This is a genomic window from Buttiauxella sp. (assembly GCF_049686335.1).
GTDB lineage: Bacteria > Pseudomonadota > Gammaproteobacteria > Enterobacterales > Enterobacteriaceae > Buttiauxella.
Genome location: NZ_JBAVHX010000039.1, coordinates 1 through 57,671 on the forward strand (window position 1 = coordinate 1; position 57,671 = coordinate 57,671).

Here is a 57,671-nt window from a genome sequence, read left to right on the forward strand (position 1 = left end):
AGAAGTGAAACGCCGTAGCGCCGATGGTAGTGTGGGGTCTCCCCATGCGAGAGTAGGGAACTGCCAGGCTCCAATCAAGTGAAAAGCCCTGTACTGACGTACAGGGCTTTTTGCTGTCTGCAGTTTATGAAATTTCCTCGTCATCCTCATTATATTCCACTACTAAAACCGCCATTAATCAGCTTAATCTGCCGTATAAAAACCCTGTTCTTAAGTGAAACATTTTCAACTATCTTATGAATACTCGACATTTGACAATGGTCGCGTTATCTTCAGCTATCTGGATGTCTAAACGTTTAAACGTATGCTGTGAGGATAAAAGGTTATGCCAATTCGGGTACAGGATGAGTTACCAGCCGTCAATTTCCTGCGTGATGAGAATGTCTTTGTCATGACATCATCGCGTGCCAGCAACCAGGAGATCCGTCCGCTAAAGGTGCTCATACTAAATCTGATGCCAAAAAAGATTGAGACCGAAAACCAGTTTTTGCGTCTACTTTCTAACTCTCCTTTGCAAGTTGACGTCCAGCTATTACGCATCGATTCCCGTGAGTCACGCAATACGCCGACTGAGCATCTCAATAACTTCTACTGTAATTTCGACGATATTCAGGATGAAAATTTTGATGGTCTGATCGTCACCGGCGCGCCATTGGGTCTGGTTGAATTTGACGATGTCGCCTACTGGCCACAGATCGAACAAGTGCTTCATTGGGCAAAAGATCACGTTACCTCAACGCTCTTTGTCTGTTGGGCTGTGCAGGCCGCACTGAATATTCTCTATGGTATCCCTAAACAAACGCGCAAAGAGAAGCTGTCTGGCGTATATGCACACAATCTCACGTACCCACATGCTCTGTTAACTCGCGGTTTTGATGATACTTTCCTGGCGCCCCACTCACGCTATGCAGATTTCCCTGCATCCTTGATTCGTGATTACACCGATCTAGAAGTTCTGGCAGAATCAGAGGATGGGGATGCGTACCTATTTGGCAGTAAAGACAAGCGTATTGCTTTTGTAACGGGCCATCCGGAATATGATGCGCACACACTTTCAGGCGAGTATTTCCGTGACGTGGAAGCCGGTCTTAATCCTGATGTGCCGTATAACTATTTCCCTAATAACGATCCGCAGAAAAAGCCACATGCAACATGGCGTAGCCATGGGAATTTACTGTTCACCAACTGGTTGAACTACTACGTCTACCAGATCACTCCGTTCGATCTGCGTCATATGAATCCAACGCTCGATTAAGCGTTTCAGCATCCCATCCGCTCTGAGATCAAGGCACCTTCGGGTGCTTTTTTCTTACCTAAAAACACATTCCCTAATTGAATAATTTTTAACTTCATATTTATCAAAGTGATAAATTATTTTCATTTCAAAAATGGAAATTGTTTTTGATTTTAGAAAATCATGAAGTAGTCTTAACTCTGTTGAGTGAAAACCAGACACTGGACGTACCAGCTGAATTGGCATGACAGACGGGATAAGACGAGGGGAATATCCAATGACACAACAGACAGTTAGCGAAGAGTTGGCCTTTAGCCAGCCGTTTGGTGAAGCAGAGCGACAGATCCTGACGCCTGATGCAGTAGAGTTTCTCCGTGAGCTCGTCACCCGCTTTACACCGCAGCGTAATAAACTTCTGGCGGCACGCACCGTTCAGCAAGCAGAAATCGACGCAGGTAAACTTCCAGGTTTTATTTCGGAAACCAGTTCCATTCATAAATCTGAATGGACTATTCGCGGGATTCCGGACGATTTACTCGATCGCCGTGTTGAGATCACCGGGCCCGTCGAGCGCAAAATGGTAATCAACGCGCTCAATGCTAACGTCAAAGTATTCATGGCTGACTTTGAAGATTCTCTGGCACCGAGCTGGAGCAAAGTTATCGACGGCCAAATCAACCTGCGCGATGCCATTCGCGGGACGATCAGCTGGACGAACGAAGCTGGGAAAATCTACCAGTTAAAGCCTGATCCGGCTGTATTGGTCTGCCGCGTGCGCGGACTGCACTTACCGGAAAAACACGTCACCTGGCGTGATGAGCCTATCCCAGGCAGCTTGTTTGATTTCGCACTCTACTTCTTCCACAACGTGGACGCTCTGCAAGCCAAAGGCAGCGGTCCATATTTCTATCTGCCAAAAACGCAATCCTGGCAGGAAGCAGCCTGGTGGAGCGAAGTGTTCAGCTTTACCGAAGATCATTTCTCACTGCCACGCGGCACCATTAAAGCGACGCTGCTGATTGAAACGCTCCCAGCGGTATTCCAGATGGATGAGATCCTGCATGCGCTGCGTGATCATATCGTGGGCCTGAACTGCGGACGCTGGGATTACATCTTTAGCTACATCAAGACTCTGAAGAATCATCCTGATCGCGTCCTGCCAGATCGTCAGTCGGTCACCATGGATAAGCCGTTCCTCAACGCTTATTCGCGTTTGCTGATCAAAACCTGTCATCGCCGTGGTGCTTTCGCGATGGGTGGCATGGCGGCGTTCATTCCGAGTAAAGAGAGCCAGCGTAACGACTGGGTACTCAATAAAGTGAAAGCCGATAAGCAAATGGAAGCCACCAATGGCCACGATGGCACCTGGATTGCGCACCCGGGTCTTGCGGATACGGTGATGGAAGTCTTTAGCAAAGCGTTGGGCGACGATAAAAACCAACTGCAAGTTTTGCGTGAAGAAGATGCCCCGATTACCGCAGCACAATTATTAGAACCTTGCCCAGGCGAGCGCACAGAAACAGGGATGCGCGCCAATATCCGCGTTGCGGTGCAATACATCGAAGCATGGATTTCTGGCAATGGTTGCGTGCCAATTTATGGCTTGATGGAAGATGCCGCCACAGCAGAGATTTCACGTACCTCCATCTGGCAGTGGATTCATCATGAAAAAACATTGAGTAATGGCGAGACGGTCACTAAGGCGCTATTCCGCCAAATGCTCGCCGAAGAGATGTTCGTTATTCAGGAAGAATTAGGTGACAAGCGTTTCAGCCAGGGGCGCTTCGACGAAGCCGCTCGCCTGATGGAACAAATCACCACTTCCGACACGTTAATCGACTTCCTGACGCTGCCAGGCTACCGCCTGCTTGCCTGATTTCAAGGCTATTTTATTTGCCATTTTGAACCCGGGCTGTGCTCAGAATCCTCACGTACTCCATGTACGCTCCGGTTCTTGCGCGCAGGCCGTATCCAAACTGCCAGCAACAATAACGCCTGGAAAACCGGGCAGAAAATGGAGCATCTGCAATGAAAACCTCACGTACTCAACAAATCCAACAATTACAAGAAGATTGGACTCAACCACGTTGGGAAGGTATCAAACGCCCGTATAGCGCAGAAGACGTTATCAAGCTGCGCGGTTCGGTGAATCCGGAATGTACTCTGGCGCAAAACGGTGCGGCCAGAATGTGGCGCTTGCTGCATGGCGAATCGAAAAAAGGTTATATCAATAGCCTCGGAGCGTTAACGGGCGGGCAGGCATTACAACAGGCGAAAGCAGGCATTGAGGCCATTTATCTATCAGGATGGCAGGTTGCGGCAGATGCGAACCTGGCTTCCAGCATGTATCCGGATCAATCGCTCTACCCGGCGAACTCCGTTCCTGCAGTAGTTGATCGGATCAACAACACTTTCCGTCGCGCCGATCAGATCCAGTGGGCATCAAATATCGAACAGGGCGATCCGCGCTATGTCGATTACTACCTGCCGATCGTTGCCGATGCTGAGGCGGGTTTTGGTGGCGTACTGAACGCATTTGAGCTGATGAAATCGATGATTCAGGCCGGCGCCGCAGCTGTTCACTTTGAAGACCAACTGGCCTCGGTGAAAAAATGTGGGCACATGGGTGGCAAGGTATTAGTTCCGACTCAGGAAGCGATTCAGAAATTAGTCGCGGCGCGTCTCGCTGCTGACGTGATGGGCGTGCCGACGTTGGTGATTGCTCGTACTGACGCTGACGCGGCTGATTTAATCACCTCTGATTGCGATGAATACGATCGCGAATTTATCACAGGCGAGCGTACACAAGAAGGGTTCTACCGCACCCGTGCAGGTATCGAGCAGGCCATTAGCCGTGGTCTTGCTTACGCGCCTTACGCTGATTTGGTGTGGTGTGAAACGTCGAAACCGGACCTTGAGCAGGCACGTCGTTTTGCTGATGCCATCCATGCTCGTTTCCCTGGAAAACTGTTGGCTTACAACTGTTCACCATCATTTAACTGGAAGAAAAACCTGGATGATAAAACCATTGCTTCGTTCCAGGAGGAGCTGTCAGCGATGGGCTACAAGTACCAGTTTATTACCCTCGCGGGCATCCACAGCATGTGGTTCAACATGTTTGACCTGGCTCATGCCTACGCGCAGGGTGAGGGCATGCGACATTACGTTGAGAAAGTACAACAGCCAGAGTTTGCCGCGGCACCAGAAGGTTACACCTTCGTTTCCCATCAGCAGGAAGTGGGAACGGGCTATTTCGACCGCGTGACGACGATTATTCAGGGTGGAGCTTCTTCCGTTACCGCTCTGACCGGCTCCACGGAAGAAGAACAGTTCTAAAACAACCCTCATCCCAACCTTCTCCCTGAGGGAGAAGGAGAAAACCACGATCCAGTCCCCTCTCCCTCAGTTCACAGGGAGGGGAGAAAACCACGATCCAGTCCCCTCTCCCTCAGTTCACAGGGAGGGAAGAAAAACACGATCCATTCCCCTCTCCCTCAGGGAGAGGGTCTGGGTGAGGGTGGAAATTCGCGACGGAGTAACCCATGACGCGACAGCTGGAACTGTTAATTGCACACACCATTTTGCAAGGTTTCGACGCGCAATATGGTCGCTTTCTCGAAGTCACTGCCGGGGCGCAGCAGCGCTTCGAGCAGGCAGACTGGCATGCAGTTCAGCGGGCGATGAAAAGCCGCATCCATCTTTATGATCACCACGTGGGTCTGGTGGTAGAGCAATTACGCTGCATCACCGGTGGCCACAATACTGACGACGAGTTTTTATCGCGCGTTAAAGCGCAGTACACGCAGTTGTTGCCCGATTACCCCCGGTTTGAAATCGCCGAAAGCTTTTTCAATTCCGTTTATTGTCGCCTCTTCGACCACCGCTCGTTATCTCCCGAGCGGCTTTTTATCTTTAGCTCTCAGGATGAAAAACGCTTTCGCGAGATCCCTCGTCCGCTGTCAAAAACCTTTACCCCGGCTTTAGGCTGGCAACCCCTTTTGCGCTCGTTGCTAAGAGACTTGCCCTTACGTCTGCCGTGGCAAGATTTAGCGCGGGATGCGGGTTACATCATTGCGCATCTGACAGAAACTTTTGGTGCGGATGTTTTACAGCATGCTTCACTCGATATCGCTAACGAATTGTTTTATCGAAATAAAGCTGCGTGGCTGGTAGGAAAACTGGTGCTGCCGGGCGGAAAAGTACCGTTCTTGCTGCCGATTCATCGCACGGATGACGGACAGTTAGTGATTGATACCTGCCTGACCAGTACTTCCGAGGCGAGTATTGTCTTCGGCTTCGCGCGATCGTATTTCATGGTTTATGCCCCGCAGCCTGCCGCTTTGGTTGAATGGCTGCGTGAGTTGTTACCAGGCAAAACGACCGCCGAACTCTATATGGCGATTGGCTGCCAGAAGCATGGTAAGACCGAAAGCTATCGTGAATATCTGACCTATATTTCTGCCACTGATGAGCAGTTTATTGAAGCGCCGGGTATCCGTGGAATGGTGATGTTGGTGTTTACGCTCCCTGGTTTTGACCGGGTCTTTAAGGTCATTAAAGACAAATTTGCTCCGCAAAAAGAGGTAACGGCCGAACGGGTGCGTGAATGCTATCAGCTGGTTAAGGAGCACGATCGCGTCGGTCGCATGGCTGATACCCAGGAGTTTGAAAATTTTGTGCTGTCAAAACATCAGATTAGCCAACCGCTGCTGGAGTTGTTGTACCAGGAAGTCCCGGAAAAATTGACCGATCTCGGTGACCGCATTGCCATCAGCCATCTATATATTGAACGCAGAATGGTGCCGTTGAATTTATGGCTTGAGCAGGTGGAAGGGCAGCCGTTGCGCGATGCGGTAGAAGAATACGGTAACGCCATCCGCCAGCTTGCCGCGGCGAACATTTTCCCCGGCGATATGCTGTTTAAAAACTTTGGTGTCACACGCCATGGCCGCGTGGTGTTCTACGATTACGATGAAATTTGCTATATGACGGAAGTGAATTTCCGGAATGTGCCGCCGCCGCGTTATCCGGAAGACGAACTCGCCGCTGAGCCGTGGTATAGCGTGGCGACAGGGGATGTTTTCCCGGAGGAGTTTCGTCACTATCTCTGCGCTGACCCGCGTATTCGCCAGCTTTTTGATGAGATGCACAGCGACCTGTTTCGCGCTGATTACTGGCGCGCATTGCAGGAGCGTATCCGCAACGGCCACGTAGAAGATGTTTTTGCCTATCGTAAGCGCCAGCGATTCATTGTCCGTTTCGGCGATTTACAGCAGGCCGGTTAATCAAGAAAAGTAGGGTGGATAAGCGTTAGCGTCATCCACCATTCACTTTAGCGCCCGCCACCGTACGCCTGAGTAATCTCTTTCGCCGCTTTAATCACTAACGCGCCCAACTCGGTCACGCGGTCATCCGTAACGCGTGAAATCGGCCCGGAAATCGAAATTGCGGCAAATGCTTCATGATGCTCGTCGTAAATACACGCCGCCACACAACGCAGGCCCAGCGCATGTTCTTCATCATCAAAGGAATAACCGCGTTTGCGGGTTTGCGCTAAATCTTCTTTCAGATGCAGCGGGGAAGTGAGGGTCGCAGGGGTGTAACTGTGCAGGCCTTTGCGATGCAGTAACGTCACAACTTCATCGTCGCTCAGATTGGCGAGAAACACCTTCCCGGCACCCGATGCGTGCATGGGTAATTTGCCGCCAATAGGGGCGGACATCCGCATCAGCTGGGCGCATTGCACCTGGTCAATAATAATCGCCTGGTGATCGCTATGGTCCAGCACTGCCAGATTCACCGTTTCGCCGGAGTCTTCCATCAGCTTGCGCAGCATCGGATGCACTATCGCCAGCAGATTACGGCTTTGCAGGAAGCTACTGCCGACGACAAACGCGTGCGCGCCAATCGTCCAGTGCCCTAAATCACCAATCTGGCGAACAAAGCCAAGCTGCTGCATGGTGGTCAGCAGACGATGCGTCGTTGAATTTGGTAAGCCAGCCTGCTGTGCAAGCTCAGTGAGCGCAACGCTGCCATGAGATTCGGCAATCCATTCAAGCAGTTTTAACCCGCGAGTTAATGACTGAACCTGTCCGGTAGGCTGTGGAGCAACCACTGTGGCTGTGCGCGGTTTTTTTCCACGTTTGGCGGGAACGGCAGCGACCATAACTGACTCCTGTTTTCGTATCGTGGAAATCATTTTCGTTTTATTTGGCGAGAATGCAACCAGCATCAGACTCATCGGATCAGTCAGGTGAACACGTCTCATGTTCGATTGCTTTGCGACTATACCCTCATACTTCAAGTTGCAGATGCGTTGACTGCACCCGTGCGCCCCGGTCACATAGTTCACTATGCTCCCGGGGGCTTACGGCCTGGTCGCCTTTCTGCAACTCGAATTATTTTGGGTATATTACAACTTGTGACAGTATGGCTTGTTAGGCTGACAGGCTTGGGTAAACAGGTGGGAGCGAGAGTGAGCAATAAATTAGAAAAACTGCATCAGCAGTTGAAAGAACGCATTTTGGTGCTGGATGGTGGTATGGGAACCATGATCCAGAGTTACCGTCTTGATGAGAGCGATTTCCGTGGTGAACGCTTTGCGGACTGGCCGTGTGACCTGAAAGGCAACAACGACTTGCTGGTGCTGAGTAAACCGGAAATCATTGCCGCTATTCACTACGCTTACTTTGAAGCCGGTGCTGACATCGTCGAAACCAACACCTTCAACTCAACGACCATCGCGATGGCGGATTACCAAATGGAATCCCTGTCGGCAGAAATTAACTACGAAGCGGCAAAACTTGCCCGCGCGTGTGCTGACGAGTGGACCGCTCGTACACCAGAAAAACCACGTTATGTGGCAGGTGTATTAGGTCCAACCAACCGTACTGCGTCTATTTCCCCGGACGTGAACGATCCCGCGTTTCGTAACGTCACCTTTGATCAACTGGTGGATGCCTACCGTGAATCCACTCGTGCGCTGGTGGAAGGCGGGGCAGACCTGATAATGATTGAAACGGTGTTCGATACCCTGAACGCCAAAGCCGCTATTTTTGCGGTTAAAACCGAATTTGAAGCGCTGGGTGTTGATCTGCCGATCATGATCTCAGGCACCATTACCGATGCCTCTGGCCGTACCCTTTCCGGCCAAACGACCGAAGCCTTCTATAACTCATTACGCCACGCGGATGCGCTGACCTTCGGCCTGAACTGTGCCCTGGGGCCAGATGAACTGCGCCAGTACGTCGCCGAGCTTTCCCGTATTGCTGACTGTTATGTCACTGCGCACCCGAACGCCGGTCTGCCAAATGCCTTTGGTGAATACGATCTCGATGCCGATGAGATGGCTCGCCAGATTGGCGAATGGGCACAAGCCGGTTTCCTGAATATCATCGGCGGTTGCTGTGGTACCACGCCTGCACACATCGCTGCGATGAGCCGGGCCGTTGAAGGTGTTGCGCCGCGTCAGTTACCTGAACTCCCGGTTGCGTGCCGTCTGGCAGGTCTTGAGCCGCTGAACATTGGTGCGGACAGCTTGTTTGTGAACGTCGGTGAACGTACCAACGTCACCGGTTCCGCCAAATTTAAGCGCCTGATCAAAGAAGAAAAATATAATGAAGCGCTGGAAGTCGCACTTCAGCAGGTCGAAAGCGGCGCGCAAATCATCGACATCAACATGGATGAAGGGATGCTCGACGCCGAAGCGGCTATGGTGCGTTTCCTCAACCTGATTGCGGGTGAGCCAGACATCGCTCGCGTGCCGATCATGATTGACTCCTCAAAGTGGGACGTCATCGAAAAAGGTCTGAAGTGCATTCAGGGCAAAGGCATCGTTAACTCGATTTCCATGAAAGAGGGAGTCGAGCAGTTTATCCATCACGCAAAACTGGTGCGCCGTTACGGTGCCGCGATGGTGGTGATGGCGTTTGACGAAGTGGGCCAGGCCGATACTCGAGAGCGTAAAATTGAAATTTGCCGCCGCGCCTACAAAATTCTTACCGAAGATGTTGGTTTCCCGCCAGAAGATATTATTTTCGACCCGAATATTTTCGCCGTGGCGACAGGTATCGAAGAACACAACAATTATGCCCAGGACTTTATCGGCGCATGCGAAGACATCAAGCGCGAACTGCCGCATGCGATGATCTCCGGCGGCGTGTCGAACGTGTCGTTCTCCTTCCGTGGTAACGACCCGGTGCGTGAAGCGATTCACGCGGTGTTCCTCTATTACGCCATCCGTAACGGCATGGACATGGGTATCGTCAACGCAGGCCAGCTGGCGATTTACGATGATTTGTCTGCTGAACTGCGTGATGCCGTCGAAGACGTGATCCTTAACCGTCGCGATGACGGTACGGAACGCTTACTGGATCTCGCCGAAAAATATCGCGGCAGCAAAAGCGATGATGGCGCGGCCGCACAGCAAGCCGAGTGGCGCAGCTGGGACGTGGCAAAACGCCTCGAATACTCGCTGGTCAAAGGCATCACCGAATTTATCGAAGCTGACACCGAAGAAGTCCGCCAACAAGTTGCCCGTCCAATCGAAGTGATTGAAGGGCCCCTAATGACCGGCATGAACGTGGTCGGTGACCTGTTTGGCGAAGGGAAAATGTTCCTGCCGCAAGTGGTGAAGTCTGCCCGCGTGATGAAACAAGCGGTGGCGTATCTCGAACCGTACATTGAAGCCAGTAAAGAGAAAGGCTCAACCAACGGTAAAATCGTTCTCGCCACGGTGAAAGGCGATGTTCACGACATTGGCAAAAACATCGTTGGCGTGGTGCTGCAATGTAACAACTACGAAATCATCGACCTGGGCGTGATGGTGCCAACCGAGAAGATTTTGAAAACCGCCCGTGAAGTGGGCGCGGACATTATTGGTCTTTCCGGTCTGATTACGCCGTCGCTGGACGAAATGGTTAACGTCGCCAAAGAGATGGAGCGCCAGGGCTTTACGCTGCCGCTGCTGATTGGCGGGGCGACGACTTCTAAAGCGCACACGGCAGTGAAAATCGAGCAGAACTACAGCGGCCCAACGGTTTACGTGCAGAACGCCTCACGTACTGTCGGCGTCGTTTCGGCGCTGCTTTCACCAACGCAGCACGACGATTTTGTGGCGCGCACCCGCAAAGAATATGTCACCGTACGTACTCAGCATGGCCGTAAAAAACCGCGTACTCCGCCGGTTACGCTTGTTGCCGCGCGTGAAAACGATCTGGCATTTGATTGGGCAAGCTATACCCCTCCAGTTCCACATCGCCCGGGTGTACAGGAAGTGACGGCCAGCATTGAAACGCTGCGTAATTATATCGACTGGACGCCGTTCTTTATGACCTGGTCGCTGGCCGGGAAATATCCGCGCATCCTCGAAGATGAAGTGGTTGGTGAAGAGGCGCAGCGCCTGTTCAAAGATGCCAACGATATGCTCGACAAATTGCATGCAGAGAAACTCCTGACGCCGCGTGGCGTGGTGGGGCTGTTCCCGGCAAACCGCGTTGACGATGACATCGAAATTTATCGCGATGAATCTCGTACTCAGGTGCTGACAGTGGCGCACCATTTGCGTCAGCAGACTGAAAAAGTCGGCTTTGCCAACTACTGCCTGGCAGATTTTGTCGCGCCAAAACATAGCGGCAAAGAGGATTACATCGGTGCGTTTGCCGTCACCGGTGGCATGGAAGAGGACGCACTGGCAGAAGGCTTTGAAGCGCAGCACGATGATTACAATAAAATCATGGTGAAAGCGCTGTCTGACCGCCTGGCGGAAGCCTTTGCCGAATATCTGCATGAGCGTGTGCGTAAGGTTTACTGGGGCTACGCGCCAACAGAAAACCTCAGCAACGAAGATCTCATTCGTGAGAACTACCAGGGCATTCGCCCGGCGCCAGGTTATCCGGCCTGCCCGGAACATACCGAGAAAGCGACCATCTGGGAATTGCTGGATGTCGAAAACGTGGTCGGCATGAAACTGACTGAATCCTACGCCATGTGGCCGGGTGCGTCGGTTTCCGGCTGGTACTTCAGCCATCCTGACAGCAAATACTACGCCGTCGCGCAGATCCAGCGCGACCAGGTGGAAGATTATGCCCGTCGTAAAGGGATGTCGGTGACCGATGTTGAGCGCTGGTTAGCACCTAATCTGGGTTACGACGCGGACTAATTTTTTATTTTGTAGGTCGGATAAGGGTTAGCGTCATCCGACAAAAAAAGGTGGATGACGCTTGCGCTTATCCACCCTACAACTTCTCACTTTTCCTGTCCTGACACCACGAAACGTTTAATTACAGCCAATCCGTATATACTGGAAAGAGAAGGATTTTCTTTTCTAATAACTTCCCGGAGAACGCGTGCTTACTTTATTGCATCTGCTTTCTGCGGTGGCACTACTGGTATGGGGAACGCACATTGTGCGTACCGGCATCATGCGAGTGTATGGGGCCAATCTCCGTAGCGTGCTCAGCCGCAGTGTTGAAAAAAAACCGTTCGCCTTCTGTGCAGGTATTGGTGTTACCGCGCTCGTTCAGAGTAGCAATGCCACGACCATGTTGGTGACATCGTTTGTTGCCCAGGATTTGGTCGCTCTTACGCCTGCGCTGGTCATCGTGCTGGGGGCGGATGTGGGGACTGCGCTGATGGCGCGTATCCTGACCTTTGACCTTTCCTGGCTATCGCCATTACTCATCTTCATTGGCGTGATTTTCTTCCTCAGTCGTAAACAGACGCGGGCAGGGCAACTTGGGCGCGTGGGTATCGGCCTTGGTTTGATTCTGCTGGCGCTGGAGCTGATCGTTGCTGCTGTTACGCCAATAACCCAAGCCTCAGGCGTACAGGTGATTTTCGCCTCGTTGACGGGCGATATCATGCTTGATGCATTGATTGGCGCGATGTTTGCCATTATCAGTTATTCGAGCCTTGCCGCAGTTTTGCTGACCGCTACGCTCACGTCCGCCGGGATTATCTCGTTTGATGTCGCGCTGTGCCTGGTGATTGGTGCCAACCTCGGCTCGGGTCTGTTGGCGATGCTCAACAACAGCACCGCCAATGCTGCGGCTCGCCGTGTGGCACTTGGCAGCCTGCTGTTCAAGCTGGTGGGCGGAGTGATTGTGCTGCCGTTCATTCACATTCTGGCGGACGCGATGCAAAAACTCTCGCAGCCGGAATCTGAACTGGTTATCTATTTCCACGTCTTCTACAACCTGATTCGCTGCCTGGCGATGGTGCCGTTTGCCGGTGCGATGGCGCGTTTCTGCCGCAGCGTGATTAGCGAAGTGCCAGAAGTGGATGCGCGCATGAAGCCTAAGCACCTTGATGTCACCGCGCTCGATACTCCGGCGCTTGGCCTGTCAAACGCGGCGCGTGAAACCTTACGTATGGGTGACGTGCTCGAGCAAATGCTCGAGACCTGGAGCAAGGTCATGCACGGCGAACCGCGTCAGGAGAAAGAGTTGCGTAAGCTCGCGGATGATGTGGATGTGCTGTACACCGCAATCAAACTGTACATGGCGCAGATGCAAAAAGAGGAGCTTGCGGAAGTCGAATCGCGCCGTTGGGCGGAAATTATTGAGATGTCGCTAAACCTCGAACAGGCGGCGGATATTCTCGAGCGCATGGGCAGTGAAGTGGCCGATAAATCGTTGGCCGCGCGGCGGGCCTTCTCGCCGGATGGCCTGAAGGAACTGGATATTCTGCTGCAGCAACTTACCAGCAACCTGAAACTTAGCTTGTCGGTATTCTTCTCTGCGGACGTAAACAGTGCTCGCCGCTTGCGCCGTAACAAACATCGATTCCGTATTCTGAATCGTCGTTTCTCACATGCGCACGTGGATCGCCTGCATCAGCAAAACGTGCAGAGTATCGAAACCAGCTCGCTGCACCTCGGTTTGCTCGGGGACATGAAGCGTCTGAACTCTCTATTCTGTGCCGTTGCGTACAGCGTGCTTGAGCAACCTGACGATGATGAGCGCGACGAATACTAACCTGCAAGGCACTTTCTGAATTGAAGGTGCCTGTCTTTTCATCGTGCGTTTTTTCTTGTCGCTGATATTCATGCCGCTACCTGTTTTCTCGCTTTGCGAAATACCTCGAGATAAACAGACAAACTACGTGCTGCCTGTTCGCATCGCTCCTCAGGTAAGGTATATTCCAGGTTTTACGGAGGAACCATGCTGCCCAATTCATCTACACGTCTGAACAAATACATTAGCGAGAGCGGTATCTGCTCCCGCCGTGACGCCGACCGTTACATCGAACAGGGAAATGTTTTTATCAACGGCAAACGCGCCGCGATTGGTGATCAGGTATTTGCCGGAGATGTGGTGAAGGTCAACGGTCAGTTAATCGAACCCCGTGACGAAGACGATTTGGTTCTCATCGCGCTGAATAAGCCTGTGGGTATCGTGAGCACTACCGAAGATGGCGAAAAGGACAACATTGTCGATTTCGTTAATCACAGCAAACGTGTTTTCCCGATTGGGCGTTTAGATAAAGACTCTCAGGGGCTGATTTTCCTCACCAACCATGGCGATCTGGTGAATAAAATCCTGCGAGCTGGCAACGACCATGAAAAAGAGTACGTGGTCACGGTGAACAAACTGGTCACTGACGAATTTATTCGTGGCATGGGCGCAGGCGTTCCGATGTTGGGAACGGTAACCAAAAAATGCAAAGTGAAGAAAGAAGCGCCGTTTGTGTTTCGCATCACTCTGGTACAAGGCCTTAACCGCCAGATTCGCCGTATGTGCGAACACTTTGGTTATGAAGTGACGAAGCTTGAACGTACTCGCATTATGAACGTCAGCATGAAAGGGCTGCCGCTGGGTGAATGGCGTGATTTATCTGACGATGAGTTGGTTGAGCTGTTTAAACTGATTGAGAACTCTTCTTCCGAAGCGAAGCCTGCGAAAAAACCAAAGGCCAAACCCGCCGTGGCAAAAAAACCGGCAAGTGCAGGGCCAAAGAGCAGCGCGAAAACCCCGGCAGAGCTTGCTTCACGCAAACGCTTTGCCCAGCCAGGGCGTAAAAAGAAAGGGCGCTAGGTTAGCGCTTTCCGCGTGAATGGCTGTTGGCAGACCAGGAATAGGTCGCTGATGTATCTGGTTTTGCTGCTTTTTGCTTTTTGATCTGGCGAACTTTTTTAGCCGCCTGTTCACGCGCTTCCATTAATTGGTCGATATAAGTTTTTTTAACGTGGTTGATTTCTGAGTTTGTCAGGGGACGACCATGGGCGATGCGTGCGCGGTCTAGCCGCGTTTTCAGTTCGCGCTGCTCGGCTTCGGTCATATCTTGCTGTGTCAGTCTTGATGTGGACATTGTTGCGGCCTCTTAAGAAGTGGCCTCCAGTGTAAAGCAAACTGCCCGCCAGCTCAGTAAAAATCAGCTTCTGGTCGTAAAGTTCCTCTAAAATGTGGGTAAATACTGCCAGTTGCATTGGCAAGATTGTCAGCCTTTCGCAGCGTTAAAAGCAAAAAAGCCCGGTTTCCCGAGCTTTTGGCTAAATCAGCAATGAATTAAGCGCGACGTTTTTTCAAACGCTTACCTTTGTTTTCATCAATCGGTTTGCCAGACCAGTAACCCGCCAGAATCGAGCCGGACAGATTGTGCCACACCGAGAACAGCGCACCAGGCAGAGCAGCCAGTGGCGAGAAGTAGATCTTGCCGAGCGTCGCCGCAAGGCCTGAATTCTGCATACCCACTTCGATTGCCAGGGTGCGACATGTGGATTCATCAAAGCCAAACAGCTTCCCGCCCCAGTATCCGCTCAGTAATCCAATTCCGTTATGCAGGATGACCGCAATAATCACCATCAGCCCAACCGATGCGATATGCGAAGCCGAACCGGCCACCACGGCGCTGATAATCGCCAGAATACACAGCATTGAAAATGCCGGTAGATACGGCTCTACACGCTTTACCAGGCGCGGGAACAGATGGTGCACAATCAAACCGAGGCCAATAGGGATAACCACAATTTGCAGGATGCTCATCAGCATACCCATCACATCTACTTTGATATCCGCATCGACATACAAACGCGTCAGCAGAGGTGTGGCAAACACGCCAACTAACGTGGAAACAGAAGAAATGGTCACGGAGAGTGCCACATCGCCTTTTGCCAGATAAATCATCACATTTGACGCGGTACCACTCGCCACACTGCCAACCAGCACCATGCCAGCGGAAAGATCAGGTGGCATATGGAACAGCTTCGCCAGTACCCATGCCGCCAGCGGCATAATCAGGTAGTGCAGAAACGTCCCCGCCGCGACAGGCGCCGGGCGTGATAACACTCGTTTAAAGTCATCGATGCGAAGATGCACGCCCATACCAAACATAATCAGCATCAATAGCGTGCTGACCCATGGGCCGATGGGGGTGAACGTCGCGGGAGTGTAATAGGCGAGTACAGACAGCAGTACCGCCCACAGCGGAAACAGCCGGGTGAATACAGCGAGCATATTGAGATCCTTGCAAGTGTTGTGTTGTTTTATGGTTATAAAAATGCCGGGATCGAGCCCGGCATTTGGTATTCATTGCATGAGATTAGAATTTATTCAAACAGATTGTGGTGAAGTTTTTGCACCACTTGTTCGACGTCATCGCCAGGCACCAGGAAGCACAGGTTATAGCTGGATGCACCGTAGCAAATCATGCGGATATTGAACGGCTCAAGTACGCCAAACACCTCTTTGCCCACGCCACACGCTTTGGACAGTTTGTTACCGATGATGGCGACCAACGCGAGGTTTTCTTCTACTTCCACGCGGCATAGCGAGGAAAGCTCCGTCAGCAATGCGCTGGTCAGCAGGCTTTCATCAGTTGAAGTTGAACCGGTAGTATCCAGCGTCAGCGCGATGCTCACTTCGGACGTGGTAATCAAGTCTACGGAAATATTGTGGTGCGCCAGTATATTGAATACTTCGGCGAGGAAACCGTGAGCGTGCAACATGCTCAGGCTGCTTAGCGTCACCAGCGTTTGTTTGCGACGAACGGCCAGAGCACGGAACAACGGTGGATTGTCAGTTTCGTTGCAGACCAGGGTGCCGCCCGCTTTTGGATCTTTGCTGGAGCCGACAAACACCGGAATGTCACATCGAACCGCAGGCAGTAAGGTCGCCGGATGCAGGACTTTGGCGCCGAAGGTCGCCATTTCAGCGGCTTCTTCAAAGGCGATTTTATCGATGCGTTTTGCTGATGGCACCATGCGCGGATCGGTGGTGTAAATGCCAGGAACATCAGTCCAGATATCAACACGAGTGGCTTTCAGTGCTTCACCCAACAATGCCGCCGTGTAATCGCTACCGCCACGGCCAAGCGTGGTGGTGCGGCCTTTGGCTTCGCTACCGATAAAGCCTTGAGTAATCACCAGAGATTGCGCCAGACGTGGTTGCAACTGCTGACTCGCCAGCTCTGCTAATGTCGCCACATCAGGTTCAGCACGGCCAAAACGGTCGTTGGTGCGCATAATTTTGCGGATATCAAACCATTGTGCGTCGACTTTGCGCTCACGCAGGATCTCGACAAACAGCAAGGTAGACATCAATTCGCCATGGCTGACCAGTTCGTCAGTTAACGCGGTAGATGTCGCCAGTGATGCCGCTTCAGCAAGAGTGGTGATGTTTTCAAGCAGGCGTTCAATCTCTTCGCGGATGATCTGCGGATTCGCCAAACGCTCGACGATGTCATACTGAATTTTGCGAATGGCATCGAGCTTAACAAAACGCTGCGTCGCTTCCAGGCCTTGTGCCAGCGCAACCAGTAAGTTGGTGATACCCGCAGATGCGGAAAGTACCACTACGCGAACGTTTTCATCGGCAAGCACAACATCAGCACTGCGATTCATTGCGTCGTAATCAGCTACGCTGGTGCCGCCAAATTTGGCGATAACGGTTTGTGGGTAAGACATTACAACCTCGTGTCAGGGACCAGTCCGTCATTCTTCAGCCTGCATCATGTTTGGATGCACACGAAAAATTCCGGGGTAATGGCATTAAATTTTCAGCCTTGGCACAAGGGGGGGAGCGGGAAAGGGGCAGACGTAGAAAAGAAAACCTGAACTACGGATACACCCAGAAGCGCCCCACCTTGTCTACCCAGAGTCTGTACATTAGAACGCAATGTGTCCGGGTATAAGCATCCAATTGCCGAATGCTTCGGTGACAACCCAAGGGATTCAGCCCTTGTAGTCGATAACATACGCTGCCATACGCATATTATCTCGGCGTCGCTCCCCCTCCTGTGTCGTCTGCGGATTGGCTCCTCAGACACGATACCTGGGCGACGCGCCTCTTCTGGCTTACTCACAAGTGAGCAAGTAGCCGTATACAAATAAAAGGTAACGCGACAGATGTCAACGCCTGGAAGAGGCGGACTTTTCATTCTCTGCCAGTGCAGGCAGGATGCGGGATAAGGTCGGATGAGTTTGTCCATTTAACCGAATAGTTTTTCCTCCTTTCAGACGCTAAATTAAGGTGCTTCCCCGCGATTTTTATCCAAATAATCCAGCCAACCAAAATATTCATGTAGTCACGCCACTTTGATAGTTACACCTTTGGCGCACAGGCGACTCAGATTGCTCCTGTTGATTTTTTCTGGAAATTTTTATTACCGGTGGCGAAAACGCGCCGGGCAGGTCGACGATCCTTTCGCTGGCACATAACCTGAAACGGTATTCCCGGTGAAGGGGTAGAAAAATCATCACAAATCCGGTTTTGTGGATATACAATTGAGCGCAGTCACAGTTCTCAAATCAAAAGGGTATCGCTATGAAAAATATCAACCCAACGCAGACCGCTGCATGGCAGGCTTTGCAAACGCATTTTGACGAAATGAAAGATGTCACTATCGCTGAGCTTTTCGCACAGGATGCCGACCGTTTTACTAAGTTCTCCGCCACTTTCGATGATTTAATGCTGGTGGATTACTCCAAAAACCGCATCACTGAAGAAACTCTGTCTAAGCTGCAGGCGCTGGCGAAAGAGACGGATTTGCAGGGCGCTATCAAGTCCATGTTCTCTGGTGAGAAGATTAACCGTACTGAAGACCGTGCCGTGCTGCACGTTGCCCTGCGTAACCGCAGCAACACGCCAATCGTGGTCGATGGCAAGGACGTAATGCCAGAAGTGAACGCGGTGCTGGAAAAGATGAAAACCTTCTCCGAAAGCATTATTAGCGGCAACTGGAAAGGCTACACCGGCAAAGCGATCACTGATGTGGTGAACATCGGTATTGGCGGTTCAGACCTCGGCCCATTCATGGTGACCGAAGCGCTGCGTCCGTACAAAAACCACCTCAACATGCACTTTGTATCCAACGTTGATGGCACGCATATCGCTGAAGTTCTCAAGAATGTTGACCCAGAAACCACGCTGTTCCTGGTCGCATCTAAAACCTTCACCACTCAAGAAACCATGACCAACGCCCACAGCGCGCGTGACTGGTTCCTGGCAACCGCTGGCGATAACAAACACGTAGCGAAGCACTTTGCGGCACTGTCTACCAACGCGAAAGCCGTCGGTGAGTTCGGTATCGATACTGCCAACATGTTTGAGTTCTGGGACTGGGTCGGTGGCCGTTACTCCCTGTGGTCCGCGATTGGCCTGTCTATCATCCTGTCTGTCGGCTACGAAAACTTTGTTGAACTGCTGTCAGGCGCGCACGCCATGGATAAGCATTTTGCTAACACTCCGGCAGAACAGAACCTGCCAGTGCTGCTGGCGCTGATCGGTATCTGGTACAACAATTTCTTCGGTGCTGAAACCGAAGCAATTCTGCCATACGACCAGTACATGCACCGCTTTGCTGCTTATTTCCAGCAGGGCAACATGGAATCCAACGGTAAGTATGTTGACCGTAACGGCAACGCCGTGGATTACCAGACTGGCCCAATCATCTGGGGCGAGCCGGGCACCAACGGTCAGCACGCGTTCTACCAGCTGATTCACCAGGGCACCAAAATGGTTCCTTGCGATTTCATCGCACCGGCAACCACCCACAACCCGCTTTCTGATCATCATCCAAAACTGCTGTCTAACTTCTTCGCACAGACAGAAGCGCTGGCGTTCGGTAAAGCTCGCGATGTGGTTGAGCAGGAATATGCGGACCAGGGTAAAGACCCGAAAACTCTGGAACACGTTGTGCCGTTCAAAGTGTTCGAAGGTAACCGCCCAACTAACTCCATCCTGCTGCGTGAAATCACCCCGTTCAGCCTCGGCGCACTGATTGCGCTGTATGAGCACAAGATCTTCACTCAGGGTGCCATTCTGAACATCTTCACCTTCGATCAGTGGGGCGTTGAATTAGGTAAGCAACTGGCTAACCGTATTCTGCCGGAGCTGGGCGATAACGCAGAAATTAGCACTCACGACAGTTCTACAAACGGCCTAATCAACCGTTATAAATCCTGGCGCGCATAATTAGCCGCTGGAATTAAAAATAAGCCGGCCTTATGTGCCGGCTTATTTATTGCTAGATAATATTTATAAGATAAATCCCCTTGATGCTTATTATCCTCAATTTCCCTGAGTGAGGTTAATCCTAAAAATGCCTATATCCTGATAATTCAGGAGGGTTACTTTCAGATTAATTAGATTGAATGGTGTGGTTTTTATATATTAACTCATTGTTTTATAGCTGATAAATTGTATGTCATTATTTGCTTTGTCGTTATATTTCCAACTATCTTAAAGCGCCTTCCATATTTCCCGCATCGGTCTAACCCTATTATTTGTTGTGTATACTCGAAACGCCTGAAACTCTTTTGGGCAAATCTCCATTCATTCAATGAAGGGAAATTGTTATGAAGAAAGTTCTTTATGGCGCTTTTGCCATATTCACGCTGGCAGCTGCTGGCGCTGCGATTGCTGATCCCGTATCGGTAGGCGAAGCAGCCGGCGCACAAGCGACTTCTGTGTCAGCAGGTAGTTCTACTGCGACCAGCGCCAGCACTGTCGGGTCGGCAGTGGGTGTAGCACTTGCTGCAACCGGTGGCGGTGATGGTTCCAACACTGGGACAACAACCACCACGACGACCAGCACCCGTTAATTTAGCGGGTGATTTAACTCTAACCACACTTCGGTGTGGTTATTTCTACTCCGGGAAAACCTCGTGCAGCGACTCGCAATTCTTCTTGCCTGCTTGTTACTTCAGGCTTGTTCTGACTCCACCAAAGGCCTTGGCTCGTCGCTTTGGCACAGCATTGTGGGTGAAGACGGTATTCAGCTCACCAGTGACGAGATTCAGAATATGCGCTACGCCAGCCAGTACATGCGCATTAATAACGGCCCGCAGATATTTGTGGTGTTGGCCTATGACGAAGAAGGCCTACAAAAATGGGTCACCCAGGACCGGGCGATGATCGTCACGGAAAATGGCCGCATCGTGAAAACCACAGGACTTGGCGACAACCTCCAGCAAGTGACTAATCAGGCAAGCGATCCGCTGGCAAAAGCGAACCAGATTGTGGATGGCGCTGGCTGGACACGACAAATGGCCTGGACCGAACATCAGCAGGTGCGTATGGCGACCGCGCATTCGACTTTCACCTGGGATGGGACCGACACGCTGAAAGTGGCGACGAGCACCACGTCGGTTCGCGTCCTCGACGAAGAAGTGACGGCTGCGGGAAAATCCTGGCATAACCGTTTCTGGATAGACAGCGAAGGCCAGGTGCGCCAGTCAAAACAATTTCTTGGCCCGGATTATTGGCCAGTTACCACGATTCTGTTGAAGGCGGCGAAACAATGAAAATAAAAGCGATGACGCTTTCTTCAACCACATGGTGGATGACGCGTTGCTTATCCACTCTACGGAATGTGGCGAAATGGTGGATGACGTGTTGTTTATCCACTCTACGGAATGTGGCGAAATGGTGGATGACGTGTTGCTTATCCACTCTACGGAATGTGGCGAAATGGTGGATGACGCGTTGCTTATCCACCCTACGGAACGTGGCGAAATGGTGGATGACGTGTTGTTTATCCACTCTACGGTTTTGTAGGTCGGATAAGCGGAGCGTCATCCGACATGTTTTTGCGGCGCTGACCTTATCCACTCTACAATTCAGCGCCTGGGCGGCTGGAAACGTAACGATTTACCCACAAAATCAACCCATTAAAAACGTCGAACGGCTGGCCGACCTGGTTTCCCAACCGTCACTGGCTCACGCATGGTGGCCGGGTGCTGTCATCAGCGAGCGACAGGCATCAGCAGTTGCAGAACAACAGCATCAGAAATTACTGGCTTCATTAAGCGCATTAGCAGCGCAGGAAGAGGGTGATGATGCCGCCGCAATCAACGGATTACGCCAGCAAATGCAGGCTGTTCACGTTACCGGACGGCAGTTTGTCGACCTCGATCCTGACTGGGTGCGTGTCCATCCTCGCGCTAATGTTCCATTGCAAGGCGACTACAGCCTGTGGGCAGGGCCGCAGCCGTCCACCATCACACTGATGGGCCTGGTAAGTTCACCGGGTGCAAAGCCTTTCGTTGCCGGGCGCAGCGCGGATGAATATCTCGATGGCATCGACAAACTCAGTGGCGCCGACCGCAGCTACGCCTGGGTGATTTATCCGGATGGTAAAACGCAAAAAGCGCCGGTGGCCTACTGGAATAATCGCCATGTCGAACTTACCCCGGGAAGCATCCTGTTTGTGGGTTTTAAAGACCACCTTTTTAATTCTGATTTCAACGACCTGAATCAGCAAATCCTTAATTCTCTGACGCATCGGAGACCGGATTGATGAAGAAAAAAACGCTCTACAGCCTGTTGGCTCTGGCTGTTTCTTCTGCCGTCCACGCAGAAACTTTCCCCGCACCTGTCGGCCCGTCACAATCGGATTTCGGCGGTGTGGGTTTGCTGCAAACCCCTACGGCACGCATGGCACGCGAAGGGGAATTTAGCCTCAACTATCGCGATAACGATCAGTACCGCTTTTACTCGGCTTCGGTGCAGCTTTTCCCATGGCTGGAAACGACGCTGCGCTACACCGACGTGCGCACCAGACAGTACAGCAATGTCGATGCTTTCTCGGGGGATCAGACCTATAAAGATAAAGCCTTCGACATGAAAATCCGTCTTTGGGAAGAGGGATATTACCTGCCGCAAGTGGCGGTTGGGGTACGCGACTTAGGCGGTACGGGGCTGTTCGACAGTGAATATGTGGTGGCGAGCAAAGCCTGGGGACCGTTCGATTTTACCCTTGGGATGGGCTGGGGTTATATGGGCACCAGCGGGAACGTCAAGAACCCGTTTTGCGAAGTCAGCGATGGCTTTTGCTATCGCGACAACAGCTACAATCAGGCCGGTTCATTTAATTTCAGCGGCATGTTTCATGGTCCCGCGTCATTATTCGGTGGTATCGAATACCAGACTCCATGGCAACCGCTACGCCTGAAGCTGGAATACGAAGGCAATAATTACACGCAAGATTTTGCCGGGAAACTCGAGCAGCGTAGTAACTTTAACGTCGGCGCTATCTACCGTGTAGCCGATTGGGCAGACGTTAACGTTAGCTATGAGCGCGGCAATACCTTTATGTTTGGCGTCACGTTGCGTACCAACTTCAACGACTTACGCCCGAGTTACAACGATAGCCGTCGCCCGCAATACCAGCCGCAGCCGCAAGATGAAATTTTGCAGCCAACGGTGGTCGCCAACCAACTGACGCAGCTCAAATACAACGCGGGCTTTGCCAATCCAAATATTCAGGTCAAAGGCGATACCTTGTATGTGACGGGCGAACAGGTGAAATATCGCGATTCCCGCGAAGGGATCGAGCGCGCCAATCGCATCATCATGAACGACCTGCCGGAGAATATCCGCACCGTTCGCATTAACGAAACGCGTCTGAATATGCCGCAAGTGACCACCGAAACGGATGTTGCGAGTCTACGTCATCAGCTGGAAGGCGAACCGCTTGGGCATGAAACTCAACTGGTGCAGAAACGTGTTGAGCCCGTGGTGCCAGAGAAAACCGAACAAGGGTATTTCATCGATAAATCGAAAGTGAATTTCTCGATTAATCCGGTTTTGAATCAATCTTTTGGTGGGCCTGAAAGTTTCTATATGTATCAGGTTGGGGTGATGGGCACCGCCGACTGGTGGGTGACGGATCATTTGCTGACCACCGGCAGCCTGTTTGCCAATATCGCCAATAACTACGACAAATTTAACTACACCAATCCACCGGCTGACTCGACGCTGCCGCGTGTGCGTACTCACGTGCGCGACTACGTTGAGAACGATGTTTACGTCAATAACCTGCAAGCCAACTACTTCCAGTATCTGGGTAACAGCTGGTATGGACAGGTTTACGGCGGCTATCTCGAAACCATGTATGGCGGGGTGGGGGCGGAAGTGCTGTATCGCCCGGTCGACAGCAACTGGGCGATTGGGGCTAACGCCAACTACGTCAAACAGCGTGACTGGACCAGTTCGCTGGACATGATGAAGTTCACGGATTACAGCGCGCCAACCGGCCATATCACTGGCTACTGGACGCCGCCGTTTGCCGATGATGTTCTGGTGAAACTGAGCGTTGGCCAGTATCTGGCGAAAGATAAAGGCGGCACGCTGGAAATCTCCAAACGCTTCGACAGCGGGGTGGTGGTCGGGACTTACGCGACGATTACTAACGTGTCAAAAGAAGAGTATGGGGAAGGGGACTTTACCAAAGGTTTCTACGTCAACGTACCGCTGGATGTGTTCTCATCCTCACCAACTCGCAGCCGTGCACAAGTGAGCTGGACGCCACTGACGCGTGACGGTGGACAGATGTTGGGACGTAAGTTTGAGTTGTATGGGATGACGAGCGATCGGGATATTAATTTTAGATAGTGGGGGTAGTGGGACTACAGGATATGCCTGAGCGGTGATTTTTCCGCTCACCGTAGCGTTTTGTTTTCCCACAGACACCCGCTAACGGTGAACGTGCCAGGGGAGTTACGACACTTCCCTGGCGACCCCGTCGCCCGGTTTTAAATTGCCGCTTCGCGATAAACCCTGGCTCATCCCCAACATATAAGTAAATAAACTAGATCCAGATCACACTTTCAACGTATAACATCCCCTCGGGACCCTAACCCACGAGGTGCTGTTATGACGACTATCACCCGCGTTGAGTTGATCGCCACCGTTTTGCAAACGGTACTCAATCTGGCCCTGCTCACTCTTGGTCTGATCCTCATTATCTTCCTCGGCAAAGAAACTCTGCATTTAGCCAATGTGCTCTTTACTCCTGGCGAACAGGTCAGCAAATATCTGTTTATCGAAGGGCTGGTAGTTTACTTCCTGTATTTCGAATTTATCGCCTTGATCGTCAAGTACTTCCAGTCGGGTTATCACTTCCCACTGCGCTACTTTATCTATATCGGCATCACCGCTATCGTGCGGCTTATCATCATCGACCATAAGCAGCCGCTGGACGTGCTGATTTATTCTGGGGCGATTTTGCTGCTGGTGATTACGCTGTGGCTGTGTAACAGCAGCCGTTTAAAGCGCGAATAAAAAAGGCGGCCCGAAGGCCGCCGAAGAAAATACAAAGTCAAATGAGGGATACAGTGGCATTACCCTTTATCTATCGGGCTAGTGTTGCGTTGGCTGCCTTTATTCGCCCCAGTCACTTACTTTAGTAAGCTCTTGGGGGCTCTTGCAGTTGCCGCCTTGCTCTAACCCGAGAGCTGTCGGGTAAAATTACATCAGGTAGAACAATAACGAACAGGAAATCTTAACCTTTCACCCCACCGGCCGTCAGGCCGCTGACCAACCAGCGCTGTGCCAGCAGGAACACGATGGTAATTGGAATGGCTGAAAGCACAGCGGCTGCGGCAAAGTCGCCCCACAAGTAGTTTTGTGGGTTGAGGTATTGCTGCATACCTACCGCCAGGGTGTAGCTGTTGACATCACGCAGCAGCAACGATGCCACTGGGACTTCGGTTATCGCGGCAATAAACGACAGAATAAACACTACCGCCAGAATCGGCACAGACAGTGGCAGTAACACCAGGCGGAAAGCTTGCCATGGGGTTGCGCCATCCAGCGCTGCCGCTTCTTCCAGCGAGTTATCGATGGTTTCGAAGTAGCCTTTAATCGTCCACACATGCAGCGCAATGCCGCCAAGATAGGCGAAGATCACCCCACCATGCGTATTCAGACCAATAAACGGAATGTACTGGCCGAGACGGTCAAACAACGCGTACAACGCCACCAGTGACAGCACTGCCGGGAACATCTGGAAAATCAGCATCCCTTTGAGCAGCGTCGCTTTTCCTGGGAAACGCATACGCGCAAAAGCGTAAGCACAGGTCGTTGAGAGCGTGACAATACCCAGTGCAGTAATGGCCGCGATTTTGATTGAGTTCCACAGCCATAACAGCACCGGGAACGGAGGAGGTGTTACGCTGCCATCGGCATGTTGCACGCTGAAGCCCAGCGCCAGTTTCCAGTGCTCCCAGGAGATTTGATCCGGGATCAGACTGCCGGTGGCGAAGTTACCCGGACGCAGTGAAATCGCGATCACCATCAACAGCGGGAACATAATCGCGGCGATAAATATCAGCAGTAGCAGATGCGTGGTAAGCAGACGCAGCTTTTGAGATTTGGGTTGAACCATAGCCATATGTGTTGCTCCTTAATCAAACTTCATGCGGGTGGCTTTCAGGTTAACAATCGCTAATGCCCCAACCAGCAGGAAGATAAGCGTTGCGATAGCCGCCGCAAGTCCAAAGTCCTGGCCACCGCCGCCTTCAAACGCGATGCGGTAGGTGTAACTCACCAGCAAGTCTGTATATCCCGCAGGCGTCGTGGTGCCCAGGCGGTCTGGTCCGCCGTTGGTTAACAGTTGAATCAGCACGAAGTTGTTAAAGTTAAAGGCAAAGCTGGCAATCATCAGCGGCGTCAGCGGCTTAATTAACAGCGGCAGAGTGATTTTAAAGAAGTTCTGGAACGGGCCTGCGCCATCCATTGCCGAGGCTTCATACAGGTCATCTGGAATGGCTTTCAACAAGCCCATGCACAAGATCATCATGTATGGATAACCGAGCCAGGTATTCACGATAATAATCATTGAACGCGCGGTGGTCGGGTCACTAAACCAGGCGGGTTTGATACCAAACAGCGAACTCAACATCATGTTGATTTCACCGAAGCTTTGGTTGAACAACCCTTTGAAAATCAGAATGGAAATGAACGAAGGCACTGCGTAAGGGAGAATTAACATCACCCGGTAAATCGCTTTGCCTTTCAAGGACTCCCACTGGACGACGCACGCCAATATCATGCCGACCGCCACAGTCAGGATCACCGTCAGGATTGAGAAGATAACCGTCCAGACGAAAATCGCCATGAACGGCTTCTGGATACCTTCATCATGGAAGACGCGTAAGAAGTTTTTCCAACCGATTGTCACGGTGTAGCCCGGGCTTAATTGCTCGTTGCCCCAGTTGCCGTCGGCATTCACAGACTGATAAAAACCAATCTGGTTATTCGGACGGTATTTCACGCCGCTTTGGTTGTTTGTCAGCTCACCATCTTCTTTAGCGGTATACAGCGGGCGCGTGCCGGAGAACTGGCGCAGGGAGCTCATGGTCAGCGTGGTTTCATCAGGCATTTCAGCGGTGATTTGCGTCATCGCCTGGCGGTTTTGGGTAATCACACGCAGATTGGCTTTTTCACCCGCGGGCAGGGCATCCGCTTCTTTCAGTTTCAGATGTTGCTCGCCGCCAAATTTAAAGGCGTCGGAGATAAAATTCTTACCGGATTCACCGTCGGTGAGGGCCAGTTGCCACTCATCACCCGCCGGGTAGAGACCGAAGTTAAAGGTTTTGCCCGCCTGATATTGGCGGTCCATTAGCACTTGCTGTGCACGTTCCTGCGTCAGTTGGTTGGTGCTGCTGTAGTTGGTAAAGGCGATGGCAATGGTACAAACCAGCGGGAACAGAACGAACAGCCCCATACCGGCAAGACCCGGGTAAACATAGCGCCAGGCATATGCCTTGCGGTTAGCGTAAATATAGAGGCCAAGCGAGCTTAAAATCAGCGTCATTATGGCGAACAGGTACTCCCCCTGGGCGTACATCAAGATAATCAGATAACCTACCAGCAGGCCTAACAACCCGATGACTGACCATTTCAGTACATCGCTTTGCCACCAGTGGCTCTTTTTCACAACATCCATGGGGTCTTCCTCAAAACTCATCATCTGAAACCACCCTCACCCTAACCCTCTCCCAGTGGGAGAGGGGATCGTCCGGTTTTCTCACTCTCCCAGTGAGAGAGGGGATCGTCCGGTTTTCTCCCTCTCCCAGCGAGAGAGGTGATCGTCCGGTTTTCTCCCTTTCCCAGTGGGAGAGGTGATCGTCCGGTTTTTTCCCTCTTCCTGTGGGAGAGGTGATCGTCCGGTTTTCTCCCTCTCCTTTAGGGAGAGGGTCGGGGTGAGGGGGAAGTGATTACTTAGTAATACGTCCCTGAGCGTCTTTCATCGCTTCATCAACAGTCTGACGACCGCTAACGGCGTTGATGACTGCAGTACGAACGGCATACCAGAACGCAGCCATTTGCGGCACGTTTGGCATGATTTCACCTTTCTGGGCGTTATCCATGGTGGCGGCGATACGTGGGTCTTTCGCCAGTTGATCCTGGTAAGATTTCAGAGCAACCGCGCCCAATGGCTTGTCTTTATTGACTTCAGCCAGGCCCTGGTCGGTCATCAGGTAGTTTTCCAGGAACTCTTTCGCCAGCTCTTTGTTCGGGCTGGCTGCGTTGATACCAGCACTCAGCACACCGACGAACGGCTTGGAAGGTTTGCCTTTGAAGGTTGGCAGCAGCGCGACGCCGTAGTTGATTTTGCTCTTATCAATGTTGGACCATGCCCACGGGCCGTTAATGGTCATCGCGGTTTCGCCTTTGTTAAAGGCCGCTTCTGCGATGGAGTAATCGGTATCCGCATTCATGTTTTTGTTTTTGATCATGTCGACCAGGAAGGTCAGGCCCGCTTTCGCGCCTGCGCTGTCCACGCCCACATCTTTCACGTCATATTTGCCGTTTTCCAGTTTGAACGCGTAACCACCGTCAGCAGCAATCAGCGGCCAGGTGAAGTACGGCTCTTGCAGGTTGAACATCAACGCGCTCTTACCTTTCGCCTTCAGCTGCTTATCCAGCGCAGGGATCTCTTCCCAGGTTTTTGGCGGATTAGGTACCAGGTCTTTGTTGTAAATCAGAGAGAGCGCTTCAACCGCGACTGGGTAAGCAATAATTTTGCCGTTGTAACGAACGGCGTCCCAGGTAAACGGATAGAGTTTGTCCTGGAAAGCTTTGTCTGGAGTGATTTCGGCCAACAGGCCAGATTGTGCGTAACCACCGAAACGGTCATGTGCCCAGAAGATGATGTCCGGGCCATCGCCGGTCGCCGCGACTTGTGGGAATTTCTCTTCCAGTTTGTCCGGGTGTTCGATGGTGACTTTAATACCGGTGTCTTTCTCAAACTTTTTACCCACTTCGGCCAGGCCGTTATAGCCTTTATCACCGTTAATCCAGATAACCAGTTTGCCTTCTTCTATCTTTGCCAGTGCAGAGGCGGAAAACATCATCGTTGTCAGGGCAGACAGAGCGAGGATGCGGGCGCCAGTTTTAATTTTCATAGTCCCATCCTTTGAATGGTGGTTTGCGCGTGGATACATCAAGGTCAAGGTGGTCGCGTTACGGTTGCCAGTTTGCTCAGATGGCAAGTGCTTCTCATCCTCCTTAGCCCTACGCCCCACCTCGATTATCTGTGATCCCCATTACATAACTGGCAGTTATGTGTCCTGGAGCACACAAAACCCCTCGGAATTTTGAAACCACGATCACGAAAATCTCTTGCGCAGACTGTAACCGGTTGCAGAAACCGACATCTCATCCTCCCGCCTCCTCCCCCATAAAAAACATCAGGGTGGAGGAGTTACCAAATGTATAGATCCGTCATAGTCCGACACATCTTGAATCACCTGCCAATTAGCATCGTGACGGAATGAAGGGAGAAGTACATGGCAAGCGTACAGCTACGGAACGTAACAAAAGCCTGGGGCGATGTAGTGGTATCGAAAGATATCAATCTGGACATCCAGGAAGGTGAGTTCGTGGTTTTTGTTGGCCCGTCAGGCTGCGGAAAATCCACACTGTTACGTATGATCGCGGGGCTGGAAACTATCACTAGCGGTGATTTATTCATTGGCGAAACGCGCATGAACGACATTCCACCTGCTGAGCGTGGTGTGGGCATGGTGTTCCAGTCTTATGCTTTGTATCCCCATCTTTCTGTTTCAGAAAACATGTCTTTCGGCCTGAAGTTGGCGGGCGCCAGGAAAAGTGAAATTAATCAGCGAGTCACTCAGGTTTCGGAAACACTGCAATTAGCGCATCTGTTAGAGCGCCGCCCGAAAGCGCTGTCTGGTGGACAACGTCAGCGTGTGGCAATTGGCCGTACGCTGGTGGCGGAACCGCGTGTCTTCCTGCTCGATGAACCTCTTTCAAACCTTGATGCGGCGCTGCGTGTGCAGATGCGCATTGAGATCTCCCGACTGCACAAACGCCTCGGGCGCACCATGATTTACGTGACTCATGATCAGGTCGAAGCGATGACGCTTGCCGACAAAATCGTGGTGCTGGACGCAGGCCGTGTCGCGCAAGTCGGTAAGCCACTCGAGCTGTACCACTATCCGGCAGATCGTTTCGTTGCGGGCTTCATTGGCTCGCCAAAAATGAACTTCCTGCCAGTGAAAGTGACCGCAACCGCAATCGATCAGGTGCAGGTTGAATTACCTAACCGTCAGCAAGTCTGGCTGCCGGTTGAGAGCAAAGAAGTTCAGGTCGGCGCCAATATGTCCCTTGGTATTCGCCCGGAACATCTACTGCCAAGCGAGATCGCTGACGTCACTCTTGAAGGTGAAGTTCAAGTGGTCGAGCAACTCGGTCATGAAACTCAGATTCATATCCAAATCCCCGCCATCCGTCAGAACCTGGTGTACCGCCAGAATGACGTGGTGTTGGTAAAAGAGGGTGCCACATTCGCTATTGGCTTGCCGCCAGAGCGTTGCCATCTGTTCCGTGAGGATGGCACTGCATGTCGTCGGCTGCATCAAGAGCCAGGTGTTTAAGCATTCCCATAAAAAAGAAAAGCAATGATTCAGGAGATAGAACGATGATTACTCTGCGCAAACTTCCACTGGCAGTCGCCGTAGCAGCAGGCGTTATGTCTGTTCAGGCTCTGGCTGTGGATTTCCACGGTTATGCCCGTTCTGGTATCGGCTGGACCGGTAGCGGCGGCCCACAAGAATGTTTCCAGGCAACAGGTGCTCAATCTAAATACCGTCTTGGTAACGAATGTGAAACCTACGCGGAAATTAAATTAGGCCAGGAAGTCTGGAAAGAAGGCGATAAGAGCTTCTATTTCGACTCCAACATTGCCTATAACTCTCCACAGTTGAACGACTGGGAAGATGGCAATACTCCAGCAATCCGTGAATTTAACGTGCAGGGTAAAAACCTCATCGACTCGCTGCCAGGCGCCAATATGTGGGCTGGTAAGCGCTTCTATCAACGTCATGACGTTCACATGATCGACTTCTACTACTGGGATATTTCTGGTCCTGGTGCAGGTCTGGAAAACATCGACGTCGGCGTAGGTAAACTCTCCTTTGCGGCCACCCGTTCTGCTGAATCTGGTGGTTCATCCGGTGCTGCTGAATTCGATCCAGTGACTGGCGAACGTACCTACAACAACAAAGTTCCAAACGACGTGTTTGACGTGCGTTGGGCAGGTATTGAAACCAACCCAGGCGGTACCCTGGAACTGGGCGTAGATTACGGCCACACCAACATTCCTGATGACTATTATCTGCAACCTGGCGCGTCTAAAGACGGCTGGATGGGGACTCTTGAACACACCCAGAGCATGATGAAAGGCTTCAACAAATTCGTAGTCCAGTACGCAACTGACTCTATGACCTCAAATGGTAAAGGTCAGGCGCAGGGCGGCAGCATCAACAACGACGGCAACATGATCCGTGTTCTCGACCACGGTGCAATCACCCTGGCAGACCAGTGGGACCTGATGTATGTCGGTATGTACCAGAACCTGGATATGGATGATAACCAGGGTACTGAGTGGTACACCATCGGTGTGCGTCCAATGTTCAAATGGACGCCAATCATGAGCACCTTGCTGGAAGTTGGCTACGACAACGTGAAATCCCAGGAAACTGGCGAACGTAACGGTCAGTACAAAATTACCCTGGCGCAACAATGGCAAGCAGGCGACAGCATCTGGTCACGTCCAGCATTGCGTCTGTTCGCAACTTACGCTAAATGGGATGAGAAGTGGGGTTACGCTAAAAATGGTGACGGCAACGCAACTCGCTTTGCTATCTCCGATTCAACCGGTAACGGTAACTTCTCTACTAGCCGCGGCGATAACGACGAGTTCTCCTTCGGTGCCCAGATGGAAATCTGGTGGTAATACAGCTTTAGCCTGATGTTATGAAACGATGAGGGGTTCGCCACTGAACCCCTCGTTATTACCCTTGTATGCCAATGCCTGTTTCGATGGAAAGCGCTATTGCCTGGCTAACTTTCCACCGACTTCCCAGTCGAGGTTTATAACAATGAAAATGAAAAAAAGTCTCATCGCACTCTGCCTGGCCTCAGGGTTGCTCGCCAGCCTGCCCGGCGTAAGCCTGGCTGATGTGAACATCGTGCCACAGGATCTCTCTGCCGCACCTGCCATCCCGGCCTCTGCATTGCAACAACTGCAATGGACTCCGGTTGACCAAACGAACACTCAAAAAACTAATCTCGCCACCACTGGCCAGAGCCTGAATGTCGGCGATATTACCGGGCCAGTTGCAGCCTACAGCGTACCGGCAAGCATCGGTGAGCTGACGATTACGCTCACCAGTGAAGTGAAGAACGATTCTGTATTTGCGCCAAACGTGTTGGTACTTGACCAGAACATGACGCCTGCAGCCTACTTCCCATCCAGCTTCTTTGCTTATGAAGAGCCAGGTGTGATGTCGTCCAATCGTCTGGAAGGCGTAATGAAATTAACCCCAGCGTTGGGGCAACAAAAACTTTATCTGTTGGTCTTTACCACCAACAAAGACTTACAACAAACCACGACCATGGTTGACCCGGCGAAAGCCTATGCCAAGGGTAATGGTAACGCTGTTCCGGATATTCCAGACCCAATTGCCCGCCATGGCACAGAAGGTGAGCTGGCGCTGAAAGTCAGAACCTCTTCAGGTTCCAGCATTTTGGTTGGGCCATTGTTTGGTTCAAAAGGCCCAGGCCCGGTCACTGTCGGGAATACTGCCGCACCAGCAGCCACTTACGCAGCGCCTGCAGCAACGGTAGCCGCGACATCAGCGGCACCAGCGCCAACGTATTCAGCTCCAGCTCCAGTTGCCGCTCCTGCGCCAGCTGTGAAAAAAGAGCCAATGCTTAACGATACAGAAAGTTACTTCAACCAGGCTATCAAGCAAGCAGTAGACAAAGGGGATGTCGATAAAGCCCTGAAACTGTTGGATGAAGCAGAACGTCTGGGATCCACTTCTGCCCGTAAAACTTTTATCAGCAGTGTAAAAGGCAAGGGGTAACCGTCTCCCCGCAATGCTGATGTTTGAAGTATTGGTGCGCTCACTGAGCGCACCTTTTTTTGCCCGTCATATTTCGAGCTGCCTCGGCGTTGGCTGCTCTCACTCACCCTAATCACTTACTCTAGTAAGCTCATAGGGATTCGTTCGTTTGCCGCCTTGATGCCACTCGAACTATTTAGGGCAACTTTGCTCCCACTTCAAGCTGACTCCCAATTGCCGCCTTGATTCAACCTGAATGATTTAGAAGGTGTTTTGAATCCCCCGCCATACCTATTCTGCGTTACAATAACTTTCGGTTTTGTTTCGGAGAAATTCACATGTCTGACGCGCTTTCGCCACTGCGCGCCTTACGTTTTGAGGCTACGATTCCCGAGGGGCTGAGTGCATCGCTTCTTGACTGGTTGTTGCTTGAAGACTCAATGACTAAACGCTTTGAACAGTATTGTTCGCGTGTCACTGTCCGCATTGTACGTGAAGGTTTTTTTGATTCGCCTGTCGATTTCCCCGAAGCTGAGATGATGCCAGAAGCTAAACGCTACTGGTTGCGCGAAGTTGTGCTCTGCGGTGACGAGGAACCCTGGTTGCTTGGGCGCACGGTGGTACCGGAATCAACTCTTGAAGGGCCTGAGCTTGCTTTGCAGCGACTCGGCACTACGCCGCTCGGGCGTTATCTGTTTAGTGCATCTTCCCTGACAAGGGATTTTATTGAGATTGGACGCAATGCGGAGTTGTGGGGGCGTCGTTCCCGCCTGAGATTAGCCGGAAAGCCATTGGTACTGACCGAGTTATTCCTTCCCGCTTCTCCGCTGTATGCAGAGGAAAAATAATGGAGTGGAGTCTGAAACAGGGCAAATTGCAGGCATACCAACGCCTGATGCGGCTGGATAAGCCGATTGGCTCGCTTTTATTGTTATGGCCTACGTTATGGGCGTTATGGCTTGCGACGCCGGGTGTACCACCGCTGACCATTTTATGTGTGTTTATCGCCGGAGTCTGGATGATGCGCGCCGCGGGTTGTGTGGTAAACGACTACGCTGACCGCAAGTTTGATGGTCACGTAAAACGTACCGCCCATCGGCCACTGCCGAGCGGTGCCGTCAGTGAAAAAGAGGCGCGCATCCTGTTTGTGGTGCTGGTGCTGCTCTCATTTTTACTGGTGCTGACACTGAATACCATGACGATTTTATTGTCGGTTGCGGGATTAGCGTTAGCCTGGGTTTACCCATTTATGAAGCGTTACACCCATCTTCCACAGGTGGTTTTGGGTGCGGCGTTCGGTTGGTCGATCCCGATGGCATTTGCGGCGGTCAGTGAATCTGTTCCGCTAAGCTGTTGGCTGATGTTTTTAACCAATATTTGCTGGGCAGTGGCCTACGACACACAATATGCGATGGTTGATCGCGATGATGACCTGAAAATTGGTATCAAATCCACGGCGATACTGTTCGGACGGTATGACAATTTGATCATCGGGATTTTGCAGGTAGTGGTGATGGTTTTGCTGGCCGTGATTGGCTGGCTGAACGGATTAGGCGGCGCTTTCTACTGGTCAATTGCGTTGGCGGGTGGTCTCTTTATCCATCAGCAACGGTTGACGGCGAATCGTGACCGCGATGCCTGTTTCCGTGCATTCCTGAATAATAACTACGTTGGGCTGGTGCTGTTTATTGGTCTGGTGTTGAGCTACGTACACTTCTAAACATCCCCCTCATCCCGGCCTTCTCCCCAAGGGAGAAGGAGAAAACCGGCAATCCCCTCTCCCGTGGGAGAGGGTTAGGGTGAGGGCATTACTCAGTCGCAGCCTGCGACGTCGCACTTTCAATCGTCAAACGCACATCCGGCATGATCAGATCCGCCAGCATCTGGTAGACCTTCATGGTTTCGGTTGGCTCAGCATCTCCGGTGTCACTGATATAGCCTTCATCACGCAAGGTTAAGACCAGCGAGGTGAAGACGGCTTTATCAAAGAATTCCGGTGCATTAATACCATGCAAAACAGATAAACGTTGGGCAACGGTGCGGCTTTCGCGCTCCAGTGTCCCACGGTTAATCGACGGATTCGCGCTCAGCAACCAGAAGGTGATCGCATAACGCTGTAGTGTTTCACGAACACCCGCTGCCAGTAACTGCATGGTGCGTGAACGCGCAGGGTTAATCTGCACGTCATCACCAACCAGCGTAACCAGTTCCTGACGCGCCAGTTCATTGAGCAAAATGTCAATTTCACCGGCAAGCTCTGTGGTGCTCCAGCGCAGGAACAGCTCCGCTTTCAGCATCGGGTAAAGTAACGCAACCTGACGCAGCAGTTCGCTACGCTCGATGCGACGATGTTGAGTAATGATCGCGGCCAGCAGAGAAGGCAACACCAGCATATGCAGGATGTTGTTGCGGTAATACGTCATCAGCACCGCCTGCTCGCGTGGCAGAATGATGATGTCACCGATAGTGTCTTTCTCTACTTCAAACTTGTTCATCTGCAACGCGTGTTCAATAAGCCGCTCAGCTGTCTGGTCTGGTGTGGTCGCGTCCGGTGAATACGGAACATTACGCAACAAGCTCAGGTAACAGTTGAGCTGCTCTGTCAGTTGTTCACGGGTAAGTGAACGCTGACGCGAGGCCAACAGCGCGGTACAGCACAGGTTCATGGCGTTCGCCGCCCCTGCGTTGTTAATACGCACCATCAGCTCGGCGGCAATTTCATTAACCGTCGGCGTCAGCCACGCAGGACGGATCGCTTCGATTGGGTCGATGGAATCGCGCCACTCAGGAACACGCTGGTTAAGGAAGGTCATCAACGGCATGGGTTCGCCGAAGTTCACATAGCCCTGACCAAGGTTACGCAGCTTACTCAGCCCACGCACCATCTGCATGAAACTCTCTTTCTCTTTGGTCGCACCACGCAGCTCTTTAGCGTAAGTTCCCACTTCCATTACATGTTCGTAGCCAATGTAAATCGGCACCAATGTAATAGGGCGAGTACCGCCGCGCAGCATGGCCTGGATGGTCATCGACAACGTGCCGGTTTTCGGGTCGAGCAAGCGCCCGGTACGAGAACGACCACCTTCCACGAAATATTCAACGGAATAGCCACGGCTAAACAGCTCACCCAGATATTCACGGAATACGGTGGAGTAGAGTTTGCTGCCTTTAAAGGTACGCCGAATAAAGAACGCACCGAGGCGACGGAAAATCGGACCGGCTGGCCAGAAGTTCAGGTTGATACCCGCCGCGATGTGCGGAGGAACCAGCCCCTGGTGATAAAGCACGTAAGACAGCAACATGTAATCCATGTGGCTGCGGTGGCATGGGACATAAACAATCTCATGACCATCGTGAGCTAGCTGGCGCACACGCTCAGCGTTATGAACGTTGATCCCCTGGTACAAGCGGTTCCACGTCAGGCTCAGCACGCGGTCGCTCACACGAATCGCTTCGTATGAGAAGTTAGCTGCAATCTCTTCCATTAATGCCACAGCGTTTTGCTGCGCTTTTTCATGGGAGATTTTCTTGCTGCGGGCTTCATCTTCGACAGCGCGAGCGATAGCTTTCGATGCCAGAAGCTTATTAAACAGGTCCTGACGTACCGGCAGACGTGGCCCAATGGTCGCTAAACGCTGGCGAGCAAAGTGCATGCGTGCAACGCGAGCCAGTTTCTGTGCAATCTTCTTATCCGTACCGTGCTCGGTTGCCATATTGCGCAGTGAGACGGGTGGCGAGAAACGCACGAAACTATCGCGACCAAGCCAGGTCACGGCGAAAAACTTCTGGATGCCATTGAGCATCTTTAATGGCGGATTAACCTCGCCTTTTTCGCGGCCTGGGGAGCGGCCAAACATCACCGATACCGGCACCATCTGCACATCCAGATTTGGATTGCTACGGTGCAAGTCGAGGTAATCATGGAACAACTTGATCGACTCTTCTTTCGGCGTGTAATACGTGAATACACGCGGGCCACCGTGGATAAAGACGTAGCGCGGCAGTACCGCTCCGTCTATCTCTAATGGTTGCAGAGGGTCGGGCAAGCCATGCGCGAGGCATTGCGCGCGCAGCGTTAATAAGTCCGCCTTAGAGTTATAAGGCAGCACATACATTATTGGGCGTGTGGGATCTAAGCCCAGTTCGGCTTGTGGATCTGCCGGAATGGACTTGCTCTTTACCAGAACGCCTAATGGTAAATTAAGTAATTTGTAGTAGATTCTTGGCCAGCCTGACATAAACGATGTAAAGCCTCAGGTTAATAATGCAATTTCGCCGCAAGAATATCAGAATCTCATCCAGATTTCTGTGGCGTTGCGATATAGATACGCATTGACCCAATTATTTTGAAAAGGTTTCCCAAAATGGCGAGTAACGTCACCGGATTTACCCGAATCATCAAAGCCGCAGGCTATTCATGGAAAGGGCTCAAAGCAGCCTGGATTAACGAAGCTGCGTTCCGCCAGGAAGGCGTGAGTGCGGTTATCGCCATTGCCATCGCCTGCTGGTTAGATGTTGACCCTATCACCCGTATTCTATTGATTGGATCGGTCGTGCTGGTCATGATCGTTGAGATCCTCAATAGCGCGATTGAATCCCTTGTTGACCGCGTTGGCACGGATTACCACGAGCTTTCTGGACGCGCCAAAGACATGGGCTCGGCTGCTGTATTAATCGCCATTATCCTCGCAGTTATTACCTGGGTCACACTACTTTGGCAGCATTTGCGATGATCTTTCCAGAATAGTTAAGTGGCTGGTTTTTTGCTTAATTTGTGGTTCCAAAATCGCCTTTGACTGTATATACTCACAGCATAACTGTATAAACACCCAGGGGGCGGAATGAAAGCGTTAACTACCAGGCAGCAAGAGGTGTTTGATCTTATTCGGGATCATATCAGCCAGACCGGCATGCCACCGACTCGTGCCGAGATTGCTCAACGTCTGGGGTTCCGTTCTCCAAACGCCGCTGAAGAGCACCTGAAAGCACTTGCCCGTAAAGGCGTCATTGAGATTGTTTCTGGTGCGTCGCGCGGCATCCGCTTGCTGGTCGAAGAAATTACCGGTATTCCGCTGGTTGGGCGTGTTGCTGCAGGTGAGCCACTCCTTGCACAGCAGCATATCGAAGGCCACTACCAGGTTGATCCATCACTGTTCAAACCTAATGCTGATTTCCTGCTGCGCGTCAGTGGGATGTCTATGAAAGACATCGGTATTATGGATGGTGACCTGCTGGCGGTTCATAAAACTCAGGATGTGCGTAACGGCCAGGTTGTGGTCGCGCGTATTGATGATGAAGTTACCGTTAAGCGCTTAAAACAGCAGGGTAATGTTGTTCATCTTCTTCCTGAAAATAGCGAGTTTGAACCGATTGTGGTTGACCTGCGCGAGCATAACTTCTCTATTGAAGGGTTGGCGGTTGGGGTTATTCGCAACGGCAACTGGCTGTAAATCTCTTCAGGTGATGCGCTACCGTGCGCATCGCCTCTCAATACTTCAAATATCCTCCCAGGATTGGCTATCATAATGTTAGCACCGGCAGACAAAGCCCTCTGGCGCCTCGCACTACCCATGATTTTCTCCAACATCACTGTGCCATTGCTCGGTCTTGTCGATACGGCAGTTATTGGTCATCTGGATAGCCCTGTCTATCTTGGCGGTGTCGCTATTGGCGCTACGGCAACCAGTTTCCTGTTTATGCTTCTGCTATTCCTGCGCATGAGTACCACCGGCTTAACCGCACAAGCCTTCGGGGCTAATAATCCTTCGGCATTAGCGCGTGCCCTGGTGCAACCTTTATTGCTGGCACTGGGTGCAGGTGTGGTGATTGTCGCTCTGCGTGAACCGCTCATTTCCCTGGCATTACAAATTGTTGGCGGTAACCAGGATGTGCTCTTGCAGGCGCGAAGATTTCTTGAGATCCGCTGGCTAAGCGCTCCTGCGTCACTGGCTAACCTGGTATTACTCGGTTGGTTATTAGGCGTTCAATATGCGCGCGCACCGGTTATCTTGCTGGTGGTCGGCAACGTGCTGAATATTGTGCTGGATGTGTGGCTGGTGATGGGCTTGCACATGGATGTTCAGGGTGCGGCGTTAGCGACGGTCACTGCAGAATACGCCACATTTATCATCGGGTTGCTGATGGTGAAAAAGGTGATGGGTCTGCGGGGAATCAGCGTTGAGATGCTGATAAAAGCCTGGCGCGGAAACGTCCGGCGTCTGCTGGCGCTTAACCGGGACATCATGCTGCGCTCGTTGCTGCTGCAAGTGTGTTTCGCTTCAGTGACTATTTTTGGTGCGCGGTTAGGCAATGAAATTGTCGCAGTTAACGCGGTACTGATGACATTACTCACCTTCACCGCTTACGCACTTGATGGGTTTGCGTACGCCGTTGAAGCCCATTCGGGGCAGGCATTTGGTGCCAGAAATCGTGGGCAGTTGCTCGAAGTCTGGGGTGCGGCCTGCCGCCAGTCAGGGTTGGTAGCGCTGATGTTTGCCGTCGTTTACGCGCTGTTTGGTGAAAACATCGTGTCGCTTCTGACCTCTATTCCAGAATTGCAGCTACAAGCCGATCGCTATTTGCCATGGCAGATTGTTTTACCGGTGGTGGGTGTCTGGTGCTATCTGCTAGATGGCATGTTTATTGGCGCAACACGTGGTGCAGAAATGCGAAACAGTATGGCAGTGGCGGCCGTGGGCTTTGGGCTAACATTACTGACAGTGCCTTATCTGGGTAATCATGGCTTGTGGTTATCCGTAGCGGTGTTTCTCGCGCTGCGTGGGCTGTCTTTGGGATGGATTTGGCGACGCCACTGGCGTGACAACACATGGTTCCCCGCTGAAACTCAAAGTTACAACTCCTGACGCGTTTTTAAACTACATGCAGCATGCTGATTTACCACCTAATTATGGACCAGGTCAGCATGATGATATTTACCGCTATGGTTCAATATTCTTAGTTTTCTCCAGACTGCCATATCCTTGACTACAATTATTATCACGTCCAGCAGAAACAGTGTCAGCCAAACGGCAGCATCTGGACGATGTTAGTTCTTTTAGCAGTTCTTAACCGAACGATGAGGATACCATTATGAATAAAGACGAAATCGGCGGTAACTGGAAACAGTTCAAAGGCACAGTAAAAGAGAAATGGGGCAAACTAACTGATGATGACATGACTGTCATTGAAGGGAAACGCGATCAGCTAGTAGGTAAAATCCAGGAACGTTATGGATACGAACAAGAACAGGCAGAGAAAGAAGTCGTTGATTGGGAAAAACGTAACGATTACCGCTGGTAATCTCATCCCTCAGATGTGTTAACTCTCAAAGGCTGCCCTGCCCAGGTACAAGGATGTACCGAACTATCCTTCATACTTCAAGCTGTCTCTTTGTTAGCTACGTTCACTTACCCGGAATCGCTTACTTGAGTAAGCTCATCGGGATGCGTACTCTTGCCGCCGCGATACAACTTGAATTATCTCTGCTAATTATTCGATCTTACTAACGTGACTTCTTCTTACTTTGAATCGTGTGGTCATGCCCGCATGCTTCTGGGTGACTGCAAGCTTCAACTTCTGCACAAGCGCTGCATAAACCGTGTGCTTCGATAACATTATGATGCAGAGCAAACCCTAACTGGGCCGCCAGCTGATGCATGATATCTTCAACACCTTCCGCACCATGTTCTTTCACCGCACCACACCTGTCACAAATAAACATCGCAGATGAGTGAGTCGGCTGATCAATCAGATGGCACAACACATAGCTGTTAGTAGACTCAACACGATGCACAAAGCCTTGTTCGAGAAGAAAATCGAGCGCACGATAAACCGTCGGAGGTTTGGCTTGTGGTTCACTGGCACGTAATAAATCCAGCAAATCATAAGCGCTGATTGCACCCGCTTGTTGCGTCAATAAACGCAGCACTTCCAGGCGTTGAGGCGTCAGGCGCACATTACGCTGCTCGCATAGTTTTTCAGCCTGCGCTAACACGTTTTGTGAAGTCGTGATGTCCATCAGCATTCCCCTGTAGATTAGCCCTACACTCTATCACAACGCGCAAAAAACGCCGAGTGGTGCGCCATTCTTGCCGCATCCTTTTGAGATGACTATCCCGGAGTTTGTTATGAATAAACCTGACTGCATTCGCCACTGGAAAGAACTGGAAGGTGAAGATGACTCAACTTATCCAGACAGCGCAGAATTGTTTTCTATTGGCGCGCCACTGGCTCGCACACTCGGGCTGACACGCCTGGGAATTCACCATGAACGCCTGCTGCCTGGTCGCCGCACGTCCTATCCCCATGCGGAAAGTAGCGAGGAGGAGTATGCATATGTTCTGGAAGGGCATCCGCAGGTGTGGATCAATGGCCATCTTCACGCGCTTGAGCCAGGTGACAGTGTCGGTTTCCCGGCCGGAACCGGCATTTGCCATACTTTCATCAACAATACGGAACATGAAGTCCGGTTGTTGATTGTGGGCGAGGCCAACAAAGCCGAAAACAGAATTTACTACCCCTTAAACCCCTCTTACGCAGCACAACGTAAAGATCGCTGGATTGACCATCCCCCGCAATTTTTCGGCCCGCACGATGGTCTGCCTTCACGAAAATCCAACGGTAAAGTATAAATAACACGATAGGAAATAAAGAAATATTAACCCGGACGGATTGATTCGGGGATGCCATTTGGGTGAGTCCACCCGCTATTGAGTCTTTTCTTCACAGCATTATTCACTCCTGTTGGTTTTCGACCGACAGGGGCTGATTCATTAATCGGAAGTAAGACGGCGGGTAGTAAATGATAAAAAACAAATCTTTAGTGGCAATTAATGCCGCTTTTTTATTTATAGCAAATAACGCGAATGCAGCTGGGACATGGACAGAAGCTCGCAATGATGCGATGGGAGGCACCGGTGTGGCATCTTCCCGGTGGAGCAGTGCAGTACTGATTAACCCCGCTTTACTCACCAGAAGTCAGGAGGGCGATAATGCCGCACTCCTGATACCTTCAGTCGGAATGCAAATAACTGACCCCGATAACCTGCAAGATAATATTGATGACATCAGCAACTCGGCTGAGGATTATCTGAATTATGCCAATATCCCCTTACAGCAGATTATTCGGGATCCTCGCCTGTATCGACAGATCCGACACGATGCGGCAGCTCTCTCTGCGCAGTTGAAAAATGTCAGGGGAGATGAGGCTCGCGCGAAAGCGGGTGGTGCAATCGCTGTGAGTATCCCAAATGAAACTTTGCCGTTTGCGTTTGTGGCGAAGGTTTATGGGACAGCGAAGGTCACGTCAGACATTACACGGCACGACCTTGATTATCTTGATGGGATTGCCAACGGGACGGTTATCCCTAAACCAAGTGATGTGCAACAACTCACCTCAAAAGGCTTTGGCCGTGCGGCCATTGTCTCGGATTACGGCGTTGCAATAGCGCACAAATTTGATGTGGGCGGGGTGCCTGTCTCGGTTGGCGTAACGCCAAAGCTGCAACAGACCTGGTTGTATAACTACAGCACCTCGGTTTATCAGTATAAGAAAGATGATTTTCGTGACAGTCGAAATCGTAATTCCAATACCGGTTTTAACATCGATGCCGGTTTAGCGGCAGACTTTGGTGATTCCTGGACCGTAGGTTTAACCGGGCAAAATCTGGTGTCGCGTGATATCGATACTAAAGAGGTTGGAGGTTTCAAAGATACTTATCAGATTCGCCCGTTGGTCACCACCGGTGTCGCATGGCACAGCGATTTGCTGGTGTTGACGACCGATGTTGATCTCACCGAAACCAAAAACTTTAAGAGTGAAGATAACTCGCAGTTTGCGGGCATTGGCGCAGAAATTACTCCGCTGCCATGGCTTGCAGTGCGTGCCGGTTATCGTGCCGATATGCGCTCCCGGGAAAGTAATGTCTTTACCGGAGGTGTAGGTTTCGCGCCTCTCGACCTGGTTCATGTTGATTTAATGGGCTTGTACGGCGAAGACGAGACCTGGGGGGCGGGTGTGCAAGTGGGCATGACGTTCTGATTTAATCCTGCGGTCGGACAACACGTGCTGGCCGCAGGTTTATGCTATAGTAGCGACCCTTTTTTAACCGTATCCCGTAAACACCCAGCCTATGTCCTCACAAACAAACCAGACTCCCTTCCAGCCACATCGTTTTTCCATTGCGCCGATGCTTGACTGGACTGACCGCCACTGCCGCTATTTCTTGCGTCAGCTATCAAGCCAGACACTGCTGTACACCGAAATGGTGACAACCGGTGCGATCATTCATGGCAAAGGGGATTATCTGGCGTACAGCGAGGACGAGCATCCTGTCGCGTTGCAATTAGGTGGCAGTGATCCGGCGGCTTTGGCGCAATGCGCGAAACTGGCCGAAGAACGTGGCTACGACGAAATTAACCTGAACGTGGGTTGCCCCTCTGACCGTGTGCAAAACGGGATGTTCGGTGCGTGTCTGATGGCGGATGCGCAGCGCGTTGCCGACTGCATTAAAGCGATGCGCGATGTGGTTTCTATTCCTGTCACCGTCAAAACGCGTATCGGCATTGATGACCAGGACAGCTACGAGTTCCTGTGCGATTTTATCGGTACGGTCGCCGGGAAGGGCGAATGTGAGATGTTTATCATCCACGCGCGTAAAGCCTGGCTTTCTGGTTTAAGCCCGAAAGAGAACCGTGAAATTCCGCCGCTCGATTACCCGCGCGTCTATCAACTCAAACGTGATTTCCCGCATCTGACGATGGCCATCAACGGCGGTATCAAATCGCTGGAAGAGGCAAAAACCCATCTGGAACATATGGATGGCGTCATGGTTGGGCGCGAAGCTTATCAAAACCCAGGCCTGCTGACGGCGGTTGACCGTGAGATTTTTGGTATCGATAAACCGGAAGTGGATACAGTTGCCGCGGTTCGTGCCATGTACCCGTACATCGAACGCGAACTGGCAAACGGAACTTATCTGGGTCATGTGACTCGCCACATGCTGGGCTTATTCCAGGGTATCCCGGGTGCGCGCCAGTGGCGTCGTTATCTGAGTGAAAACGCCCATAAACCGGGTGCCGGTATCGCGGTGGTCGAGCATGCGTTGTCGCTGGTTGCGGATAAGCGCTAGGTTTTGTTTGTAATAACTGAGTGATGTTCTCAGGTATTGAGGAGTTGATCACAACCTCGCATCTTTCTGGCTAAGATTGCTGGCGGTGGCATATCAATTATTTACCAAACCTGACATTATTACTGGGTTGCGAACAAAGAATTCATCGTGCTGTACCCTACACACAGCGCGAACAAAAAAAGAATGGGCTTCCCTCGGGAAGCCCAAATTCTTTTAAGGAATCAGTAGACTAGAGCCTTGTGTGCTGCGGCTCTCCAGCGTCTGGTGTGCCAGAGCGGCATCGCTCAAGGCAAACTTCTGGCTTTCAGCCACATCCACTTTGATAACCCCGCTGGCAATCAGTGAGAACAGCTCATTGCAGGCCTCTTCGAGTTCCTCGCGCGTGGTCACGTAACCATTTAATGACGGACGAGTAACATACAGCGAGCCTTTCTGGTTAAGGATACCCAGATTCACACCCGTCACCGGGCCCGATGAGTTACCAAAACTCACCATCAGTCCCTGGCGTTGCAGGCAGTCAAGTGATGCCTCCCAGGTATCTTTCCCAACCGAGTCATAAACCACCGCGACTTTTTTGCCGGCGGTAATCTCTTTGACGCGCTCGACAAGATTCTCTTCGCGATAGTTAATGGTCTGCCAGGCACCGGCTTTTTTAGCGCTTTCAGCTTTTTGCGCCGACCCCACGGTACCAATCAGTTTTGCACCCAGCGCCTTGGCCCACTGGCAAGCGATAAGCCCAACACCACCGGCGGCGGCATGGAATAAGAACACTTCGTTGGCTTTAATATCGTAGGTTTTACGCAACAGATAATAGACCGTCAGACCCTTCAGGAATGACGCGGCAGCTTGCTCGAACGAGATAGCATCAGGGAGTTTTGCGGCTTTATCCGCGGGCACATTATGCACACTGCTGTACGCGCCAAGCCCGGATTGTGCATAGACAACGCGATCGCCGACCTTAAGATGCGTGACCGCACTGCCCACTTTGCTTACCACGCCCGCAGCTTCGGTTCCGAGGCCACTTGGCAGCATCGGAGGCGGGTATAAACCGCTACGAATATAGGTATCGATATAGTTGATACCAATCGCTTTGTTTTCAACTTGTACTTCGTGGTCTGTGGGAGCGGCTGGGGTAAATTCGACAACTTTTAAGACTTCTGGCCCGCCGTGCTGGCTAAATTCAATGCGTGTTGCCATGAGAACTCCTTCTGTTTCCTCGGAGGGAGATAGAGTAAACTCTCGTCTCTCTTATCTGAATTTTGGTAACTCCCTCACTATGGCAGGAAATAAACCCTTCAACAAACCGAACGAACACCGCGACCGTCAGATGGAAGGGCTGAAAATGCCGCCACATTCTCTGGAAGCGGAGCAGTCGGTGTTGGGCGGTTTAATGCTGGACAACGAACGCTGGGATAACGTCTCCGAGCGCGTCGTGGCTAACGATTTTTTCAGCCGTCCACACCGCATGATCTTCACCGAAATGCAGCGTTTGCTCGAAATGAGCAAGCCAATCGACCTGATCACGCTTTCTGAGTCTCTGGAATTACAGGGCAACCTGGAAAGCGTTGGTGGTTTCGCCTATCTGGCCGAATTATCAAAAAATACGCCAAGTGCTGCGAACATCAGTGCTTATGCCGACATCGTGCGTGAACGCGCCGTTGTTCGTGAAATGATTGCCGTGGCGAATGAAATCGCCGATGCCGGTTATGACCCGCAAGGGCGTACCAGCGAAGATTTACTCGACCTCGCCGAGTCACGCGTGTTCCAGATTGCTGAGAGTCGCGCGAATAAAGACGAAGGGCCAAAAAGCATCGACCAAATCCTCGAAGCCACTGTTTCGCGTATCGAAACGCTCTTCCAGACTCCTCACGATGGTGTGACGGGCGTGGATACGGGCTACCAGGATTTGAATAAGAAAACGGCCGGCCTGCAGAAATCAGACCTGATTATCGTGGCGGCGCGTCCGTCGATGGGTAAAACCACATTTGCCATGAACTTGTGCGAAAACGCCGCGATGTTGCAGGAAAAACCGGTGCTGATTTTCAGCCTCGAGATGCCAGGTGAACAGATCATGATGCGTATGCTGGCGTCATTATCTCGCGTCGATCAGACCAAAATCCGTACCGGTCAGCTCGACGATGAAGACTGGGCGCGTATTTCGAGCACCATGGGCATCTTGCTTGAAAAACGCAATATGTACATTGATGACTCGTCCGGCCTGACGCCAACGGAAGTGCGCTCGCGTGCGCGTCGTATCTACCGCGAACATGGCGGCCTGAGCCTGATAATGATCGACTACCTGCAGTTGATGCGTGTGCCTTCGTTGTCGGACAACCGTACGCTGGAAATCGCGGAGATTTCACGCTCGCTCAAAGCACTGGCAAAAGAGCTACAGGTACCGGTTGTGGCGCTCTCGCAGCTTAACCGCTCCCTGGAACAACGTGCCGATAAACGCCCGGTTAACTCGGATTTACGTGAATCCGGCTCCATCGAGCAGGATGCCGACTTAATCATGTTCATCTATCGTGACGAAGTTTATAACGATAACAGTGACGAGAAAGGCATCGCGCAAATCATCCTCGGTAAGCAGCGTAACGGCCCAATCGGTACCGTGCGTCTGACTTTTAACGGGCAGTTCTCGCGTTTCGACAATTACGCAGGCCCGCAATATGATGAGGATTGATTTTTTTATTTTTGGCGGGTGACGCTGCGCTTACCCGCCCTACGTAAGGTGGATAAGCGTAGCGTCATCCACCGTATGTGCGGAATGTAGATAAATTTTTTCTCAAGGACAAAACATGCAAGCGGCAACCGTAAAAATTAACCGCCGCGCTCTGCGACACAACCTCCAACGCCTGCGTGAACTGGCTCCTGCCAGTCGTATGGTGGCGGTTGTGAAAGCAAACGCATACGGGCATGGTCTCCTGGAGACAGCCCAGACACTGACTGACGCAGATGCATTTGGCGTCGCCCGTCTTGAAGAAGGCATTCGTCTGCGGGCGGGCGGGATTACTCAGCCCATTCTGCTGCTCGAAGGTTTCTTCAACGCAAGCGACCTTCCGACCATTGCCGAACAAAATTTCCAGACTGCCGTCCACTGTATTGAGCAGCTCGAAGCGCTGGAGCAGGCAGAAATCAGCCAGCCGATTACCGTGTGGATGAAGCTTGATACCGGCATGCACCGTTTGGGCATCTTGCCGCACGAAGCTGAAGCCTTCTATCAGCGCCTTTCACGCTGCAAAAATGTCACTCAGCCAGTGAATATCGTCAGCCATTTTGCCCGCGCTGATGAGCCTGAATCCGACGCGACCCTGCGTCAGCTTGATATTTTCAATTCATTTACCGCAGGCAAGCCGGGGCAGCGCTCTATTGGCGCGTCGGGTGGCATCTTGCTGTGGCCAGACTCGCATATGGACTGGGTTCGTCCAGGCATCATCCTGTATGGCGTGTCACCCCTTGAACAAAAGCCGTGGGGCACAGACTTTGGCTTCCAGCCAGTGATGTCGCTAACCTCCAGCCTGATTGCTGTTCGTGAACACAAAGCGGGTGAAGCGGTAGGCTACGGCGGTACCTGGATTGCTGAGCGCGATACGCGTCTGGGCGTGGTGGCGATTGGTTATGGCGATGGTTATCCGCGTGCAGCACCTTCTGGCACGCCTGTTCTGGTGAATGGTCGGGAAGTGCCGATTGTTGGCCGCGTCGCAATGGACATGATTTGCGTCGACCTGGGCCCGCAATCAGAAGAAAAAGTGGGTGATAGCGTGGTGATGTGGGGAGACAATCTTCCGGTTGAGCGAATCGCTGAAATCACAAAAGTGAGTGCTTACGAACTTATCACGCGCCTGACATCAAGGGTGGCGATGGAATACCTGGATTAACTCCCTTTCATTTTTATGTTTCTGGGGTGGATGATGCTCACGCTTATCCACCCTGCAAATTCCCGCGATAAACCTCTCGATCTCTGCCCAACTTCCGGTTTACATTGGATGTCCGCCACACTGTAAACCAGGAGAACCTCACCGTGTTTCAAAAAGTTGACGCCTATGCTGGCGACCCCATCCTTTCCCTTATGGAGCGTTTCAAAGTTGATCCGCGCAGTGACAAGGTCAATCTCAGCATCGGTCTCTATTACAACGAAGATGGGGTGATCCCGCAGCTACAGGCGGTTGCTCAAGCGGAAGAACGTTTGAATTCTCAACCCCATGGCGCATCCCTTTATCTGCCGATGGAAGGTCTGAACAGCTATCGCAGCACGATTGCACCGCTGCTATTTGGTGCAAATCATCCGGCGTTATTGGCAGGGCGTATCGCGACAATTCAAACACTTGGCGGCTCTGGCGCGTTAAAAGTGGGTGCGGATTTCCTGAAAACTTATTTCCCAAATTCGCAGGTTTGGGTCAGCGATCCGACCTGGGAAAACCATGTCGCCATCTTTGGTGGTGCGGGTTTTGAAGTGAATACCTACCCGTGGTTTGATAGTGAAACCAACGGCGTGCGCTTCGAAGCATTACTGGAAACGCTGAATACGCTGCCTGCACAAAGTATCGTGCTGCTGCATCCGTGCTGCCATAACCCGACAGGCTCTGATCTGACTGATGCACAGTGGGATGCGGTGGTCGAAATCCTGAAAGCCCGCGACCTGATTCCGTTCCTCGACATTGCCTACCAGGGCTTTGGCGCGGGTATGGAAGAAGATGCCTACGCGATTCGCGCGGTTGCCAGCGCAGGGCTGCCGGCGTTAGTCAGCAACTCGTTCTCGAAGATTTTCTCAATGTATGGCGAACGTGTCGGCGGATTGTCGGTTGTCTGTGAAGATGCCGACGCGGCGGGCCGTGTGTTGGGCCAACTCAAAGCCACTGTGCGTCGCAACTACTCCAGCCCGCCAAACTTTGGTGCACAGGTTGTTGCTGCGGTTCTGAACGACGAACAGCTCAAAACCAACTGGCTGGCAGAAGTGGAAACCATGCGTCGCCGTATCCTCGATATGCGCCAGGCATTAGTGTCTGTTTTGAAAGCCGAAATGCCAGAGCGTAACTTTGACTACCTGCTGAAACAGCGCGGGATGTTCAGTTACACCGGCTTGAGTGCGGAGCAGGTTGATCGTCTGCGTGACGAATTTGGTGTCTACCTGATTGCCAGCGGTCGTATGTGTGTCGCCGGGCTAAACAGCAATAACGTACAGCGCGTGGCGCAGGCGTTTGCTGCAGTAATGTAAGTACTCACTTACATTATTTAATCCCTCACCCAGCAAAGGGTTTGGTTTACTCCTTCTCCCTCAGGGAGAAGGCTGGGATGAGGGTGTTCTGCACAAATCCCAATCTGTGATCATCGCCTTTTTCTATGATAAATCTGAAAAAAAACCTTTCTCTGGCGCTTACGCATCGGTATGGTCGAATTGAATTTTGACCATTCATTCTATTTTCTAACGATAAAAACAAAAGGGAAAACGATGCGTAAAATTACTCTGGCACTTAGTGTCGCGTGTTTGTTATTAGGATTGAATCAGTCTGTTATTGCTAAGGAATCTGCACCCGCGCCATTGAATCCAGGCGTCACCGTTGCGCAGCTGGCGCAGCAAGTGCCGATTCACTGGGTTTCTGTGGCACAAATTGAAAATAGCCTGTTGGGCCGTGCACCGATGGCCGTGGGTTTCGACATTGACGATACGGTACTTTTCTCAAGCCCTGGCTTCTATCGCGGGCAAAAAGAGTTTTCACCAGGTAAACAGGATTACCTGAAAAATGCCGCGTTCTGGGAAAAAATGAATAATGGCTGGGATGACTTCAGCATGCCGAAAGAGGTGGCGAAAAATCTCATCGCCATGCACCTCAAACGCGGTGACAGCATTTATTTTGTCACGGGTCGTAGCCCTACCAAAACAGAAACCGTAACCAAAACGCTGCAAAATGATTTCCAGATCCCACAAGCTCAGGTGAATCCAGTTATTTTTGCCGGTGACCAGCCGGGGCAAAACACCAAAACCCAATGGCTGAAAGATAAGAAAATCAAAGTGTTCTACGGCGATTCTGACGGTGATATTACTGCGGCACAGGATGTCGGCGCACGAGGTATCCGCTTGTTACGTGCTTCAAACTCAAGCTATCAGCCGCTTCCAAAAGCCGGGGCGTTTGGTGAGGAAGTGATTGTTAACTCTGAATATTAATCAATTATCCCTTCTAAACTCGGCGGTGCGCGAAAGCTCATCGCCGTTTTTTTCATCAAAAATACCCTATCGGGTTTTACCTTTTGGTGAGTTGCTCGCACACTTAGAGTTTGTAGGGTGGATAAGCGCCAGCGTCATCCACCATCGACGACTGTTGTGTCGGGTGACGCTACACTTACCCGACCTACAAAAGAAAAACTGTCCAACACATCGATTTCACGCGAGTCCATCAAGGGGAATAAAGATGACCAATTCGGAGCTATTGCAGTACTGCATGAACAAACCCGGAGCGGAACAAACTGTTCATAGCGACTGGAAGGCCACACAAATCAAAGTAGCGGATGTGATGTATGCGATGGTGCATGACGTGGAGCAACGGCCCGCGGTTTCGTTAAAGGCAAGCCCGGCACTGGCTGACCTGTTACGGGAACAACACAGCGATGTTTATCCGAGCGCGCATCTGAACAAAGCACACTGGAGCACGGTTTATCTGGATGGGTCACTGCCTGATTCGCAGATTTACTATCTGGTGGATGCCTCGTATCAACAGGCATTATCGCTGCTGCCAGATCAGACCCGGCAGCAGCTTTCTAGCTAATTACTTGAGTAGTGGTTTGAGGAAGCGAGCGGTATGCGACGCTTCGCACTCAGCGACCGTTTCTGGCGTACCGGAAACGAGGATCTCGCCGCCGCCGCTACCGCCTTCTGGGCCAAGGTCGACAATCCAGTCTGCGGTTTTAATTACATCCAGATTGTGCTCGATAACCACGATGGTATTGCCCTGGTCGCGCAACTGGTGCAGAACTTCCAACAGCTGCTGGATATCGGCAAAGTGCAGGCCAGTCGTTGGCTCATCAAGGATATACAACGTCTGGCCGGTACCACGCTTAGAAAGCTCACGCGCCAGTTTCACACGCTGTGCTTCACCACCTGACAAGGTCGTCGCAGACTGCCCAAGACGAATGTAAGACAGGCCCACGTCGATTAACGTTTGCAGCTTACGCGCCAGCGCAGGAACGGCATCAAAGAACTCACGCGCATCTTCAATCGTCATATCCAGCACTTCGTGGATGCTCTTGCCTTTGTACTTAATTTCCAGCGTTTCGCGGTTGTAACGCTTGCCACGGCACTGATCGCACGGAACATAAATATCCGGCAAGAAGTGCATCTCGACTTTGATAACGCCGTCGCCCTGGCACGCTTCGCAGCGCCCGCCACGCACGTTAAAGCTGAAACGACCTGGTGTATAACCGCGCGCACGGGATTCCGGCACTCCGGCAAACAGTTCACGCACTGGCGTAAACACGCCGGTATAAGTCGCAGGGTTTGAGCGTGGCGTACGTCCAATCGGGCTTTGGTCGATATCAATAACTTTATCGAAATGCTCCAGGCCGTGAACGTCGCGATACGGCGCAGGTTCCGCAATCGTCGCGCCGTTCAACTGGCGTTGGGCAATAGGGAATAAGGTATCGTTAATCAGCGTGGATTTACCTGAGCCCGAAACCCCGGTCACGCAGGTGAACAAGCCTACTGGCAGCGTCAGGGTCACGTCTTTCAGGTTGTTACCCTTCGCGCCAACCAGCTTCAGCACTTTCTCAGGATCGGCTGGAACACGTTTTTTCGGTACGGAGATTTCACGCTTACCGCTGAGGAACTGCCCGGTGAGCGACTCCGGCACGTCCATAATGTCCTGCATGGTGCCTTCAGCGACGACCTGGCCGCCGTGAACACCGGCACCTGGGCCGATATCGATAATATGGTCTGCGGCGCGAATAGCATCTTCGTCGTGCTCGACCACAATCACGGTATTCCCCAGATCGCGCAGGTGAATCAGGGTTTCCAGCAGACGTTCGTTATCGCGCTGATGCAGACCGATTGACGGTTCATCCAGCACATACATCACGCCAACCAGACCCGCACCAATCTGGCTCGCCAGACGGATACGTTGCGCTTCACCACCGGAAAGGGTCTCGGCGGAACGTGAAAGTGACAGGTAATTCAGACCGACATTCACCAGGAATTTCAGACGATCGCCAATCTCTTTCAGCACTTTCTCAGCGATTTGCGCACGCTGGCCGCTGAGCTTCATGTTCTGGAAGAACTCCATCGCATGGCCAATGCTCATGTCTGAGATGGTCGGCAACGGAGTATTTTCGACATACACATGGCGAGCTTCACGACGCAGACGCGTCCCTTCGCAGCTTGAGCATGAACGGTTGCTGATAAATTTCGCCAGCTCTTCGCGCACTGCGGAAGATTCGGTCTCTTTATAGCGGCGTTCCATATTATGCAAAACGCCTTCAAACGGATGGCGGCGCACGGACGTATCACCACGATCGTTTATGTATTTGAATTCAATGCTCTCTTTACCGGAACCGTTAAGCACCACGTTTTTCACGCTGGCGCTCAGTTCATTCCACGGCGTTTCGACATCGAATTTATAATGCTCCGCAAGCGAACGCATCATCGTGAAGTAATAGAAATTACGGCGATCCCAGCCGCGAATTGCACCGCCAGCCAGCGAAAGCTCACCGTTTTGCACCACACGCTCTGGGTCGAAATACTGCTGCACGCCAAGCCCATCACAGGTTGGACAAGCACCGGCCGGGTTGTTGAACGAGAACAGGCGCGGTTCCAGTTCACGCATGCTGTAGCCGCAAATCGGGCAGGCAAAGTTCGCAGAGAACAGCAACTCTTCGGCTTTTTCGTCATCCATATCGGCGACAACCGCAGAACCACCGGATAAATCCAGCGCAGTCTCAAACGACTCAGCGAGGCGCTGGGCTAAATCTTCACGCACCTTGAAACGGTCAACCACCACTTCAATGGTATGTTTTTTCTGTAATTCAAGCTTAGGCGGATCGGAAAGATCGCACACTTCGCCGTCGATCCTTGCGCGGATATAACCCTGGCTTGCCAGGTTCTCCAGCGTTTTGGTGTGCTCGCCTTTTCTATCTTTAATGATCGGCGCGAGCAGCATCAGGCGCTTGCCTTCTGGCTGCGCTAAAACGTTATCGACCATCTGGCTGACAGTCTGTGCCGCCAACGTGACATCATGGTCCGGGCAGCGTGGCTCACCCACGCGGGCATACAGCAGGCGCAGGTAGTCGTGAATTTCAGTAATGGTGCCGACGGTTGAACGCGGGTTATGGGACGTGGATTTCTGCTCGATAGAAATCGCAGGCGACAAACCTTCAATGTGGTCGACATCCGGCTTTTCCATCAACGACAGGAACTGACGCGCATAGGCGGAGAGGGACTCGACGTAACGACGCTGCCCCTCGGCGTATAAGGTGTCGAAAGCCAGTGAGGATTTGCCAGAACCCGAAAGCCCAGTCACGACAATCAGCTTGTCGCGTGGAATCACGAGGTTAATATTTTTTAGATTGTGGGTGCGGGCGCCCCGAACTTCGATCTTATCCATTCACCTTTCCCGGTTTAAACGCTTTTTGCCAGGCCGCACAGGAGGCCGCCGACGATCACAAACGGCTAATTATGACACAATAAAACCTGAATGGATATCCAGTGCTTTAATGCAATAATGTATACCTTGCCGACATTCTGGAATGCATGCCGCAGCTATAAAGATTAGGGGTGGCGTGGTAGAATCGAGGGTTTACACTATTCATAAAACGTTTCAGGAGACACGATCATGGCCAGCAGAGGCGTAAACAAGGTGATTCTCGTCGGGAATCTGGGTCAAGACCCGGAAGTACGCTACATGCCAAATGGTGGCGCAGTTGCCAACATTACTCTGGCCACGTCAGAGTCCTGGCGCGATAAGCAAACCGGCGAAACCAAAGAAAAGACTGAATGGCACCGTGTAGTGCTGTTCGGCAAACTGGCAGAAGTCGCGGGTGAATACCTGCGTAAAGGCTCCCAGGTTTATATCGAAGGTGCATTGCAGACGCGTAAATGGACTGACCAGGCTGGCGTTGAAAAATACACTACCGAAGTCGTGGTTAACGTTGGCGGCACCATGCAAATGTTGGGTGGCCGTGCAGCAGGCGGTGCTCCAGCAGGTGGCGGTAACCCAGGTCAGCAGCAAGGTGGTTGGGGTCAGCCTCAGCAACCGCAGCAGGGTGGCAACCAGTTCAGCGGCGGCGCGCAAGCTCGTCCGCAGCAGAGCGCACCAGCGCCATCTAACAATGAACCACCAATGGACTTTGACGACGATATTCCATTCTGATAACTGGAATAAAACGTGATTTAAAAACCTCGCATAGGCGGGGTTTTTTTTCAGCTAAATTAACGACATGAAAATCACATAAGTAATCTGAATGCATGCCATCTCACTATAAGTAATCCAACTTGCATTAAAACGTTATCCAGCTAAGTTGTTTTGTGCAAACACAATATAACTCCACCGGAGAACAGCATGACGGATTTCGTTATTCCAGAAATAAAAGCATCTGAAGCTGAGATGATAGCAATACGGCATTATCTCCATGCTAATCCAGAATTAAGTCTGGAGGAGTTTAAAACCAGCGACTTAGTGGCGCAGCAACTTGAAACCTGGGGCTACCAGGTCACGCGGGGTATTGGCACCACGGGGGTTGTCGGGACGTTGAAAAAAGGCGACTCCACGAAATCTATCGGCCTGCGTGCTGACATGGATGCGCTGCCCATCTTTGAAGAAACCAATTTACCGTGGGCGAGTACTGTGCCTGGGAAAATGCATGCCTGCGGCCATGATGGCCACACCACCATTCTATTAGCGGCAGCAAAATATATTGCCTCACCAGCCTGTGAATTTAACGGCACTGTGCACCTTATTTTCCAGCCAGCCGAAGAAGCGATCGGCGGTGCGGACTTAATGATTAAAGATGGGCTGTTCGACCGTTTCCCATGTGACCGCGTATTTGCGTTGCATAACATGCCCGGTTTACCGACAGGCAAACTAGGGTTTTATTCCGGCAATTTTATGGCCTCGGCGGATACAGTAAAAATCACCATTAAAGGTTACGGCGGCCATGGCGCTTACCCGCAACGTACTGTTGATCCCATCGTGACGGGCGCGGCGTTAATCACCGCGCTGCAAACTATTGTTTCGCGCAATGTGACGCCCGGTGAAACGGCCATTGTGACCGTCGGGACTTTCCAGTCCGGTATCGCCTCGAACGTTATTCCGGATAGTGCGGTAATGGAATTAACCGTGCGTGCCATGAAACCAGAAATCCGCGATCTATTAATTAAAAGAATTGAAGAATTAGCTGATCTGACGACGAAGAGCTTTGGCGCGAGTTGTGATGTGGAAGTTTATGATTCTTATCCGGTGCTGATTAACGATGATGAACAAACTGCCTTTGCCCGCGAGCTGGCTGTCGAATGCTTTGGTAAAGATGCCGTGCTCGATAAAGTGCTCCCTTCAACGGGTAGTGAAGATTTTGCCTTTATGCTGCAAGAAAGACCGGGCAGTTATTTCTTATTAGGCAATGGAGAAAAGGGCGATAAAGGCGGCTGTATGGTGCATAACCCGGGGTATGATTTTAATGATGATATTATTTCAACCGGCGCATCATTCTTTTCTCGTTTAGTGCAAACCTATTGTCGTTAATTCACTGGAGCTACTATGAAGAAATATATTCTACCGTTGATGGCTCTGCTGGCGACAAGTTCGGCCCTGGCAAATAATATTAAAGAAATCCGTTTTGGCGTTGACCCAACATTTGCTCCCTTTGAATCGAAAGATGCGACTGGGAAAGTTGTTGGGTTTGATATTGATTTGGGGAATGCTATTTGCGCGAAACTTCAGGCCAAATGTGTTTGGGTTGAAAATAACTTCGATGCGATTATTCCTGCACTGCAGGCGAGAAAGTTTGACGCTATTCTTTCCGGTATGTATATGACCGAGAAACGCAAACAGCAAATTGCCTTTACGGACAAAATTTATAACGGTCCGGTATTCCTTGTCGCCCATAAAAACACGCCAATAAAAGCAGATGTTGAGCAACTGAAGGGCAAAACCATCGGTGTGGAACAAGGTTCAGCCCAGGAAACCTTCGCCAACAAAAACTGGCGTAGTGCGGGTGTGAATGTTGTCGCTTATCAGGGCGCGGATATGGTGGTACGAGATTTAGAATCCGGGCGCATAGACGGCGCGGTGCTTTCTGGCGTCATGGCTGAATACAGTTTCCTTAAAAAACCGCAGGGCAAGGATTTTGCTTTTGTCGGTGGCGCATTGCAGGATCCTGAATTATTCGATGCGGGTGCCGCGATTGGCTTGCGTAAAGATGACACGGAGTTGCGCGAAGCACTGAATGGCGCGATTAGCCAGATCCTCGCCGATGGAACCTACAAAAAACTGGCGGCAAAATACTTTAGTTTTGATATCTACTCAGGAACCTGACCGTTTCCATCAAAAGCTGTAGATTCACAAAAACAAAAAAGGCCTCGAAAGAGGCCTTTTACATTTTCAAAACAGACTCGTTTAACTCAGACCCATCAGGTCATCACCATCGGCCATTCTGGCGGGGTATGGCTTGAGATCTCAATCATGATGTCTTTAAACGATGCCCAGATGACCGGGAAATCCGTCCACTCCAGCCCTAGCAAACCCGTCGCAAACCATAAAGCAGAAGCTATCCCCAGCATACTGCTGACGATGGCAAAAAACGTGTAATCGGATTTGCGAAACTGGATATTCAACGTGCTAGCTACAAACATCAACACCGCACTGACTAATGGCCAGCGCATTAATAGAACGCTGGTAGTGATTGCCGCCATGGAAATTGTTCCTTTATCACATAACTCATTACGCTCAACGGTTATGCGCGACACAAGGCGCAGCAATTACAGCACAGAGACCGTCTGGAAATGAGTGGGTACAGAAAATGTAAGAAGATTCCTGTTACACAGGATGTGTGAACTATATCACATTTGTTCTTTTAATCACCACTTTTGCAGTGCATTTTCTGTTCCGTTTTATTCATGTACTAAAGGACAAATTTCTGGCAAAGCGCGTCAGGCGTGATGGCGATAGTCAGTTGGGGTGCGGTCAAACTCACGGCGAAAAACACGTGAAAAGGTCTGCTGGGAGACATAACCGTAGTCCATCGCAATATCAAAAATCGGGCGTCGAGTGTTGCGTAACTCTTTTGCCGCCATTAATAAACGACGCTGACGAATGTATTCGCCCAGGGTCTGGCGCTTCACTGTACGGAACATCCGTTGCAGATACCATTTTGAATAACCAGATTTTTTTGCCACAACATCAATGTTCAGCGGTTGATCAATGTGATCGTCAATCCATTCAGTCAAAGTTTGAATAATATCCTGATGTGCCATACGCCATCCTCAAGCCCGATTTCAATTAGCAGGTTCTGTTGGCTGCGAGTATAATTCCTCAAGTTAACTTGAGGTAAAGACCATTTTGGAAAAGAAATCACCCCGATTTAAATCTTTGCTCAGCCCAGGTGAAGTGGCGAAGCGCAGCGGCGTGGCAGTTTCAGCGTTGCACTTTTATGAAAGCAAAGGGCTCATCAAAAGCGTACGTAATAGCGGAAACCAACGGCGCTACACGCGTGATGTGCTGCGAAACGTGGC

The 57,671-nt window shown here is 51.5% G+C and carries 48 protein-coding genes and 1 riboswitch (1 of these 49 running past the window's edge); of the genes, 35 read left to right on the forward strand and 13 right to left on the reverse strand.

Annotated elements, in window-relative coordinates:
* Nucleotides 1-325 precede the first annotated feature (325 nt).
* From metA to aceK, 4 genes are all read left to right on the forward strand, one after another.
* Nucleotides 326-1,255, forward strand: a complete 930-nt coding sequence (gene metA / locus WBL83_RS21945) for a homoserine O-succinyltransferase MetA (protein ID WP_424591097.1) — start codon at nt 326-328, stop codon at nt 1,253-1,255.
* Between the two features lie 256 nt (nt 1,256-1,511).
* A complete protein-coding gene (gene aceB, locus WBL83_RS21950; protein WP_424591098.1) occupies nt 1,512-3,110 on the forward strand; it encodes a malate synthase A in 1,599 nt (532 codons plus the stop codon).
* 152 nt (nt 3,111-3,262) lie between these two features.
* Nucleotides 3,263-4,570 carry an isocitrate lyase gene (gene aceA / locus WBL83_RS21955; RefSeq protein ID WP_424591099.1) on the forward strand — a complete coding sequence of 436 codons (1,308 nt, stop codon included), beginning with the start codon at nt 3,263-3,265 and terminating at the stop codon, nt 4,568-4,570.
* Between the two features lie 206 nt (nt 4,571-4,776).
* Nucleotides 4,777-6,519, forward strand: coding sequence for a bifunctional isocitrate dehydrogenase kinase/phosphatase (gene aceK / locus WBL83_RS21960; RefSeq protein ID WP_424591100.1), 1,743 nt, complete (start codon nt 4,777-4,779; stop codon nt 6,517-6,519).
* A gap of 47 nt (nt 6,520-6,566) precedes the next feature.
* Here the strand turns inward: aceK and iclR are convergent, their stop codons facing one another.
* Entirely contained in the window at nt 6,567-7,400 is an 834-nt protein-coding gene (gene iclR / locus WBL83_RS21965) for a glyoxylate bypass operon transcriptional repressor IclR (protein WP_424591275.1), read from the reverse strand.
* Between the two features lie 309 nt (nt 7,401-7,709).
* Here iclR and metH point away from each other — a divergent pair, with 309 nt between their 5' ends.
* From metH to rluF, 3 genes are all read left to right on the forward strand, one after another.
* Nucleotides 7,710-11,393, forward strand: a complete 3,684-nt coding sequence (gene metH, locus WBL83_RS21970; RefSeq protein ID WP_424591101.1) for a methionine synthase — start codon at nt 7,710-7,712, stop codon at nt 11,391-11,393.
* Nucleotides 11,394-11,580: 187 nt separating this feature from the next.
* A complete protein-coding gene (locus WBL83_RS21975) occupies nt 11,581-13,209 on the forward strand; it encodes a Na/Pi cotransporter family protein (protein ID WP_424591102.1) in 1,629 nt (542 codons plus the stop codon).
* A gap of 186 nt (nt 13,210-13,395) precedes the next feature.
* Nucleotides 13,396-14,268, forward strand: coding sequence for a 23S rRNA pseudouridine(2604) synthase RluF (gene rluF, locus WBL83_RS21980; RefSeq protein ID WP_424591103.1), 873 nt, complete (start codon nt 13,396-13,398; stop codon nt 14,266-14,268).
* A 1-nt stretch (nt 14,269) separates the two neighbouring features.
* Here the strand turns inward: rluF and WBL83_RS21985 are convergent, their stop codons facing one another.
* The 3 genes from WBL83_RS21985 to lysC form a co-directional block, all read right to left on the reverse strand.
* Complete coding sequence (locus WBL83_RS21985) at nt 14,270-14,542, reverse strand: DUF3811 domain-containing protein (protein WP_064541291.1); 273 nt, start codon at nt 14,540-14,542, stop codon at nt 14,270-14,272.
* A gap of 197 nt (nt 14,543-14,739) precedes the next feature.
* Nucleotides 14,740-15,687 carry a ketopantoate/pantoate/pantothenate transporter PanS gene (panS, locus tag WBL83_RS21990; protein ID WP_424591104.1) on the reverse strand — a complete coding sequence of 316 codons (948 nt, stop codon included), beginning with the start codon at nt 15,685-15,687 and terminating at the stop codon, nt 14,740-14,742.
* A gap of 92 nt (nt 15,688-15,779) precedes the next feature.
* Nucleotides 15,780-17,135 carry a lysine-sensitive aspartokinase 3 gene (gene lysC, locus WBL83_RS21995; protein ID WP_424591105.1) on the reverse strand — a complete coding sequence of 452 codons (1,356 nt, stop codon included), beginning with the start codon at nt 17,133-17,135 and terminating at the stop codon, nt 15,780-15,782.
* A gap of 159 nt (nt 17,136-17,294) precedes the next feature.
* A riboswitch (Lysine riboswitch) is annotated at nt 17,295-17,528 on the reverse strand.
* A 466-nt stretch (nt 17,529-17,994) separates the two neighbouring features.
* Here lysC and pgi point away from each other — a divergent pair.
* From pgi to psiE, 7 genes are all read left to right on the forward strand, one after another.
* Nucleotides 17,995-19,644, forward strand: a complete 1,650-nt coding sequence (gene pgi / locus WBL83_RS22000) for a glucose-6-phosphate isomerase (protein WP_424591106.1) — start codon at nt 17,995-17,997, stop codon at nt 19,642-19,644.
* A 383-nt stretch (nt 19,645-20,027) separates the two neighbouring features.
* Complete coding sequence (gene yjbE / locus WBL83_RS22005) at nt 20,028-20,273, forward strand: exopolysaccharide production protein YjbE (RefSeq protein WP_424591107.1); 246 nt, start codon at nt 20,028-20,030, stop codon at nt 20,271-20,273.
* Between the two features lie 63 nt (nt 20,274-20,336).
* Nucleotides 20,337-20,975 carry a YjbF family lipoprotein gene (locus WBL83_RS22010; RefSeq protein ID WP_424591108.1) on the forward strand — a complete coding sequence of 213 codons (639 nt, stop codon included), beginning with the start codon at nt 20,337-20,339 and terminating at the stop codon, nt 20,973-20,975.
* Nucleotides 20,976-21,021: 46 nt separating this feature from the next.
* The gene (locus WBL83_RS22015) at nt 21,022-21,228 is read left to right on the forward strand and encodes a hypothetical protein (RefSeq protein WP_424591109.1); all 207 of its coding nucleotides are present in this window, start codon (nt 21,022-21,024) and stop codon (nt 21,226-21,228) included.
* Nucleotides 21,194-21,970, forward strand: coding sequence for a capsule biosynthesis GfcC D2 domain-containing protein (locus tag WBL83_RS22020; protein ID WP_424591110.1), 777 nt, complete (start codon nt 21,194-21,196; stop codon nt 21,968-21,970). Before WBL83_RS22015 ends, WBL83_RS22020 begins: the two co-directional genes overlap by 35 nt.
* Nucleotides 21,970-24,066 carry a YjbH domain-containing protein gene (locus WBL83_RS22025; protein ID WP_424591111.1) on the forward strand — a complete coding sequence of 699 codons (2,097 nt, stop codon included), beginning with the start codon at nt 21,970-21,972 and terminating at the stop codon, nt 24,064-24,066. The genes WBL83_RS22020 and WBL83_RS22025 overlap by 1 nt, the downstream gene beginning before the upstream one ends.
* A 261-nt stretch (nt 24,067-24,327) precedes the next feature.
* On the forward strand, nt 24,328-24,735 hold the full coding sequence (gene psiE / locus WBL83_RS22030) for a phosphate-starvation-inducible protein PsiE (RefSeq protein ID WP_424591112.1): 408 nt from the start codon (nt 24,328-24,330) through the stop codon (nt 24,733-24,735).
* Between the two features lie 220 nt (nt 24,736-24,955).
* Here psiE and malG read toward each other — a convergent pair whose 3' ends face one another.
* The 3 genes from malG to malE form a co-directional block, all read right to left on the reverse strand.
* Nucleotides 24,956-25,846, reverse strand: coding sequence for a maltose ABC transporter permease MalG (gene malG / locus WBL83_RS22035; protein WP_424591113.1), 891 nt, complete (start codon nt 25,844-25,846; stop codon nt 24,956-24,958).
* Between the two features lie 12 nt (nt 25,847-25,858).
* Entirely contained in the window at nt 25,859-27,403 is a 1,545-nt protein-coding gene (gene malF / locus WBL83_RS22040) for a maltose ABC transporter permease MalF (protein ID WP_424591276.1), read from the reverse strand.
* Nucleotides 27,404-27,674: 271 nt separating this feature from the next.
* Nucleotides 27,675-28,865 carry a maltose/maltodextrin ABC transporter substrate-binding protein MalE gene (gene malE / locus WBL83_RS22045; RefSeq protein WP_424591114.1) on the reverse strand — a complete coding sequence of 397 codons (1,191 nt, stop codon included), beginning with the start codon at nt 28,863-28,865 and terminating at the stop codon, nt 27,675-27,677.
* 384 nt (nt 28,866-29,249) lie between these two features.
* On the opposite strand from malE, the gene malK reads away from it, so the two are divergent.
* The 5 genes from malK to ubiA all read left to right on the forward strand — a co-directional run bounded on the left by malK (nt 29,250) and on the right by ubiA (nt 34,554).
* Nucleotides 29,250-30,359 (forward strand): maltose/maltodextrin ABC transporter ATP-binding protein MalK, encoded by a 1,110-nt coding sequence (gene malK, locus WBL83_RS22050; RefSeq protein ID WP_424591115.1) that lies wholly within the window; start codon nt 29,250-29,252, stop codon nt 30,357-30,359.
* Between the two features lie 44 nt (nt 30,360-30,403).
* Nucleotides 30,404-31,720, forward strand: a complete 1,317-nt coding sequence (locus tag WBL83_RS22055; RefSeq protein WP_424591116.1) for a maltoporin — start codon at nt 30,404-30,406, stop codon at nt 31,718-31,720.
* 145 nt (nt 31,721-31,865) lie between these two features.
* Entirely contained in the window at nt 31,866-32,855 is a 990-nt protein-coding gene (gene malM, locus WBL83_RS22060) for a maltose operon protein MalM (protein ID WP_424591117.1), read from the forward strand.
* Nucleotides 32,856-33,172: 317 nt separating this feature from the next.
* On the forward strand, nt 33,173-33,682 hold the full coding sequence (gene ubiC, locus WBL83_RS22065; RefSeq protein WP_424591118.1) for a chorismate lyase: 510 nt from the start codon (nt 33,173-33,175) through the stop codon (nt 33,680-33,682).
* Complete coding sequence (ubiA, locus tag WBL83_RS22070) at nt 33,682-34,554, forward strand: 4-hydroxybenzoate octaprenyltransferase (RefSeq protein ID WP_424591119.1); 873 nt, start codon at nt 33,682-33,684, stop codon at nt 34,552-34,554. Before ubiC ends, ubiA begins: the two co-directional genes overlap by 1 nt.
* An 88-nt stretch (nt 34,555-34,642) precedes the next feature.
* Here ubiA and plsB read toward each other — a convergent pair whose 3' ends face one another.
* Nucleotides 34,643-37,072, reverse strand: coding sequence for a glycerol-3-phosphate 1-O-acyltransferase PlsB (gene plsB / locus WBL83_RS22075; protein WP_424591120.1), 2,430 nt, complete (start codon nt 37,070-37,072; stop codon nt 34,643-34,645).
* A 126-nt stretch (nt 37,073-37,198) separates the two neighbouring features.
* Here plsB and WBL83_RS22080 point away from each other — a divergent pair, with 126 nt between their 5' ends.
* The 4 genes from WBL83_RS22080 to WBL83_RS22095 all read left to right on the forward strand — a co-directional run bounded on the left by WBL83_RS22080 (nt 37,199) and on the right by WBL83_RS22095 (nt 40,133).
* Entirely contained in the window at nt 37,199-37,567 is a 369-nt protein-coding gene (locus WBL83_RS22080; protein ID WP_424591121.1) for a diacylglycerol kinase, read from the forward strand.
* A gap of 108 nt (nt 37,568-37,675) precedes the next feature.
* A complete protein-coding gene (lexA, locus tag WBL83_RS22085) occupies nt 37,676-38,284 on the forward strand; it encodes a transcriptional repressor LexA (protein WP_424591122.1) in 609 nt (202 codons plus the stop codon).
* A gap of 75 nt (nt 38,285-38,359) precedes the next feature.
* Complete coding sequence (gene dinF / locus WBL83_RS22090; RefSeq protein WP_424591123.1) at nt 38,360-39,697, forward strand: MATE family efflux transporter DinF; 1,338 nt, start codon at nt 38,360-38,362, stop codon at nt 39,695-39,697.
* A gap of 226 nt (nt 39,698-39,923) precedes the next feature.
* Nucleotides 39,924-40,133 carry a CsbD family protein gene (locus WBL83_RS22095; protein WP_424591124.1) on the forward strand — a complete coding sequence of 70 codons (210 nt, stop codon included), beginning with the start codon at nt 39,924-39,926 and terminating at the stop codon, nt 40,131-40,133.
* A gap of 202 nt (nt 40,134-40,335) precedes the next feature.
* Here WBL83_RS22095 and zur read toward each other — a convergent pair whose 3' ends face one another.
* Entirely contained in the window at nt 40,336-40,851 is a 516-nt protein-coding gene (gene zur / locus WBL83_RS22100; protein WP_424591125.1) for a zinc uptake transcriptional repressor Zur, read from the reverse strand.
* 109 nt (nt 40,852-40,960) lie between these two features.
* Here zur and WBL83_RS22105 point away from each other — a divergent pair, with 109 nt between their 5' ends.
* The 3 genes from WBL83_RS22105 (at nt 40,961) to dusA (ending at nt 43,963) form a co-directional block, all read left to right on the forward strand.
* Complete coding sequence (locus tag WBL83_RS22105) at nt 40,961-41,464, forward strand: cupin domain-containing protein (protein ID WP_424591126.1); 504 nt, start codon at nt 40,961-40,963, stop codon at nt 41,462-41,464.
* A 170-nt stretch (nt 41,465-41,634) separates the two neighbouring features.
* Entirely contained in the window at nt 41,635-42,873 is a 1,239-nt protein-coding gene (locus WBL83_RS22110; protein WP_424591127.1) for a conjugal transfer protein TraF, read from the forward strand.
* A gap of 91 nt (nt 42,874-42,964) precedes the next feature.
* Nucleotides 42,965-43,963, forward strand: coding sequence for a tRNA dihydrouridine(20/20a) synthase DusA (gene dusA / locus WBL83_RS22115; RefSeq protein WP_424591128.1), 999 nt, complete (start codon nt 42,965-42,967; stop codon nt 43,961-43,963).
* 213 nt (nt 43,964-44,176) lie between these two features.
* Here the strand turns inward: dusA and WBL83_RS22120 are convergent, their stop codons facing one another.
* Complete coding sequence (locus WBL83_RS22120; RefSeq protein WP_424591129.1) at nt 44,177-45,160, reverse strand: quinone oxidoreductase; 984 nt, start codon at nt 45,158-45,160, stop codon at nt 44,177-44,179.
* 79 nt (nt 45,161-45,239) lie between these two features.
* Between WBL83_RS22120 and dnaB the strand changes: the two genes are divergently transcribed.
* The 5 genes from dnaB to WBL83_RS22145 all read left to right on the forward strand — a co-directional run bounded on the left by dnaB (nt 45,240) and on the right by WBL83_RS22145 (nt 50,724).
* Entirely contained in the window at nt 45,240-46,646 is a 1,407-nt protein-coding gene (gene dnaB / locus WBL83_RS22125) for a replicative DNA helicase (protein ID WP_183272403.1), read from the forward strand.
* A 115-nt stretch (nt 46,647-46,761) separates the two neighbouring features.
* Entirely contained in the window at nt 46,762-47,841 is a 1,080-nt protein-coding gene (gene alr / locus WBL83_RS22130; RefSeq protein ID WP_424591130.1) for an alanine racemase, read from the forward strand.
* 143 nt (nt 47,842-47,984) lie between these two features.
* The gene (gene tyrB / locus WBL83_RS22135; RefSeq protein ID WP_424591131.1) at nt 47,985-49,178 is read left to right on the forward strand and encodes an aromatic amino acid transaminase; all 1,194 of its coding nucleotides are present in this window, start codon (nt 47,985-47,987) and stop codon (nt 49,176-49,178) included.
* 234 nt (nt 49,179-49,412) lie between these two features.
* On the forward strand, nt 49,413-50,126 hold the full coding sequence (aphA, locus tag WBL83_RS22140) for an acid phosphatase AphA (protein ID WP_424591132.1): 714 nt from the start codon (nt 49,413-49,415) through the stop codon (nt 50,124-50,126).
* Between the two features lie 244 nt (nt 50,127-50,370).
* The gene (locus WBL83_RS22145) at nt 50,371-50,724 is read left to right on the forward strand and encodes an MmcQ/YjbR family DNA-binding protein (RefSeq protein ID WP_424591133.1); all 354 of its coding nucleotides are present in this window, start codon (nt 50,371-50,373) and stop codon (nt 50,722-50,724) included.
* On the opposite strand, the gene uvrA is transcribed toward WBL83_RS22145, so the two are convergent.
* Nucleotides 50,725-53,550, reverse strand: a complete 2,826-nt coding sequence (gene uvrA, locus WBL83_RS22150; RefSeq protein WP_424591134.1) for an excinuclease ABC subunit UvrA — start codon at nt 53,548-53,550, stop codon at nt 50,725-50,727.
* 228 nt (nt 53,551-53,778) lie between these two features.
* Between uvrA and ssb1 the strand changes: the two genes are divergently transcribed.
* The 3 genes from ssb1 (at nt 53,779) to WBL83_RS22165 (ending at nt 56,475) form a co-directional block, all read left to right on the forward strand.
* Complete coding sequence (gene ssb1 / locus WBL83_RS22155) at nt 53,779-54,315, forward strand: single-stranded DNA-binding protein SSB1 (RefSeq protein WP_424591135.1); 537 nt, start codon at nt 53,779-53,781, stop codon at nt 54,313-54,315.
* Nucleotides 54,316-54,504: 189 nt separating this feature from the next.
* Nucleotides 54,505-55,683, forward strand: a complete 1,179-nt coding sequence (locus WBL83_RS22160; RefSeq protein WP_424591136.1) for a M20 aminoacylase family protein — start codon at nt 54,505-54,507, stop codon at nt 55,681-55,683.
* 15 nt (nt 55,684-55,698) lie between these two features.
* Complete coding sequence (locus WBL83_RS22165) at nt 55,699-56,475, forward strand: ABC transporter substrate-binding protein (RefSeq protein ID WP_424591137.1); 777 nt, start codon at nt 55,699-55,701, stop codon at nt 56,473-56,475.
* Nucleotides 56,476-56,570: 95 nt separating this feature from the next.
* On the opposite strand, the gene WBL83_RS22170 is transcribed toward WBL83_RS22165, so the two are convergent.
* On the reverse strand, nt 56,571-56,852 hold the full coding sequence (locus WBL83_RS22170; RefSeq protein WP_424591138.1) for a YjcB family protein: 282 nt from the start codon (nt 56,850-56,852) through the stop codon (nt 56,571-56,573).
* Nucleotides 56,853-57,089: 237 nt separating this feature from the next.
* A complete protein-coding gene (gene soxS / locus WBL83_RS22175; protein ID WP_183272413.1) occupies nt 57,090-57,413 on the reverse strand; it encodes a superoxide response transcriptional regulator SoxS in 324 nt (107 codons plus the stop codon).
* An 85-nt stretch (nt 57,414-57,498) separates the two neighbouring features.
* On the opposite strand from soxS, the gene soxR reads away from it, so the two are divergent.
* Nucleotides 57,499-57,671, forward strand: partial view of a redox-sensitive transcriptional activator SoxR gene (soxR, locus tag WBL83_RS22180; protein ID WP_424591139.1) — the 5' portion only. Its footprint extends 283 nt past the window's final position; only the first 173 of its 456 coding nucleotides appear in the window; its start codon is at nt 57,499-57,501; its stop codon lies beyond the right edge, outside the window.

Bases quoted from the DNA above. Each gene is read 5' to 3' on its own strand.
- WBL83_RS22095 (WP_424591124.1), top strand. From the start codon at position 39,924: ATGAATAAAGACGAAATCGGCGGTAACTGGAAACAGTTCAAAGGCACA.
- yjbE (WP_424591107.1), top strand. From the start codon at position 20,028: ATGAAGAAAGTTCTTTATGGCGCTTTTGCCATATTCACGCTGGCAGCT.
- WBL83_RS22020 (WP_424591110.1), top strand. From the start codon at position 21,194: ATGACGTGTTGTTTATCCACTCTACGGTTTTGTAGGTCGGATAAGCGG.
- WBL83_RS22055 (WP_424591116.1), top strand. From the start codon at position 30,404: ATGATTACTCTGCGCAAACTTCCACTGGCAGTCGCCGTAGCAGCAGGC.
- malF (WP_424591276.1), bottom strand. From the start codon at position 27,403: ATGGATGTTGTGAAAAAGAGCCACTGGTGGCAAAGCGATGTACTGAAA.
- malM (WP_424591117.1), top strand. From the start codon at position 31,866: ATGAAAATGAAAAAAAGTCTCATCGCACTCTGCCTGGCCTCAGGGTTG.
- uvrA (WP_424591134.1), bottom strand. From the start codon at position 53,550: ATGGATAAGATCGAAGTTCGGGGCGCCCGCACCCACAATCTAAAAAAT.
- malG (WP_424591113.1), bottom strand. From the start codon at position 25,846: ATGGCTATGGTTCAACCCAAATCTCAAAAGCTGCGTCTGCTTACCACG.
- aphA (WP_424591132.1), top strand. From the start codon at position 49,413: ATGCGTAAAATTACTCTGGCACTTAGTGTCGCGTGTTTGTTATTAGGA.
- plsB (WP_424591120.1), bottom strand. From the start codon at position 37,072: ATGTCAGGCTGGCCAAGAATCTACTACAAATTACTTAATTTACCATTA.
- WBL83_RS21985 (WP_064541291.1), bottom strand. From the start codon at position 14,542: ATGTCCACATCAAGACTGACACAGCAAGATATGACCGAAGCCGAGCAG.
- alr (WP_424591130.1), top strand. From the start codon at position 46,762: ATGCAAGCGGCAACCGTAAAAATTAACCGCCGCGCTCTGCGACACAAC.
- WBL83_RS22120 (WP_424591129.1), bottom strand. From the start codon at position 45,160: ATGGCAACACGCATTGAATTTAGCCAGCACGGCGGGCCAGAAGTCTTA.
- soxS (WP_183272413.1), bottom strand. From the start codon at position 57,413: ATGGCACATCAGGATATTATTCAAACTTTGACTGAATGGATTGACGAT.
- malK (WP_424591115.1), top strand. From the start codon at position 29,250: ATGGCAAGCGTACAGCTACGGAACGTAACAAAAGCCTGGGGCGATGTA.
- lexA (WP_424591122.1), top strand. From the start codon at position 37,676: ATGAAAGCGTTAACTACCAGGCAGCAAGAGGTGTTTGATCTTATTCGG.
- panS (WP_424591104.1), bottom strand. From the start codon at position 15,687: ATGCTCGCTGTATTCACCCGGCTGTTTCCGCTGTGGGCGGTACTGCTG.
- aceA (WP_424591099.1), top strand. From the start codon at position 3,263: ATGAAAACCTCACGTACTCAACAAATCCAACAATTACAAGAAGATTGG.
- lysC (WP_424591105.1), bottom strand. From the start codon at position 17,135: ATGTCTTACCCACAAACCGTTATCGCCAAATTTGGCGGCACCAGCGTA.
- psiE (WP_424591112.1), top strand. From the start codon at position 24,328: ATGACGACTATCACCCGCGTTGAGTTGATCGCCACCGTTTTGCAAACG.
- ssb1 (WP_424591135.1), top strand. From the start codon at position 53,779: ATGGCCAGCAGAGGCGTAAACAAGGTGATTCTCGTCGGGAATCTGGGT.
- dusA (WP_424591128.1), top strand. From the start codon at position 42,965: ATGTCCTCACAAACAAACCAGACTCCCTTCCAGCCACATCGTTTTTCC.
- ubiC (WP_424591118.1), top strand. From the start codon at position 33,173: ATGTCTGACGCGCTTTCGCCACTGCGCGCCTTACGTTTTGAGGCTACG.
- WBL83_RS22110 (WP_424591127.1), top strand. From the start codon at position 41,635: ATGATAAAAAACAAATCTTTAGTGGCAATTAATGCCGCTTTTTTATTT.
- malE (WP_424591114.1), bottom strand. From the start codon at position 28,865: ATGAAAATTAAAACTGGCGCCCGCATCCTCGCTCTGTCTGCCCTGACA.
- aceB (WP_424591098.1), top strand. From the start codon at position 1,512: ATGACACAACAGACAGTTAGCGAAGAGTTGGCCTTTAGCCAGCCGTTT.
- WBL83_RS22145 (WP_424591133.1), top strand. From the start codon at position 50,371: ATGACCAATTCGGAGCTATTGCAGTACTGCATGAACAAACCCGGAGCG.
- iclR (WP_424591275.1), bottom strand. From the start codon at position 7,400: ATGGTCGCTGCCGTTCCCGCCAAACGTGGAAAAAAACCGCGCACAGCC.
- WBL83_RS22025 (WP_424591111.1), top strand. From the start codon at position 21,970: ATGAAGAAAAAAACGCTCTACAGCCTGTTGGCTCTGGCTGTTTCTTCT.
- WBL83_RS22170 (WP_424591138.1), bottom strand. From the start codon at position 56,852: ATGGCGGCAATCACTACCAGCGTTCTATTAATGCGCTGGCCATTAGTC.
- ubiA (WP_424591119.1), top strand. From the start codon at position 33,682: ATGGAGTGGAGTCTGAAACAGGGCAAATTGCAGGCATACCAACGCCTG.
- rluF (WP_424591103.1), top strand. From the start codon at position 13,396: ATGCTGCCCAATTCATCTACACGTCTGAACAAATACATTAGCGAGAGC.
- WBL83_RS22165 (WP_424591137.1), top strand. From the start codon at position 55,699: ATGAAGAAATATATTCTACCGTTGATGGCTCTGCTGGCGACAAGTTCG.
- WBL83_RS22105 (WP_424591126.1), top strand. From the start codon at position 40,961: ATGAATAAACCTGACTGCATTCGCCACTGGAAAGAACTGGAAGGTGAA.
- WBL83_RS22080 (WP_424591121.1), top strand. From the start codon at position 37,199: ATGGCGAGTAACGTCACCGGATTTACCCGAATCATCAAAGCCGCAGGC.
- dnaB (WP_183272403.1), top strand. From the start codon at position 45,240: ATGGCAGGAAATAAACCCTTCAACAAACCGAACGAACACCGCGACCGT.
- dinF (WP_424591123.1), top strand. From the start codon at position 38,360: ATGTTAGCACCGGCAGACAAAGCCCTCTGGCGCCTCGCACTACCCATG.
- metA (WP_424591097.1), top strand. From the start codon at position 326: ATGCCAATTCGGGTACAGGATGAGTTACCAGCCGTCAATTTCCTGCGT.
- zur (WP_424591125.1), bottom strand. From the start codon at position 40,851: ATGGACATCACGACTTCACAAAACGTGTTAGCGCAGGCTGAAAAACTA.
- aceK (WP_424591100.1), top strand. From the start codon at position 4,777: ATGACGCGACAGCTGGAACTGTTAATTGCACACACCATTTTGCAAGGT.
- WBL83_RS22160 (WP_424591136.1), top strand. From the start codon at position 54,505: ATGACGGATTTCGTTATTCCAGAAATAAAAGCATCTGAAGCTGAGATG.
- pgi (WP_424591106.1), top strand. From the start codon at position 17,995: ATGAAAAATATCAACCCAACGCAGACCGCTGCATGGCAGGCTTTGCAA.